Origin of the sequence: Brevundimonas vesicularis (assembly GCF_027886425.1) — a bacterium.
GTDB classification, from domain to species: Bacteria; Pseudomonadota; Alphaproteobacteria; order Caulobacterales; family Caulobacteraceae; genus Brevundimonas; species Brevundimonas vesicularis_C.
Genome location: NZ_CP115671.1, coordinates 2276678 through 2332157 on the forward strand (window position 1 = coordinate 2276678; position 55480 = coordinate 2332157).

Annotated in this window: 54 protein-coding genes and 2 tRNA genes (2 of these 56 cut by a window edge); 30 read left to right on the top strand and 26 right to left on the bottom strand. The window is 65.9% G+C overall.

Annotation, left to right across the window (positions count from 1 at the left end; all coding sequences use genetic code 11):
* From PFY01_RS11750 to PFY01_RS11760, 3 genes are all read right to left on the bottom strand, one after another.
* Positions 1-417: the 5' portion of an RluA family pseudouridine synthase gene (locus PFY01_RS11750; protein ID WP_271041408.1), read on the bottom strand. Its footprint begins 306 nt before the window's first position; the window shows 417 of its 723 coding nt (coding positions 1-417); the start codon lies at positions 415-417; its stop codon lies beyond the left edge, outside the window.
* Positions 418-456: 39 nt separating this feature from the next.
* Positions 457-900, bottom strand: a complete 444-nt coding sequence (locus PFY01_RS11755) for a hypothetical protein (RefSeq protein ID WP_271041409.1) — start codon at positions 898-900, stop codon at positions 457-459.
* A 71-nt stretch (positions 901-971) separates the two neighbouring features.
* The gene (locus tag PFY01_RS11760) at positions 972-2288 is read right to left on the bottom strand and encodes a replication-associated recombination protein A (RefSeq protein ID WP_271041410.1); all 1317 of its coding nucleotides are present in this window, start codon (positions 2286-2288) and stop codon (positions 972-974) included.
* Positions 2289-2362: 74 nt separating this feature from the next.
* Between PFY01_RS11760 and PFY01_RS11765 the strand changes: the two genes are divergently transcribed.
* Positions 2363-2785, top strand: a complete 423-nt coding sequence (locus PFY01_RS11765) for a VOC family protein (protein WP_271041411.1) — start codon at positions 2363-2365, stop codon at positions 2783-2785.
* Positions 2786-2789: 4 nt separating this feature from the next.
* Here the strand turns inward: PFY01_RS11765 and PFY01_RS11770 are convergent, their stop codons facing one another.
* On the bottom strand, positions 2790-4193 hold the full coding sequence (locus PFY01_RS11770) for a Do family serine endopeptidase (RefSeq protein ID WP_026108432.1): 1404 nt from the start codon (positions 4191-4193) through the stop codon (positions 2790-2792).
* Positions 4194-4411: 218 nt separating this feature from the next.
* Between PFY01_RS11770 and ettA the strand changes: the two genes are divergently transcribed.
* Both ettA and PFY01_RS11780 read left to right on the top strand, forming a co-directional pair.
* A complete protein-coding gene (gene ettA, locus PFY01_RS11775; RefSeq protein ID WP_055755177.1) occupies positions 4412-6079 on the top strand; it encodes an energy-dependent translational throttle protein EttA in 1668 nt (555 codons plus the stop codon).
* Positions 6080-6108: 29 nt separating this feature from the next.
* Positions 6109-7035, top strand: coding sequence for a 2-hydroxyacid dehydrogenase (locus tag PFY01_RS11780; RefSeq protein WP_271041412.1), 927 nt, complete (start codon positions 6109-6111; stop codon positions 7033-7035).
* Positions 7036-7037: 2 nt separating this feature from the next.
* Here the strand turns inward: PFY01_RS11780 and PFY01_RS11785 are convergent, their stop codons facing one another.
* Positions 7038-7442 carry an EF-hand domain-containing protein gene (locus tag PFY01_RS11785; RefSeq protein ID WP_271041413.1) on the bottom strand — a complete coding sequence of 135 codons (405 nt, stop codon included), beginning with the start codon at positions 7440-7442 and terminating at the stop codon, positions 7038-7040.
* A gap of 115 nt (positions 7443-7557) precedes the next feature.
* On the opposite strand from PFY01_RS11785, the gene PFY01_RS11790 reads away from it, so the two are divergent.
* From PFY01_RS11790 to metH, 4 genes are read left to right on the top strand one after another with little or no spacing between them, the layout of a single operon-like run.
* Complete coding sequence (locus PFY01_RS11790; RefSeq protein ID WP_066551862.1) at positions 7558-8517, top strand: ArsR/SmtB family transcription factor; 960 nt, start codon at positions 7558-7560, stop codon at positions 8515-8517.
* Complete coding sequence (metF, locus tag PFY01_RS11795; RefSeq protein ID WP_271041414.1) at positions 8517-9473, top strand: methylenetetrahydrofolate reductase [NAD(P)H]; 957 nt, start codon at positions 8517-8519, stop codon at positions 9471-9473. The genes PFY01_RS11790 and metF overlap by 1 nt, the downstream gene beginning before the upstream one ends.
* Positions 9470-10552 (top strand): homocysteine S-methyltransferase family protein, encoded by a 1083-nt coding sequence (locus tag PFY01_RS11800; RefSeq protein WP_271041415.1) that lies wholly within the window; start codon positions 9470-9472, stop codon positions 10550-10552. The genes metF and PFY01_RS11800 overlap by 4 nt, the downstream gene beginning before the upstream one ends.
* Positions 10553-13219: a methionine synthase gene (metH, locus tag PFY01_RS11805; RefSeq protein ID WP_271041416.1), complete on the top strand. Its 2667-nt coding sequence runs from the start codon at positions 10553-10555 to the stop codon at positions 13217-13219.
* 45 nt (positions 13220-13264) lie between these two features.
* Here metH and PFY01_RS11810 read toward each other — a convergent pair whose 3' ends face one another.
* Together PFY01_RS11810 and PFY01_RS11815 are read right to left on the bottom strand one after the other, a co-directional pair.
* A complete protein-coding gene (locus PFY01_RS11810; RefSeq protein WP_055808523.1) occupies positions 13265-13819 on the bottom strand; it encodes a hypothetical protein in 555 nt (184 codons plus the stop codon).
* Between the two features lie 142 nt (positions 13820-13961).
* A complete protein-coding gene (locus PFY01_RS11815) occupies positions 13962-16919 on the bottom strand; it encodes a TonB-dependent receptor domain-containing protein (protein WP_312184704.1) in 2958 nt (985 codons plus the stop codon).
* Positions 16920-17172: 253 nt separating this feature from the next.
* Between PFY01_RS11815 and PFY01_RS11820 the strand changes: the two genes are divergently transcribed.
* Positions 17173-17712, top strand: coding sequence for a hypothetical protein (locus PFY01_RS11820; protein WP_271041417.1), 540 nt, complete (start codon positions 17173-17175; stop codon positions 17710-17712).
* 4 nt (positions 17713-17716) lie between these two features.
* Here the strand turns inward: PFY01_RS11820 and PFY01_RS11825 are convergent, their stop codons facing one another.
* Positions 17717-17863 carry a hypothetical protein gene (locus PFY01_RS11825; protein ID WP_165116191.1) on the bottom strand — a complete coding sequence of 49 codons (147 nt, stop codon included), beginning with the start codon at positions 17861-17863 and terminating at the stop codon, positions 17717-17719.
* 66 nt (positions 17864-17929) lie between these two features.
* Here PFY01_RS11825 and PFY01_RS11830 point away from each other — a divergent pair, with 66 nt between their 5' ends.
* Positions 17930-18832 carry an MBL fold metallo-hydrolase gene (locus tag PFY01_RS11830; RefSeq protein ID WP_271041418.1) on the top strand — a complete coding sequence of 301 codons (903 nt, stop codon included), beginning with the start codon at positions 17930-17932 and terminating at the stop codon, positions 18830-18832.
* Here the strand turns inward: PFY01_RS11830 and PFY01_RS11835 are convergent.
* A complete protein-coding gene (locus PFY01_RS11835; RefSeq protein WP_271041419.1) occupies positions 18829-19497 on the bottom strand; it encodes a DUF1499 domain-containing protein in 669 nt (222 codons plus the stop codon). The genes PFY01_RS11830 and PFY01_RS11835 overlap by 4 nt on opposite strands.
* Positions 19498-19515: 18 nt before the next feature.
* Positions 19516-21144 carry a long-chain-fatty-acid--CoA ligase gene (locus PFY01_RS11840; RefSeq protein ID WP_271041420.1) on the bottom strand — a complete coding sequence of 543 codons (1629 nt, stop codon included), beginning with the start codon at positions 21142-21144 and terminating at the stop codon, positions 19516-19518.
* Positions 21145-21302: 158 nt separating this feature from the next.
* Between PFY01_RS11840 and udk the strand changes: the two genes are divergently transcribed.
* The gene (gene udk, locus PFY01_RS11845; RefSeq protein ID WP_039247924.1) at positions 21303-21950 is read left to right on the top strand and encodes a uridine kinase; all 648 of its coding nucleotides are present in this window, start codon (positions 21303-21305) and stop codon (positions 21948-21950) included.
* Here the strand turns inward: udk and PFY01_RS11850 are convergent.
* The 3 genes from PFY01_RS11850 to thiS form a co-directional block, all read right to left on the bottom strand.
* The gene (locus PFY01_RS11850; protein ID WP_271041421.1) at positions 21947-22246 is read right to left on the bottom strand and encodes a hypothetical protein; all 300 of its coding nucleotides are present in this window, start codon (positions 22244-22246) and stop codon (positions 21947-21949) included. The genes udk and PFY01_RS11850 overlap by 4 nt on opposite strands.
* A gap of 636 nt (positions 22247-22882) precedes the next feature.
* Positions 22883-23665, bottom strand: coding sequence for a HisA/HisF-related TIM barrel protein (locus PFY01_RS11855; RefSeq protein WP_271041422.1), 783 nt, complete (start codon positions 23663-23665; stop codon positions 22883-22885).
* 61 nt (positions 23666-23726) lie between these two features.
* Positions 23727-23933, bottom strand: coding sequence for a sulfur carrier protein ThiS (thiS, locus tag PFY01_RS11860; RefSeq protein ID WP_055755162.1), 207 nt, complete (start codon positions 23931-23933; stop codon positions 23727-23729).
* Positions 23934-24277: 344 nt separating this feature from the next.
* Between thiS and aroQ the strand changes: the two genes are divergently transcribed.
* The 5 genes from aroQ to lepB all read left to right on the top strand — a co-directional run bounded on the left by aroQ (position 24278) and on the right by lepB (position 28160).
* Entirely contained in the window at positions 24278-24724 is a 447-nt protein-coding gene (aroQ, locus tag PFY01_RS11865; RefSeq protein WP_271041423.1) for a type II 3-dehydroquinate dehydratase, read from the top strand.
* A gap of 47 nt (positions 24725-24771) precedes the next feature.
* Positions 24772-25284 carry an acetyl-CoA carboxylase biotin carboxyl carrier protein gene (gene accB, locus PFY01_RS11870; protein ID WP_271041424.1) on the top strand — a complete coding sequence of 171 codons (513 nt, stop codon included), beginning with the start codon at positions 24772-24774 and terminating at the stop codon, positions 25282-25284.
* Positions 25285-25287: 3 nt separating this feature from the next.
* Complete coding sequence (accC, locus tag PFY01_RS11875; protein ID WP_055808513.1) at positions 25288-26640, top strand: acetyl-CoA carboxylase biotin carboxylase subunit; 1353 nt, start codon at positions 25288-25290, stop codon at positions 26638-26640.
* Positions 26610-27317, top strand: coding sequence for a leucyl/phenylalanyl-tRNA--protein transferase (aat, locus tag PFY01_RS11880; RefSeq protein ID WP_271041425.1), 708 nt, complete (start codon positions 26610-26612; stop codon positions 27315-27317). Before accC ends, aat begins: the two co-directional genes overlap by 31 nt.
* Positions 27318-27395: 78 nt before the next feature.
* Positions 27396-28160: a signal peptidase I gene (gene lepB / locus PFY01_RS11885; RefSeq protein WP_271043060.1), complete on the top strand. Its 765-nt coding sequence runs from the start codon at positions 27396-27398 to the stop codon at positions 28158-28160.
* Here the strand turns inward: lepB and PFY01_RS11890 are convergent.
* From PFY01_RS11890 to PFY01_RS11900, 3 genes are read right to left on the bottom strand one after another with little or no spacing between them, the layout of a single operon-like run.
* A complete protein-coding gene (locus tag PFY01_RS11890; RefSeq protein WP_271041426.1) occupies positions 28157-28495 on the bottom strand; it encodes an EF-hand domain-containing protein in 339 nt (112 codons plus the stop codon). The genes lepB and PFY01_RS11890 overlap by 4 nt on opposite strands.
* 26 nt (positions 28496-28521) lie before the next feature.
* A complete protein-coding gene (locus PFY01_RS11895; RefSeq protein WP_271041427.1) occupies positions 28522-29175 on the bottom strand; it encodes a DUF2155 domain-containing protein in 654 nt (217 codons plus the stop codon).
* Complete coding sequence (locus tag PFY01_RS11900; RefSeq protein WP_055755156.1) at positions 29172-29564, bottom strand: NADH:ubiquinone oxidoreductase subunit NDUFA12; 393 nt, start codon at positions 29562-29564, stop codon at positions 29172-29174. Before PFY01_RS11900 ends, PFY01_RS11895 begins: the two co-directional genes overlap by 4 nt.
* Positions 29565-29771: 207 nt before the next feature.
* Here PFY01_RS11900 and PFY01_RS11905 point away from each other — a divergent pair, with 207 nt between their 5' ends.
* The 3 genes from PFY01_RS11905 to PFY01_RS11915 all read left to right on the top strand — a co-directional run bounded on the left by PFY01_RS11905 (position 29772) and on the right by PFY01_RS11915 (position 33818).
* The gene (locus PFY01_RS11905; RefSeq protein WP_271041428.1) at positions 29772-32300 is read left to right on the top strand and encodes a TSCPD domain-containing protein; all 2529 of its coding nucleotides are present in this window, start codon (positions 29772-29774) and stop codon (positions 32298-32300) included.
* 57 nt (positions 32301-32357) lie between these two features.
* Positions 32358-32849 (top strand): pentapeptide repeat-containing protein, encoded by a 492-nt coding sequence (locus tag PFY01_RS11910; protein WP_271041429.1) that lies wholly within the window; start codon positions 32358-32360, stop codon positions 32847-32849.
* A gap of 81 nt (positions 32850-32930) precedes the next feature.
* Positions 32931-33818 carry a pentapeptide repeat-containing protein gene (locus PFY01_RS11915; protein WP_271041430.1) on the top strand — a complete coding sequence of 296 codons (888 nt, stop codon included), beginning with the start codon at positions 32931-32933 and terminating at the stop codon, positions 33816-33818.
* Positions 33819-34067: 249 nt separating this feature from the next.
* On the opposite strand, the gene tuf is transcribed toward PFY01_RS11915, so the two are convergent.
* The 3 genes from tuf to PFY01_RS11930 all read right to left on the bottom strand — a co-directional run bounded on the left by tuf (position 34068) and on the right by PFY01_RS11930 (position 35560).
* Positions 34068-35258 (bottom strand): elongation factor Tu, encoded by a 1191-nt coding sequence (gene tuf / locus PFY01_RS11920; protein WP_055753383.1) that lies wholly within the window; start codon positions 35256-35258, stop codon positions 34068-34070.
* Between the two features lie 63 nt (positions 35259-35321).
* Positions 35322-35395, bottom strand: a tRNA-Gly gene (locus tag PFY01_RS11925).
* An 81-nt stretch (positions 35396-35476) separates the two neighbouring features.
* Positions 35477-35560, bottom strand: a tRNA-Tyr gene (locus tag PFY01_RS11930).
* Between the two features lie 149 nt (positions 35561-35709).
* Between PFY01_RS11930 and rlmB the strand changes: the two genes are divergently transcribed.
* From rlmB to PFY01_RS11945, 3 genes are read left to right on the top strand one after another with little or no spacing between them, the layout of a single operon-like run.
* Positions 35710-36594, top strand: coding sequence for a 23S rRNA (guanosine(2251)-2'-O)-methyltransferase RlmB (gene rlmB, locus PFY01_RS11935; protein WP_084375326.1), 885 nt, complete (start codon positions 35710-35712; stop codon positions 36592-36594).
* A gap of 56 nt (positions 36595-36650) precedes the next feature.
* Positions 36651-37457, top strand: a complete 807-nt coding sequence (locus PFY01_RS11940) for a TerC family protein (RefSeq protein WP_055754934.1) — start codon at positions 36651-36653, stop codon at positions 37455-37457.
* On the top strand, positions 37454-37792 hold the full coding sequence (locus PFY01_RS11945) for a rhodanese-like domain-containing protein (RefSeq protein ID WP_153923187.1): 339 nt from the start codon (positions 37454-37456) through the stop codon (positions 37790-37792). Before PFY01_RS11940 ends, PFY01_RS11945 begins: the two co-directional genes overlap by 4 nt.
* Here PFY01_RS11945 and PFY01_RS11950 read toward each other — a convergent pair whose 3' ends face one another.
* The 4 genes from PFY01_RS11950 to PFY01_RS11965 are packed head-to-tail and all read right to left on the bottom strand — an operon-like array spanning position 37793 to position 42090.
* Positions 37793-38506, bottom strand: coding sequence for a 2OG-Fe(II) oxygenase (locus PFY01_RS11950; RefSeq protein ID WP_271041431.1), 714 nt, complete (start codon positions 38504-38506; stop codon positions 37793-37795).
* A 17-nt stretch (positions 38507-38523) separates the two neighbouring features.
* Positions 38524-40227 (bottom strand): methionine--tRNA ligase, encoded by a 1704-nt coding sequence (metG, locus tag PFY01_RS11955; protein ID WP_271041432.1) that lies wholly within the window; start codon positions 40225-40227, stop codon positions 38524-38526.
* 54 nt (positions 40228-40281) lie between these two features.
* On the bottom strand, positions 40282-41640 hold the full coding sequence (locus tag PFY01_RS11960; RefSeq protein ID WP_231576604.1) for an MATE family efflux transporter: 1359 nt from the start codon (positions 41638-41640) through the stop codon (positions 40282-40284).
* A gap of 51 nt (positions 41641-41691) precedes the next feature.
* Positions 41692-42090 (bottom strand): DUF1489 family protein, encoded by a 399-nt coding sequence (locus PFY01_RS11965; RefSeq protein ID WP_045810585.1) that lies wholly within the window; start codon positions 42088-42090, stop codon positions 41692-41694.
* Positions 42091-42194: 104 nt separating this feature from the next.
* Here PFY01_RS11965 and PFY01_RS11970 point away from each other — a divergent pair, with 104 nt between their 5' ends.
* Positions 42195-42485 carry a putative quinol monooxygenase gene (locus PFY01_RS11970; RefSeq protein ID WP_039247635.1) on the top strand — a complete coding sequence of 97 codons (291 nt, stop codon included), beginning with the start codon at positions 42195-42197 and terminating at the stop codon, positions 42483-42485.
* Here the strand turns inward: PFY01_RS11970 and PFY01_RS11975 are convergent.
* Positions 42482-44443: an acetyl/propionyl/methylcrotonyl-CoA carboxylase subunit alpha gene (locus PFY01_RS11975; protein ID WP_271041433.1), complete on the bottom strand. Its 1962-nt coding sequence runs from the start codon at positions 44441-44443 to the stop codon at positions 42482-42484. The genes PFY01_RS11970 and PFY01_RS11975 overlap by 4 nt on opposite strands.
* 87 nt (positions 44444-44530) lie before the next feature.
* Here PFY01_RS11975 and PFY01_RS11980 point away from each other — a divergent pair, with 87 nt between their 5' ends.
* Complete coding sequence (locus PFY01_RS11980; protein WP_271041434.1) at positions 44531-45142, top strand: TIGR02466 family protein; 612 nt, start codon at positions 44531-44533, stop codon at positions 45140-45142.
* Between the two features lie 35 nt (positions 45143-45177).
* On the opposite strand, the gene PFY01_RS11985 is transcribed toward PFY01_RS11980, so the two are convergent.
* Together PFY01_RS11985 and PFY01_RS11990 are read right to left on the bottom strand one after the other, a co-directional pair.
* Positions 45178-46077: an enoyl-CoA hydratase-related protein gene (locus tag PFY01_RS11985; protein WP_271041435.1), complete on the bottom strand. Its 900-nt coding sequence runs from the start codon at positions 46075-46077 to the stop codon at positions 45178-45180.
* 148 nt (positions 46078-46225) lie between these two features.
* On the bottom strand, positions 46226-47818 hold the full coding sequence (locus PFY01_RS11990; protein WP_271041436.1) for a carboxyl transferase domain-containing protein: 1593 nt from the start codon (positions 47816-47818) through the stop codon (positions 46226-46228).
* A gap of 219 nt (positions 47819-48037) precedes the next feature.
* Between PFY01_RS11990 and rpsF the strand changes: the two genes are divergently transcribed.
* The 7 genes from rpsF to PFY01_RS12025 form a co-directional block, all read left to right on the top strand.
* Positions 48038-48424, top strand: a complete 387-nt coding sequence (gene rpsF / locus PFY01_RS11995; protein WP_026108635.1) for a 30S ribosomal protein S6 — start codon at positions 48038-48040, stop codon at positions 48422-48424.
* Positions 48425-48436: 12 nt separating this feature from the next.
* Positions 48437-48715 carry a 30S ribosomal protein S18 gene (rpsR, locus tag PFY01_RS12000; RefSeq protein WP_008259463.1) on the top strand — a complete coding sequence of 93 codons (279 nt, stop codon included), beginning with the start codon at positions 48437-48439 and terminating at the stop codon, positions 48713-48715.
* Position 48716: 1 nt separating this feature from the next.
* Entirely contained in the window at positions 48717-49301 is a 585-nt protein-coding gene (gene rplI / locus PFY01_RS12005; RefSeq protein WP_055754943.1) for a 50S ribosomal protein L9, read from the top strand.
* A 330-nt stretch (positions 49302-49631) separates the two neighbouring features.
* Entirely contained in the window at positions 49632-52088 is a 2457-nt protein-coding gene (locus tag PFY01_RS12010) for a TonB-dependent receptor plug domain-containing protein (protein ID WP_271041437.1), read from the top strand.
* Positions 52089-52427: 339 nt separating this feature from the next.
* Positions 52428-54851 carry a TonB-dependent receptor plug domain-containing protein gene (locus PFY01_RS12015; protein WP_271041438.1) on the top strand — a complete coding sequence of 808 codons (2424 nt, stop codon included), beginning with the start codon at positions 52428-52430 and terminating at the stop codon, positions 54849-54851.
* Between the two features lie 159 nt (positions 54852-55010).
* A complete protein-coding gene (locus PFY01_RS12020; RefSeq protein WP_271041439.1) occupies positions 55011-55376 on the top strand; it encodes a hypothetical protein in 366 nt (121 codons plus the stop codon).
* Positions 55367-55480, top strand: partial view of a hypothetical protein gene (locus PFY01_RS12025; RefSeq protein ID WP_271041440.1) — the beginning only. It continues 363 nt past the right edge of the window; only the first 114 of its 477 coding nucleotides appear in the window; its start codon is at positions 55367-55369; the stop codon falls past the right edge of the window. Before PFY01_RS12020 ends, PFY01_RS12025 begins: the two co-directional genes overlap by 10 nt.

A 55480-nucleotide genomic window follows, 5' to 3' on the forward strand; every position in this document is an offset into this window, starting at 1 on the left:
CGCGTCAAATGCGACGACCCGCATATAGCTCTCACGCCCGATCTCCTCGCGACGCAACGGCTCGTCGATGGTCGCCGCCTTGGGCTCAGGCGCGGCCGACAGCAGGGCCAAATACTGTTTCCTGAACCGCCGCATCTGCAACGCCTTGCCCAGAAAACTGGCCGCCGGCTTGGTCTTGGCCGCCAGGATCACGCCGGAGGTGTCGCGGTCCAGCCGATGCACCAACTCCGGCCGCTTGCCGTTCGAACGCGCGAACGCCCAAAGCAGATCGTCCAGCGTATGCGCCTTGATCCGCCCGCCCTGGCTGGACAGGCCCGGAGGCTTGGAAAAGGCGATGACATGCGCATCCTCGTGGATCACCCACGACCGGACGGCGGCGATATCATCGGATGAAAGATCGACAGGAGTACGGGTCACGGCGCGTCCATACGCGACGGCGCGCCATGCGTCAGCCCATCAGCGCAGCACGCCGCGTTTGCGCATATTGAACGCATAACCAAACAGCAGAATCGCAATCAGCAGTATGAAGATCGGGATCCAGCGCATGGCCGTCAGTTCGGGCGGCGCCGGCGGCGGAGGATCGATCAGCTTGCCATAGATCAGGCTGATCAACGCGCCCAATAGCGACAGACCGAAGGCTGGAACCGCCCAACGCCGGCGCAAGAGCAGCATTACCGAACCGATCACCGCACCCCAGACTCCCAGCGTCCACGGCACATACATCCAGCCGGGCATGGCCTCATAATAGGCGACCATGGCGTCGTCGAAACCCGCCGCCCGCATGTACGCCTCACCCCGCGTCGTGGTCTGGATGAAGTCGAACGCGCCGAACCCATTCCACAACAAAGACAACACGCCCACCAGCCACAGATGCCAGGGCGTTTTCACCGTCTCGATCATCGTCCCCTCCCAAGGATGTCAGGCCGGAACGCTAACTGCGTTGTCGACTGGCGACAATGAACGACGTTCAGTCAGTCGTCTGACCCGTCCACCGCCATCCGCGCCCGCATCTCGGCCCAGCGCTCCAAACGCGCCTTGACCTTCTCTTCGTGCCCCTCGCCCTTGGGCTTGTAGAAGGTGCGACGGTCCATCTCGTCGGGGAAGAAGTTCGCTCCGGAGAAGCCCTCGGGCGTGTCCGGGTCGTATTGATAGCCCTTACCGTACCCCAGCGACTTCATCAGCTTGGTCGGGGCGTTGCGGATATGGGCGGGGGGCATCAGCGAGCCCGTCTCATAGGCCGCCTTCTTTGCCGCCTTGAACGCCTCATAGACCCCGACCGACTTGGGTGCGGTGGCCAGGTGCACCACCGCCTGGGCCAGGGCCAGTTCGCCCTCGGGACTGCCCAGGAAGTCGTAGGTGTCCTTGGCGGCATTGGCGACCAGGATCGACAGCGGATCGGCCTCGCCGATGTCCTCGACCGCCATCCGCACGATCCGCCGAGCCAGATAGAGCGGATCCTCGCCTCCGTTCAGCATCCGCGCCAGCCAATAGAGCGCGGCGTCAGGGTCGGAGCCCCGAACCGATTTATGTAGGGCGGATATGAGGTTATAGTGTTCTTCTCTCGACTTGTCGTAGGCGGGCGCACGGCGTTGCAGCACGCCCGCCAGTCCCTGCACGTCCAGCTTTTCGCCCTCAGGCAGGTCGAACAGCACCTCCGACATGGTCAGCAGATAGCGCCCGTCGCCGTCGGCCAGGGCCAGCATCGCCTGCCGGGCCTCCGGCGTTAGCGGCAGGGTCCGGTCCATATGCGTCTCGGCCCGGCTCAGCAGCTGATCCAATGCGGCATCGTCCAGCCGCTTCAGCACATAGACCTGACTGCGCGACAGCAAGGCGCCGTTGAGCTCGAAGCTGGGGTTTTCCGTCGTGGCCCCGACCAGGGTCACCACCCCGGCCTCTACGAAGGGCAAAAAACCGTCCTGCTGGGCGCGGTTGAAGCGGTGGATCTCATCGACGAACAGCAGCGTGCTCTGTCCCGCCGCACGCCGCATCCGCGCCGCCTCGAACGCCTTCTTCAGGTCGGCGACGCCTGAAAAGACCGCGCTGATCGCCTGATATTCATAGCCGGCCGCCTGCGCCAGCAGGCGCGCGATCGTGGTTTTGCCCGTCCCCGGCGGTCCCCACAGGATCAAAGATCCCAGCCGCCCGGCTTCAATCATGCGCCGGATCGGCCCGCCTGGCCCCAGCAGATGATCCTGCCCCACCACCTCGTCCAGCGTGCGCGGACGCAGGCGGTCGGCCAAGGGGGCGTCGGGGGGCAGAATGCCGGAGGCTTCGAACAGGTCGCTCATGGGTGCGACCTATGTAGGCGTTCGCCAAAGGCTTTTCACGCGTTAGTATGGCGAACCGCCACGGAGACCGCCCCATGACCGACGCCAATCCGAACCAGGGTCCGACTTCTGGCGTGACGCCGCACCTGACAATCCCGTCGCGCGGGGCCTCTGCGGCGATCGATTTCTACATCATCGCCTTCGGCGCCGAGGTTTTGGACCGCCGTCTCGCCGACGACGGCGACCGGCTGATGCACGCCCACCTGAAGATCAACGGCACCAGCGTCATGTTGAACGACGAGTTTCCGGAATACGGCGGCTCGCAGGATGTCCGCCCAGCCGGCGTCACCCTGCATCTTCAGGTCGCCGATCCCGACGCCTGGTGGACGCGCGCCATGACCGTCGGCGGCGCGGAACCTGTGCTGGACATGGCCGATCAGTTCTGGGGCGACCGCTACGGCGTCCTGCGTGACCCCTTCGGCCACACCTGGTCGATCGGCGGGCCGACGAAGGCGTAACGACCTATCTCAGCACGCCGCGGATCTGACGGCCGCCACGGTTCACGACGACCTCCCACGGGCCGCGACCAGAACTGGCGGCCTCGACATCGCGGGCCGAGCCGATGGCGCGGCCATTGATGCTGACGATCAGATCGTTCTGACGGAATCCCGCACGGGCCGCGTAGCCGCGCCCGGACACGCCGGTCACGATGACGCCCGTCGCGAACGGATCGCCGCCCAGTCGGTCCGCCAGAGCAGGGCTGAGCGCCACGACTTCTGCGCCGGCGAAGGGACCGGACTGGATCGTCACCCCCTGCTTCGGATCGGCGTCGCCCGGCAGGGTCTGCACTCGCGCCGTCAAGGTCTGAGCCCGACCGTCGCGCAGGATGGACACCTGCACCTGATCGTTCGGATTGCGCGAACCGACGCGGTAGTTCAGTCCGTTCTGGTCGTTGATCTCCTGACCATCGACGGCGGTGATGACGTCGCCCTGACGAATGCCGGCGCGCGCGGCCGGACCGTTGGCGTAGACGTCAGTGACGACCAGCCCCTGCGGCCGGCTCAGGCCGAGGCTGCCGGCGATGTCGCCAGTCACAGTGTCGCCCTTCACGCCCAGCCACGGCCGAACCACAGCCGTAGCGCCGCCCAGCGCGCTGTCGACGACCCGCTTGACCATGGCCGCCGGCACCGCGAACCCGACCCCGGCCGAAGAACCTGAGCGCGAAAAGATGGCGGTGTTGATGCCGATCAGGTCGCCGTCCATGTCCACCAGCGCGCCGCCCGAGTTGCCGGGGTTGATGGCCGCATCGGTCTGGATGAAGGAGCCGCTGTCGGAAATGCCGGTCTCGGTCCGGTTCAGGGCCGAAATGATGCCGTTCGTCACAGTCTGACCCACGCCGAACGGATTACCGATGGCCAGGACCAGATCGCCGACCTGCTGCTCTTCCTGATCGTCGATGGCCAGCACCGGCAGGCGGTCGCTGACGTTCTCCAGCCTCAGCACGGCGATGTCGCTACGCTCGTCGGCCAGGATGACGGTGGCGGGAAACTCGCGCCGGTCGTTCAGCACCACTTTGATCTGCTGGGCGCCGTCGATGACGTGGTTATTGGTCACCACGATCCCGTCCGAACGGACAATGACGCCGGAGCCCACGGATTCCGCCACCCGCGCCTGGGGAATGCCGCCGCCGAAGAACTGGAAGAAGGGATCGGCCTGCACCCGCTGCACGCTGCGCGCCGAGATATTGACCACAGCAGGCGCCGCCGATCGAACCACCGGCGCGAAGCTCGATTTCATCCCCGCCGCATCGGCCGGGGCGGTGCGCGTCGGCTGGGCGAACTCGCCCTCCTGCGCCTTGGAATTCGAAGGATTGCCGCACGCCGACAGGGCGAAAGCGGCGGCGAGCACGATCGATCGGGTCTTCATGGGCATCCGAGACTGGGGCATCCGAGACTGGCAAGCGTAAAGCGACGCCATTCCGCACCCGGTTTCGGGCTGGATCAAGGCGTATGATGTCATCAACGGACAAGCTTTACAGCCGTTCCGTTCGGCCCCCTGCCCGCCATATTTGCCCTTCGCGCGCAGGATCGCTACATCCGGCGCAACTCCCCATTCAGACGAACCCGAAGGGCGCACCGCACCTCATGGCGCAGCAATATATTTTCCAGATGCAGGGTCTGACCAAGACCTTCCCCGGCGGCCGCAAGATCTTCGAGAACATCTGGCTCAGCTTCTACAACGACGCCAAGATCGGCGTCGTCGGCGTCAACGGCTCGGGTAAGTCCACCCTGCTGAAGATCATGGCCGGCCTGGACAACGAGTTCAACGGCGAGGCCCGCGCCGCCGACGGCATCAAGCGCGGCTATCTGGAACAGGAGCCCCAGCTCGATCCGGCCCTGAACGTGCGCCAGAACGTCGAGGCCTGGTGCGAAGAGAAGCAGTGGGTCAACCGCTTCAACGAAGTCGCCGCCGAACTGGGCGAAAACTACACCGACGAACTGATGGAGGAGATGACCTCCCTTCAGGAGAAGATCGACGCCGGCGACGTCTGGGACATCGACAGCCGCATCGACCAGGCCATGGGCGCCCTGCGCTGCCCGCCCGACGACTGGGAAGTCACCAACCTATCCGGCGGTGAAAAGCGCCGCGTGGCCTTGGCCCGCCTGCTGCTGTCCAAGCCCGACATGCTGCTGCTCGACGAACCGACCAACCACCTGGACGCCGAATCCGTCGCCTGGCTGCAGCACCACCTGGAAAACTTCCCCGGCTGCGTCATCCTGGTGACCCACGACCGCTATTTCCTGGACCTCGTCACCAAGTGGACGCTGGAACTGGACCGCGGCAAGGGCCACCCGCACGAGGGCAACTATTCCTCGTGGCTGGAAGCCAAGACCAAGCGCGTCGTGCAGGAGCAGTCGGAATCCGAAGCCCGCCAGCGCGCCCTCACCCGCGAACTGGAATGGGTTCGTTCGGGCGCCAAGGCCCGTCAGGCCAAGTCCAAGGCCCGTCTGGCCGCCTACGAGCGGATGGTCGAGGAACAGGAATCGATGCGCGGCGCCCAGACGCACGCCCACATCCAGATCCCGCCCGGGCCGCGCCTCGGCAACGTCGTTCTGGAAGTCGAGGGTCTGCAAAAGACCTACGGCGATAAGACGCTGTTCGACAACCTGACCTTCAAACTGCCGCCCAACGGCATCGTCGGCGTCATCGGCCCGAACGGCGCCGGCAAGTCGACCATGTTCAAGCTGATCACCGGCCAAGAACAGCCTGACGGCGGCACGATCAAGGTCGGTGAAACCGTTAAACTGGCCTATGTCGATCAGTCGCGTGACGACCTGAAGCCGGACGAAACCATCTGGCAGGCCATCTCGGGCGGCACCGACGTGATGATGGTGGGCAAGCGCGAGATCAACACCCGCGCCTATGTCGGCAGCTTCAACTTCAAGGGCGGCGACCAGCAGAAGAAGGTCGGCCAGCTGTCCGGCGGTGAACGCAACCGCGTCCACCTGGCCAAGACCCTGGCTTCAGGCGGCAATCTGATCCTGCTCGACGAACCGACCAACGACCTGGACATCGAAACCCTTCAGAACCTCGAAGAGGCTCTGGAAGAGTTCGCCGGCTGCGCCGTGGTCATCTCCCACGACCGCTGGTTCCTTGACCGCCTGGCCACCCACATCCTCGCCTTCGAGGGCGACGGCCATGTGGAATGGTTCGAAGGCAACTTCGAAGCCTACGAACAGGACAAGATGCGTCGCCTGGGCGCCGACAGCATCATCCCCAAGCGCATCCAGCACCAGAAGTTCGGGCGCTAATCGCCTAACCTGACAAGAGGAGCCGCTGCATGACCCAACGCCCCGCCGTTCTCATCATGCAGCGGCATCTTGCGCCGCTCTCGGGATTTCTAGAGAGCGCCTACGACGTCTATCGCTTCTGGGAAGGTCCGCCGATCGAGGCCGCCCACGACATCCGCGTCATGGTCGTCGCCGGCGAGGCGCCGCTGGACAAGGCGCTGATCGAACGCCTGCCCAATCTCGACCTGATCGCCTGTTTTACCTCCGGCTATGACGGGATCGACATCGACTGGTGCCGCCAGCGCGGTCTGCCCGTCACCCATGCCCCCGGCGTCAATCACGAGGATGTCGCTGATCACGCCTTGGGCTTGATCCTGGCAGCACGCCGCCAGATCACCTCGGGCGACCGTCAGGTCCGCGCCGGCGGCTGGACCTTCGAGACACGCACCATCACAACGTCGCTCGCGGGCCAGAAGCTGGGCATCGTCGGCTTGGGCCACATCGGCAAGGCCGTCGCCGACCGCGCCGAGGCCTTCCGAATGGCGGTCAATTGGTGGGGGCCGCGGCCGCACGACGCCGAATGGCCACGCGCCGACAGCCTGCTGGCGCTCGCCAAGGCCAGCGACATCCTCGTCGTCGCCTGCAAGGCGGACGAGACCAATCGCGGCCTGATCTCGCAGGACATCCTCGAGGCGCTCGGCCCCGACGGCCTGTTGGTCAACGTCTCGCGCGGTCAGGTCGTGGACGAGGACGCCCTGATCGCCGCCTTGAAGTCAGGGACATTGGGTCAGGCCGCCCTGGATGTCTTCATCGAAGAGCCGACAGATCCAGCCCGCTGGGCCGACGTCCCCAATGTCATTCTGACGCCCCACACCGCAGGGGCCACGACCGCCGGGGTGCAGGGCATGCTGATGCTGCTGATCGAAAATCTGCAGGCGCATTTCGCGGGCGAGCCGCTGAAGACGCCCGTCGTCTGACTTCAGCGGGGACGCTGCGGCCGCTCGTCCGCCGTCACCACGCCGTCGCCGTTCTTGTCCATCGCTTTGAAGGCGGCGGCGAGGCCCACGTCGAACTCTTCGCGAGTAATGCGCCCGTCCGCATCGGCGTCGAAGCGCGCCAGCATACGACCGCCGCGTGCATTGGCCAGTTCGCTAGCGTCGACCACGCCGTCTTCATTGGCGTCTAGGCGGTTGAAGATCTGGGTCATGCGCGCCTGCATCTGGGCCAGGTTTTCGCGCTCCGGCGGCCGCATCTGTCCGCCCATAGGCCGCCCTAATATTTCAGGTCCAGGCATTTGAGGCATGGGCGTCTCGGGAAAGTCGCTCTGGGCCAACGCCGGACTGGCGGCGGCGACAGCAAGAGCGGCGATGAACAGGCTACGCATAAGATCACTCCAAGGTCTGTGGGCTTTAACGCACGCACGAACCATTCCCGTCGACGCGTTTCCAAGAAACCGATTTCACTTGCCAAATCATATAAGGATATCTTTATATGAGCATATGAGTTTGTCCGCAGATCAGACTGTCGAAGCCCTTCGCGCCGCCGGCGAACCCACCCGTTTGCGCGTTCTGTCGTTGCTGGCGGGCGAAGAGCTGTCGGTCATGGAAATGTCCCGCATCCTGGACCAGAGCCAACCCCGGGTGTCGCGCCATCTAAAGCTGATGACCGACGCCGGACTGATCGAACGCTTTCCCGACGGCGCCCGCGTCTACTACCGCCTGTCGCATGACGCCCAGGCGCGCCGGCTGATCGACACCGTGCTGGACATCCTGGCCGAAGACGCCGGCGAAGCCGATCATCGGCGTCTGGACGAGGTCCGCAAGGACCGCGAGGAAGCCGCCGCCAGCTATTTCGAACAGGTCGCGCCCCAGTGGGACCGCCTACGTTCGCTCTACGTCAGCGAAAGCGCTGTCGAGGCGGCGCTGGAAAAGGCGGTCGGTCCCGGCCCCTTCGAACGCGTCGTCGATCTGGGCACGGGTTCTGGCCGGATGCTGACCCTGTTCGGCAAGAAGGCGAAGATGTCGGTCGGGCTGGACCTCAGCCAGAACATGCTCAACATCGCCCGCACCAACGTCACCAAGGCGGGTGTAGAGCAGGTCGAACTGCGTCACGGCGATATCTTCGCCACCCGTTTGCCCGCCGCCAGCGCCGATCTGGTGATCGTGCATCAGGTGCTGCACTACCTGTCCGATCCGTCCGCCGCCGTCGCCGAGGCCGCCCGCCTGGTCAGTCCGAACGGCCGCCTGGTTATCATCGACTTCGCCCCGCACGACTTCGAACATATGCGCGAGGCGCATCAGCATCGCCGCCTGGGCTTCGCCGACAGCGAGATCAACGGCTGGCTGCTCGACGGCGGCCTGACGCCATCGGCCCCCATCGCTCTGCCCCACGATGCCGAGGGCCTGACCGTGACCATCTGGACGGCGGAACGCCGCGTCCAGGACAGAAAGACCGCCTGATGGCCTCCTCCGCCTCCCTAAATCTGGCCGACGCTCGCGCCCTGCTGCTGTCGCCGCTTGGCCCCGTAGCCCGCGCCGGATCGAACCGCGACGCCGTGCGCGTCTCGTTCGAATTCTTTCCGCCCAAGACCGATGAGGCCGAGGCCAATCTGTGGAAGGCGATCCGGCGTCTGGAGCCGCTGAACCCCGCCTTCGTCTCCGTCACCTACGGCGCCGGCGGTTCGACCCGCGAGCGGACCCACCGCACAGTCCAGCGCATCATCACGGAAACTTCGCTCCGCCCCGCCGCCCACCTGACCTGCGTCGAGGCCAGCCGTGACGAGGTCGACGAGGTCATCGAAGGCTACAAGGCGATCGGCGTCGATCACATCGTGGCTCTGCGCGGCGATCCGCCCGGCGGGGCTGGGATCGGCGGCGTCTATCAGCCGCGCGCCGACGGCTATGCCAACGCCACAGAGCTGGCCGCCGCCATCAACCGCATCGGCGGTTTCGACGTCACGGTCGGCGCCTATCCGGAGCGCCATCCCGAAAGCCCCTCCATCGATCACGACATCGAGGTGCTGAAGGCCAAGGTCGACGCCGGAGCAACCCGCGCCGTCAGCCAGTTCTTCTTCGACATCGACGCCTTCCTGCGGTTCCGCGACCGCGTGCGGGCGGCGGGCGTCACCATCCCCTTGATCCCCGGCGTCATGCCGGTGTCCAACTTTGCCGGTCTTCAGCGGATGTGCGACGCGTGCGGGGCCAGCATCCCCGACTGGCTGAAGGCGCATTTCGACGGCCTGGACGACGATCCTGAGACCCGCAAACTGCTGGCCGCCTCCGTCGCCGCCGAGACCTGCGCGCGTCTGCAGGAAGAAGGCTTCTCGGACTTCCACTTCTACACCCTGAACCGCGCAGACTTGGTCTATGCGATCTGTCGCGTTCTGGGCGTGCGCGAGACGGCGGCAGCCCAATGACCCGCGCAGCACGCATCGCCGCCCTGCATCAGGCGGCCAAGGAACGCATTCTGGTCCTCGATGGCAGTTGGGGTGTCATGATCCAGCGTCGCGGGCTGGACGAGGCCGACTTCCGCGCCGACCGCTTCGTCGCCGCCAACGGCTATGACGAGAAACATCAGATGAAGGGGAACAACGACATCCTCTGCATCACGCGGCCCGATGTCATCGCCGACCTGCACGACCAGTATTTCGCCGCCGGCGCCGACATCAGCGAAACCAACACCTTCTCCGGCACCACCATCGCCCAGGAGGACTACGCCCTTGACGCCCAGGCGGTGTGGGACATCAATCTGGAAGGCGCGAAACTGGCCCGCGCCGCCGCCGACCGCTGGACGGAAAAGGAGCCGCACAAGCCGCGGTTCGCCGCCGGCTCCATCGGCCCGCTGAACAAGATGCTGTCGATGTCGTCTGACGTGAACGACCCCGGCGCCCGCAGCGTGACCTTCGACCAGGTCTACGAGGCCTATCGCCATCAGGTGAAGGCGCTGAACGAGGGCGGTGTCGATCTCTATCTGATCGAAACCATCACCGACACGCTGAACTGCAAGGCCGCGATCAAGGCGATCAAGGATCTGGAAGACGAGGGGCTAGACGCCCTGCCCATCTGGATCAGCGGCACCATCACCGACCGCTCGGGCCGCACCCTGTCGGGCCAGACGGCCGAGGCCTTCTGGAACAGCGTACGCCACGCCAAGCCGTTCGCCGTCGGCTTCAACTGCGCCCTGGGCGCCGACCTGATGCGCCCCTTCATCGCCGAGCTAAGCCGCGTCGCCGACACCCTGGTCGCCGCCTACCCCAACGCCGGCCTGCCCAACGCCATGGGCCAGTACGACGAAGAGCCGCACGAGACTGCCCACTTCATCGAGGAATGGGCCGCCTCCGGTCTTGTCAACATCGTCGGCGGCTGTTGCGGCACGACGCCCGATCACATTCGTCACGTCGCCGAAGAGGTCGCGCCGCTGAAGCCGCGCGCCATCCCGGAACGGCCGGTGGCCTTGCGTCTGTCCGGCCTCGAACCTTTTGAATTGGTAGCGTAAGTGCGTCCTGTCTTCATCAACGTCGGCGAACGGACCAACGTCACCGGCTCGGCCAAATTCCGCAAGCTGGTGGTCGAGGGCGACTATTCGGCCGCGCTGGACGTCGCCCGACAGCAGGTCGAGGCCGGCGCCCAGATCATCGACGTCAATATGGACGAAGGCCTGCTGGACGGCGTCGTCGCCATGCGGACCTTTCTGAACCTGATCGCGGCCGAGCCCGACATCGCCCGCGTGCCGGTGATGATCGACAGCTCCAAGTGGGAGGTGATCGAGGCGGGCCTGAAGTGCGTCCAGGGCAAGCCCATCGTCAACTCGATCAGCATGAAGGAGGGCGAACAGGCCTTCCGCGACCATGCGATCAAATGCCTGCGCTACGGCGCCGCCGTCGTGGTCATGGCCTTTGACGAAGTGGGCCAGGCCGACACCGCCGCCCGCAAGATCGAGATATGCACACGCGCCTATGACATTCTGGTCAACGAGGTCGGCTTCCCGCCCGAGGACATCATCTTCGACCCCAACATCTTCGCCGTGGCGACAGGGATCGAGGAGCACGACAACTACGCCGTCGACTTCATCGAGGCGACGCGGGAGATCAAACGCACCCTCCCCTACGCCCGCATTTCGGGCGGGGTGTCGAACGTCTCGTTCAGCTTCCGCGGCAACGAGCCGGTGCGCCGCGCGATTCACAGCGTCTTCCTGTACCACGCCATCAACGCCGGCATGGACATGGGGATCGTCAACGCCGGCGACCTGCCGGTCTATGACGACATCGACGCCGAACTGCGCGAGGCGGTCGAGGATGTGATCCTGAATCGGCCGCAGCGGACCAATGTCTCGAATACCGAGCGTCTGGTCGACATGGCGCCCCGTTACAAGGGCGAGAAGGGCCAGGCCCGCGTCGTCGATTTGAAATGGCGCGACCAACCGGTCGGCAAGCGGATCGAACACGCCCTGGTCAACGGCATCACGGAGTTCATCGAGGCCGACACCGAAGAGGCGCGCCTGGCTTCAGAGCGCCCGCTGCACGTGATCGAAGGCCCGCTGATGGACGGGATGAACGTGGTCGGCGACCTGTTCGGCTCGGGCAAGATGTTCCTGCCGCAGGTGGTGAAGTCCGCCCGCGTGATGAAACAGGCCGTCGCCTGGCTGGAGCCCTTCATGGAGGCCGAGAAGGTCGGCAAGCCGCGCGAGCAGGCGGGCCGCATCCTGATGGCCACCGTCAAGGGGGACGTTCACGACATCGGCAAGAACATCGTCGGCGTCGTGCTGCAATGTAACAACTACGAGGTCATAGACCTGGGCGTCATGGTCCCGGCCGACCGCATCCTGGACGAGGCGAAAGCCCACAACGTCGATATCATCGGCCTGTCGGGCCTGATCACGCCGTCGCTGGACGAAATGGTTTTTGTCGGCGCCGAGATGGAACGGCGCGGCTTCGACATCCCTCTGCTGATCGGGGGCGCAACCACCAGCCGCACCCATACGGCGGTCAAGATCGAGCCCGCTTACCGCCGGGGCTCGACCACCTATGTCGTCGACGCGTCGCGCGCCGTCAGCGTCGTTTCGGGACTTCTGTCCAAGACCGAGCGCGCGAAGAACGAGGCCGCCACCCGCGACGAATACATCCGCATCCGCGAGCAATATGCCCGCGGCCAGGAGGTGAAGGCCCGCGCCACCCTGGCTCAGGCGCGCGAGAACCGCTTCCGCATCGACCCCGACCAGCCCATGCCCGGCAAGCCGGCCTTCCTCGGCGTGAAGGCGTTCGATGCCTGGAACCTGCAGGATCTGGCCGACCACATCGACTGGACTCCCTTCTTCGCCAGCTGGGAGCTGACCGGCCGCTATCCGCTGATCCTGGACGACGAGGTCGTCGGCGAGGCCGCCCGCGACCTGTTCGAAGATGCCAAGGTCATGCTGAAGCGGATCATCGACGAGAAGTGGTTCACGGCCAAAGGCGTCGTCGGCTTTTGGCCCGCCCGCGCTGATGGCGACGATGTCATCGTCTACGCCGACGAAGGCTGCGACACGGAGGTCGCCCGCTTCCACACCCTGCGCCAGCAGATCAAGAAGTCGAACGGTAAGCCGAACCTGGCCCTGTCCGACTTCATCGCGGATGAGGGCGATGACTATATCGGCGCTTTCGCCGTCACCGCCGGTCACGGCGAGCTGGAAGTCGCCAAACGGTTCAAGGACGCCGGCGACGACTATTCCGCCATCCTCGCCACCGCCCTGGCCGACCGCTTGGCCGAGGCCTTCGCGGAGCGTCTCCACAAGGAAGTCCGCACCACCCTGTGGGGCTATGCCGCCGACGAAACGGCCGATATCGATGCTCTGATCGCCGAACACTACCAAGGCATCCGCCCTGCCCCCGGCTATCCCGCCCAGCCCGATCACACGGAAAAGGCCACCCTCTTCCGCCTGCTCGACGCCGGAAACCACGCAGGCATGGCCCTGACCGAAAGCTACGCCATGACGCCGCCGGCCTCGGTGTCCGGCCTCTACTTCGGCCATCCGGGCAGCCACTATTTCGGCGTCGGTAAGATCGATCTGGACCAGGTCGAGGATTACGCCCGGCGCAAGGGCTGGGACGTCGCCACGGCTGAGCGCTGGCTGGCCCCCATCCTCAACTACGATCCCTACGCCGCCAAACGCGAAACGGCGGCTTGAGCCGGACTCAAGCCGCCGTTTGTCATCCGGTAACCGCCGAACCGATCAGTTGATGCCAACGCTCTCCAGCGTGGCGGGCGGCGTGGTGATGTTGTCGCGCAGGCGGCGCGCGGCGTGCTCACAGCGGCCCGGCAGACCGAAGAACAGCCCGAACGACTGACTGCGCGCCTCCGCATCGGGGTTTGCCATCAGCGGCGCCCACTGCGCCTTGACGGCGGCGACGGCCTGCTCGGCCTCGGCCTTCGAAGCCGCCGATTGACGCGGCGCGGCCGCCGCCAGGGCGCTGCGGAAATCCTGGGCTTCGAGACGGCCCAGACGCACCAACTCGACATCCTCCGGCGCGCGCGACGTCAGCGTCTCGCCCAGATCGGCATGGCCGGTCACCAGCGCATCGCACCAGGCCACCAGCGGATAGTCGGCGCTCGGCGCGCCCCGCGGCAACGGCCGTGCATAGGCGATGGCCTCGCGCGTCTTCAACGCATCGGCGGTCTCGCCCGAGCGATTACCCGTCACGATCGGTCCATCCTGAGTTTGAGCGACCGCCGCGCCGGCAGCCAGCAGCGACAGGACCGACAGTCCGGGAACGACAAATTTCAGCATGATCTTCCTTGGGGGAGCGCGCCGCAAACAGGCGACGATCCGTAACGCTCGCCCGCCCGAATGGTTTTTCTACGGCGCCGCTTAAACGAAAAAGGCGGCGGAGCGTTGCTCCGCCGCCTCAGTCTCGTGTCGTTGACCGGCCTTAGAACTTGGCGGTCAGACCAACGTAGTAGCGGCGACCCAGCACGTCATAAGTCGACGGGTCGGTGTTGGCCTGAACGCCGGGAACGAAGACGTTCGGCTGTTCGTCGGTCAGGTTGTTCACGCCGCCGCGCAGCGACACCGTGTCGTTGATGGACCACGAACCGTTCAGATCGAAGTAGTCGATGGAAGGCAGAACCTCGGTGGTGTTGATCACCGTGATTTCGCCAACCCGACGCCAGCGTGCGCCAACCGAGAACGGACCGCTCGCCCAAGTCACCGAGCTCAAAGCCTTCCATTCCGGGAAGGTATTGCCGAACGAGCTGTCGATCGTGCCCGTACGGTCCGTGAAGGCGCCGCCTTCGACGACGTTGTCTTCGTAGTTCTCCAGCCAGCTGATGACCGTGTTGAACTTCAGACGGCCCCAATCGCCGCCACCGATGTCGGCGATGTTGAAGGCCCAGTCGGCTTGGAAGTCAACGCCGGACGTTCTGATCATGCCAAGGTTGGCCTGATTTTCAATCGCGCCGACAATGTTGCCGGACAGCGGATCGCGGCTAAACAGTTGGCAATAGCTGTTGGCGTTGCTGAAGGTGGGGTTTTCGCCCGTGACGTTGAAGCAGCCGGCCAGCGAGTCGTCGGCCGCAATCGATCCGATCGCATCGGTGATTTCGATGTTGTAGTAATCGATCGAGGCCGAGAAGCCCGACAGCCAGGGCGACGCGAACTGCGATTGATACACCAGACCGGCCGACCAGCTGTCCGACGTCTCTTCAAACAGGTTCGGGTTACCGCCGGTGCGGCTTTCAACCTGGTTGTTGGAGAAGGTGTAGCGATCGATCGCCTGAGCCGAAATGCCTTGCGCCAAGCACAGTGCACGGACGGCGGCGGCGTTAGACCCCTGGCGGAAGCTGCTGCGGATGTCGCAGGGATCACCGCCAGTGCCCGTCGCCGACGGCGCGCCGATGCTCGGGAAGTTCGTGCTTGCGGTGGCGAACAGTTCGCCGATCGAAGGTGCACGGACCGAGCGGCTATAACCGCCACGTGCGCGCAGGCCGCCAGCGACAGTCCAGTCTAGCTCCGCACGATAGGCCTGCGTGCCGCCAGCGGTGCTGTAGTCGGCGTAACGATAGCCGAGGTTCAGATCCAGTTGCTCGACAAAAGGCAGATCCGAGAGCAGCGGGACCAGCGCCTCGATGAACAGTTCCTTGGAGTTCGTACCACCGCTCAGGGAAGGCGTCGGGTTGAAGCCGGCGATTTCCGAACCACCGACGTTGCCGCCGTCCGGCTGGCCATTTGCGCCCAAGTGAGGCGTGACGGCGTTTTGTTGAGCGAGCGAGGAGTCCGCGCCGAAGGCGAAGTCGTCTTGGCGATACTGAGCGCCGAGGGCGACACGAACTTCACCGGCCGGCAGATCGAACGCCTTGCCTTGCAGCGACGCTTCAATGACGCGTTGTTCGGTCACGGTCGAGTTACGCGCCGAACGACCGATGTAGTTGATGCACTCCGCCGACAGGTCCGTCACGCCAAACGGATCGAAGCCGCCCGCGCAAAGGCTGCGACCACCGTCCGCAGCGTCCAGCAGTCGCTGAACCGACGAGCGAGACACGTTGCCGGTTTGAGTGGTCGTATTGGAAACGCGGCCATACGAACCGTAAACGTCGTACGTCCAGGTGCTTTGCGGAACCTGACCACGGACGCCCGTGGTGATCTGATAAATGTTGTACTCTTCCGTCGAGTGGCGACCGCCCAGCGCGGTGAAGCGCTTGTTCAGCAGGAAGGAGCCGTTCGGATTGGCACGGGAATTCAAAAACGTTCGGAGATCAGCCGTGATGAACGGATTAGTCGCCGGGACGCGGAAGCCGGTGCCGCTGGCCGCAGGGCTAGCCGCCAGTTCGGTGTCGGCGACATACTGGGTGAACAGCGCATTGGCATAGACCTCGGCGTTGTCATTGATCTTGTAACGGCCGCCTCCGTAGACGTTGTAACGGTCAAGCGGCAGTTGCAGATAGTTCAGCGGACCTGTGTTGAACGTATAGTTGGCACCGGGCGCCGTGTACTCCGCGCCGGCTCCAGCCGGATTCTTGACGTTCAACTTGCCGGTGTACGAGAACAGCGTGTTGTCATCGTTGAAACCGAACGCGCCCGTTTCGACCAGGTCCGGGCTGTTGAAATAGGCTCTGACCAAAGCCAAGCTAGGCAGGTTGTTGCTATCGAAGATCGTCGAACCCAGGGGCGAAGTGCCGGACGGACCGGACACCGCCGAGAAGTCACGCGCGGCGTTGAAGATCACGTCGCGGGTCGAACGGCCGAGCGACAGCACCATGTTGCCGCGGTCATCGTCGAAGTTGCCGCCGACGGTGACTGAATAGCTCTCGGTCTTGCCGTCGCTGCGATCGGTTTCACCGTATTGGGCGTCGACCTGAACGCCCGAGAAGTTCTCGTCGAGGATGAAGTTTGCGACGCCAGCCAGGGCGTCCGAACCATAGGCCGCCGAAGCGCCGCCCGAGATGACTTCGATGTTCTTGATCAGGGCAGTCGGGATCAGGTTGACGTCAACCGAACCGTCCGAGTTCGACGGCACGACGCGACGGCCGTTCATCAGAACCAGCGTGCGGTTCGAGCCGAGGTTACGCAGGTTGATGTTGGCCTGGCCGCCATTGGACGGGTTGTTCGAGGTCGACGAGATCGACGGGGTGAACTGCGGCAGATCGTTGATCAAGGTGTCGATCGTGACCGAACCCGTCGCCTGGAAGTCTTGGGCGGTGACGGTGACGATCGGGCTGGTCGAACGATAGTCCTGACGGGCGATGCGCGAACCCGTGACGACGATCTCGCCGACGTCGGTCGCTTGGTCGTCAGCCGACTGTGCGAACGAGGGCGTAGCGGCCATCGCCAAAGCGGCGCCGCCGATGATCGTGGTTGCCAAAAGGCCGCGACGATATCTGTTGGTGTTCAAGGCTTGTTCTCCCAGAAGAGCCAAGTTCGTTAGAAACGAACTGCTCAATACATTAGCCATTTGCCGACCATGCGATCGGTTGGGCGCGAGAGCATACCAACGCAGGCGCCAAGTCCAGCGAGAAGGTGGCGCTTGAACACATTGGCGACACGCCTGTCGCAAAGACGACACACCGTAGTCGCTACAGCGACATCGGACACACCTTGATTTCTAGTGATATACTGGCCGCCAACTTAACGAGACGAAGAAGATTATGACCCGATCAGCTGTCGTAAGCGCCAAGAACATCACCGTTCTATCGGTTGCATCGGTTATTTTTTGGTCAAACCATGCTCTGGCGCAGCAAGATTTTTCTTCATCGGGAACCGACCTGGTCGGAGCCGTCACGCAATGCACGACGATTGAGGCCAACGCCGCCCGGCTAGCATGTTTCGACGCCGCCGCAGCTCGATTGGCAGCCGCCGGCGAGGTCGCGATCGTCAGCCGGCAGGATGTGGAGCAGAATCAGCGCCGGTTGTTCGGTTTCAACGTCACAGGCTTGAACCCCTTCAGCGGGTCAGGGCGGTCGGAAGAGTTGCAGTCCATCTCGGCGACGATGACATCAGCCCGAAACCTTGGCAGGGGCGAATGGTCAATCACGCTGAATGACGGCTCCGTGTGGCGAAAGACCGACGGCGTAGACGTGCTCTTTTCGGCTGAGCGGCAGTATCCAGTGACTGTGCGCAGGGCGGCGTTGGGAAGCTACATGATGAAGGTGGCGAACGATCCGCCCTTCCGCGTCCGCCGCGAGTAGACCTCTAGCGTTGGATCATCACGCGCGCCGCGTAGGGCGCGGGTTCCGGCGTACAGGAGGCGGCGATCAGTTGCACCGCGGCGAGACATAGGATCGCCGCCGCGACGAACGGAAGCCGATTTGATACAGCGTTGGCGATCGAACGGGCCATTGTGGGCGCTCCAGGCATGATTACCGAGACGTTAACGCAAGCTCTGCGCCAAACACTGGGGTGGCGATGATCCCCTTCGTGAGGGCGTTCGACTTCGCCCATGGGCGGCGCGATCAGGTGTCGCCATTGATCCAGCGGTTGATCGCCGACAATCCGGGGCCTTTCACCTTCACCGGGACGGGGACCTATATCGTCGGCCGACCTGACCAAGGGGCCGAGGTCGCGGTGATCGATCCGGGACCGCTGGATCAGGCGCATCTGGCGGCGCTGATGGCGGCGGTCGAGGGGCGGCGGGTCAGCCATGTGCTGGTGACGCATACGCACCGGGATCATGCGCCTTTGGCCCGGCCGTTCGCCGAGGCGACCGGAGCACGGATTTGGGCGCCCCGGCCTCCGATGCGGGAAACGCATGCGTCGGGTGCGCTGGACGAGGATGAGGATGCGGACTTCGCGCCCGATGTGGTGCTGACGGGCGGCGAGGTCATCGAGGGCGACGGCTGGACGATCGAGACGATGTTCACGCCCGGCCATGCGTCAAATCATATGGCCTTCGCCTTGTGCGAGGAGAATGCGCTGTTTTGCGGCGATCATGTCATGGGCTGGTCGACGACGGTCGTGGCGCCGCCGGATGGGAACATGCGCCAGTATATGGCCAGCCTGGAGGCGGTGATCGCGCGCGACTTCGATGTGCTGTGGCCGACGCACGGGGCGCCGGTGACGCAGGTGCAGCCGTTTCTGGAAGCCTATCGCGCGCATCGGTTGGAGCGGGAGGCGCAAGTGCTCCAACGGCTTGCGGCGGGGGATCGCACGATCGCGGAAATGGTTCCGGTTCTGTACGCCGCCGTCGATCAGCGGCTATGGCCGGCCGCTTCGCTGTCGGTGCTGGCGCATCTGATCAAGCTGGTCGAGGACGGCGCGGCGATCAGCGATGGCGTGCCCGGCCTGTCGGCGCAGTTCCGCCTGGCTTAGCGTCCCGCCTCCAGGTTTCGGGTGATCTTGGCGGCGAGGCGGCAGGTGGCGCCGCCGTCGGGACGGCTGCCGCGTGCGGCGACGCGGATGTCGGTGCGGCCGGGGCGGATGCGAACGACGGCGTCGGTGGCGAAGCCGAACCAGGCGCCGGCGTGCACGGCTTCGACCTGGAAGGTTGTGGCGCGGGTGACGACGAAGCCGGCGTCGACCAGCGCCGAGGTCGCCTGCTGGGCCAGGACCTGGGTCGGGATGGCGTCCACACCGTCACAGGTCTGCGGCGCGCCGCTGCGCACGCCGGCGGCGCGCGGCAGGCCAGGCGGCTCGTCCAGGTTGGTGCTGACGTCACGTGGATGGGGCGTCGCATCTTGGCCCTGACGCAGCACGAAGCCGGCGACGGTCGCGCCCGAGAGAGCTAGCGCCGCCAGCGCATAAAGACCCCTGCCCTTCAGGTCGCGCAGCGCCAGCACCGCCGCCACCAGAGCCGCCGCCAGACCGACCCAGGCCAGGAGGCGCGCCACGGTCCAGGTCAGCAGGTCATAGCCGATCGCCAGATCGAGTCCGCCGAACCGCGTCGCCGTGACGGCCGCCACGATCAGCACAAAAGGCGCCGCCGCAAGCGCCGTCAGCCAGGGCAGAATGGCGGGTACGGGCTTTCTGGTCGGCATTCAGGGTCCGGTTCTAACTTAGGCAGCGGTCGGCAGACGATAGTCCTTCATCCGGTCGCGCAGAAGCTTCTTGTCGATCTTGCCGGTCGCACCCAGCGGGATGTCGTCTACGGCGACCACATCGTCGGGCATCCACCATTTGGCGATCTTGCCGGTCAGGAAGTCCAGATGCTCCTGCTTGTCCAGCGTCTCGTCTGGCTTCAGCTTCAGGATCAGCACGGGCCGTTCGTCCCATTTGGGGTGGGCCGCGCCGATGACGGCTGCGATCTCGACCTTGGGGTGGCCGACGGCGATGTTCTCGATCTCGATGGAGCTGATCCACTCGCCGCCAGACTTGATCACGTCCTTGGCGCGGTCGGTGATCTGCATGAAGCCCAGGTCGTCGATCGTGGCCACATCGCCGGTGTCAAAGAAGCCTTCGTCGTCCAGGATCGAGCCGTCTTCCTTGAAATAGGCGCGGCTGATCGTCGGCCCCTTGACCATCAGACGGCCGAAGGTCGCCCCGTCGTGCGGCAGTTCGGCACCCGTCTCGTCCTTCAGCTTCAGCTCGACGCCCAGCGGCGGTACGCCCTGCTTCAGTCGGTACTTCATCTGCTCGTCGTAGGAGAGCTTCAGGATTTCGGGCGGCAGGTTGGCGATGGTGCCGATAGGTGAGGTCTCGGTCATGCCCCAGGCGTGGGTGACCTCGACGCCGAAATCGTCCTGGAAGCCGCGGATCAGGCTTTCGGGACAGGCCGAACCGCCGATGAGGACGCGCTTCAGGGTCGAGAATCCCAGCCCGTTCTGTTTCATGTGGGCGAACAGGCCCTGCCAGACAGTCGGCACGGCGGCCGAGAAGGTGACGCCCTCCTGTTCAATCAGCTCATAGATCGACTGACCGTCCATCTTGGCCCCCGGCATCACCAGCTTGGTGCCAGCAGCCGGGCCGGCGAAGGCGATGCCCCAGGCGTTGGCGTGGAACATCGGCACGACCGGCAGGATCACTTCCTTGGGCGTGGCGCCCATCACAGTGGCCTGAAGGCCCATGAAGGTGTGCAGGAAGTTGGAGCGGTGCGAATACAACACCCCCTTCGGATTGCCCGTGGTGCCGGAGGTGTAGCAGAGGCCGCAGGCCGTCTGTTCGTCGAAGTCGCCCCAGACCACGTCGGTCGATTGACCGGCGATCGCGTCCTCATAGGCGACGGCCTTGGGCAGCTTCGTCTGCGGCATATGGGCGGCGTCGGTCATGATGACGACGCGCTCGACCTTCGGGATATGCGGCAGGATCGCTTCCAGCAGCGGCACGAAGGTCAGGTCGACGAAGATGATCCGGTCTTCGGCGTGATTGATGATGTAGACGAGCTGTTCGGGGAACAGGCGCGGGTTCAGGGTATGGCACACCCCGCCGATGCCCATGATGCCGTACCAGGCCTCGATATGGTTGGCGGTGTTCCAGGCCAGGGTGGCGACGCGGTCGCCCGGCTGGACGCCCCAGTCCTTCAGCGCGCTGGACACGCGTTTGGCCCGCTCGTGGATCTGGGCGTAGGTCGTGCGGACGATGGGCCCCTCGACCGAGCGCGTCACCACTTCGCGCTCGCCATGCCAGTTTTTGGCGTGGTCGATGATCTTGTCGACCGTCAGCGGCCAGTCCTGCATCAAGCCCAGCATGTCGTATCCTTGTCCCTTGGATGCGTCTGCTTTGATGCGACGCTTGAGCCGACGCTAACATCGGTGATTGGCGATAAGCAACGTGACGTAGCGTCAGCCACGGCGCGGCGGATCGTCCCCCGTGGCGTTGGCGGCGCGACCGCTCTAGAAGGCCGCCCATGACCATATTGATCGCGATCACGGGGGGCTCCGGCTCCGGCAAAAGCACCCTGGCGGAGGCGTTGGTATCGGCCCTGCCGGAAGGGTCGGCCGTGCTGGTGCGCGAGGACAGCTATTACAAGGACGCGGCCTCCCTGCCCGGCTTCGACGCCGCGACCTTCGACTTCGACGATGTGACGGCGCGCGATCACGACCTGATGATCGCGGACCTGAAGGCCTTGAAGGCCGGGCGCGCGGTGACGGCGCCGGTCTATTCCTTCATCCATCACGGCCGCGAGCCGGGCGGCGAGCCGATCCCGGCGGCCGAGGTGGTGATCGTCGAGGGCACGCATGTTCTGTGCACCCCCGATCTGACCGCCCTGTTCGACATCCGGGTCTTCGTGGACACCCCCGCCGACATCCGCTTCATCCGCCGGCTGCTGCGCGACCAAGCCGAGCGGGGACGGTCGGCGGATTCGGTCGTGGCGCAATATCTGGCGACTGTTCGGCCGGGTCACGAGCGCCTGACCGAACCGTCGCGCACCCACGCCGACTTCATCGTCGCCGACGCGACGGCGGCGGTGCGCCTTGAAGATCCCCAGGCCGTGGTGCGTCTCGCGGCCCCGGTCCTGGCCCATCCGCTGCTGCAGGCCCTGCTGGACGATTAGGACCACAGGTCTCTGATGCGGTCTGGCGACTGGACCGTAAGGATAGGCTGTTGGCCTGCATTGCTGGCGGCGAGGTCGAGGGCCTCCTGCGCCTCCGCCTCGCGTTTCATCGCCTTGATGCGCGCACGCTCGTCGGCCTCGGCTTGTTTGATGACCAAGATAGCGTCCAGGCGTTCGTATTCGACCAACAGCTCCGCGCGAATGCGCTCGTCCTCCGCCACTTCCTCGGGCGTCTGTTTGTAGGGCGGCGGGAGGCCGCGACCGGGTTTGGGACGACAGGGTTTGGGACGGGCCATGCGGGTCTCCGGACAGGCGGTATCGGCTTCGCGCGGTCGCAGCGAAGTTTGGAGGGCTGGGCGGAGCGCCGGGCCTTCGCCCGGAGTGTGAGTTTATAAGTACCGTTTCGACGAAGGGTGTGACGCTCCGCGCGGAAGGTTGTCCTGCAAGCTCGGGGCGTCGAGCGGTGGCGGTCTTATCGCCTAACCCCATAAGCCTGCGACGGGTCGGCGGTCCCTGCGAGGACCGTCCCGAGTGCGACCGAGTATCCCCCTCGACCCTCCGACACCGCTCAATGAGTCGATGCCAGCGAGGACCGTTTCAAACCCGCTCCCGTTCCATCCGCTCTCGCCGCCGCAAGGTCGCAGGCCAGGCGCGCCCTCCATGCGACGAGATGGGGCTATTATGGGGTCGTTTGACCCCGTGGATGGCAGACGGGGGGCATAAATCGGCAAGCGGTTGAAATCGCTGGGATTGGACCAGCGGCATTGCGACGGCGGAGCATCGTCTCCTCCCCATTCATGGCGAGGTGGTGCGGCGCGCCTTCGCGCCGTGACGGAGGGGCTCTTCACCGCATCGGTGGCCCGTGAGACTTGAAGAACCCCTCCACCGCTTCGCGGTCCCCCTCCCCGCCAAGCGGGGAGGAGACGGTTGGATCAGATCAGTCCCGCCAGCGGCGACGACGGGTCGGCATACATCCGCTTGGCCATCCGCCCAGCCAGATAGGCGTCGCGGCCGGCGATGACGGCGTGGTTCATGGCGCGGGCCATGCGGATGGGGTCCTTGGCCCCGGCGATGGCGGTGTTCATCAGGACGGCGTCGCAGCCCAGCTCCATCGCGCGGGTCGCGTCCGAGGCCGTGCCGACGCCCGCGTCGACCAGAACCGGCACCTTGGCCTGTTCGACGATGAGGCGGACGTTGACCTCATTCTGGATGCCCAGGCCCGAGCCGATCGGGGCGGCGGCGGGCATGATGGCGGCGGCGCCGGCGTCTTCCAGGCGCTTGGCCATCACGACGTCGTCGGTGCAATAGACCATGACGTCGAAGCCGTCCTTGATCAGCAGATCCAGCGCCCGCAGCGTCTCGATCATGTCGGGATAAAGGTGGGCGGTGTTGGACAGCACCTCCAGCTTGACCAGGCTCCACCCGCCGGCTTCGCGCGCCAGCCGCAGGGTCCGCACCGCATCCTCGCCCGTGAAACAGCCGGCGGTGTTCGGCAGGAAGGTGAAGCGGTCGGGCCTCACATAGTCGACCAGCATCGGCTGGGTCGGGTCGGACAGGTTCACGCGGCGCACGGCCACGGTCACGATCTCGGCCCCGGCCGCCTCGGCAGCGGCGGCGTTCTGGGCGTAGTCGGCGTACTTGCCAGTGCCCACGATCAGACGCGAGTTGAAGGTGCGGCCGGCGACGGACCAGGTTTCGTTGGCTGTATCGGTCATGGATGCTGACCTAGGCCTCTCAGGCGCGCGGGGGAACCCGTCGTAGCCCGATTTGATCGGATCACCCGCCGCCGACGAACTGGACCAGTTCGATACGGTCGCCTGCGGCCACGGGCGTAGCGGCATGAAGGGACTTGGGCACGATCTCGAGATTGCGTTCGACGGCGACCTTGCGCGGGTCCAGCGACAGTTCCTCGACCAGGGCCAGGATGGTGGCGGCCTGGACCTGACGTGGCTCGCCATTGAGATGGATCTGGTGCACGCGCATTCTCCCTGACCTTCGCCTTGCCGACCGTCGCGCGTCAGATAGACGGTGACAGGCCGCTTCGCCAGACTGGGCGCTCAGCCCGCCTCGAACAGGAAGGCGCCGACCGCGACGGCCAAGGCCGCGAAGGTCGCCACCACGGTTCTCAGGATCAGTTTGCCGTCCCGGCGCATCCTCGGCGCTCCCTCAGGCCGTCCCGACCAGGGACGATGGCGGCCGGCGCTGCGAAATCCACGCCATCCCACGTAACGTCGGGGAAGGTTCGACGCCGCGAGCGTTTGACCCACGCCCTGCGTCCGCTAAAAGGCCCCTCTTGCGCCGCGCTGCGCCGGATCGATTCTGAAACCATGGCCGAAACGCCCGTCATTCATGTGCTGAACGGCCCCAATCTGAACCTGCTCGGGGTTCGGGAGCCGGACATCTACGGCCGCGACACCCTGGCGGACATCGAGCAGCGCTGCGTCCGGGCGGCCGGCGAGGCGCAGATCGTGTTTCGTCAAACCAACCATGAAGGGGTGCTGATCGACTGGATCCACGAGGCGCGCGAGGGCGCCCACGCCCTGATCATCAATCCTGCGGCCTATGGGCATACGTCGGTGGCGCTGCACGATGCGCTGCAGACGCTGTCGATCCCGGTGATCGAGCTGCATCTGTCCAATCCGGCGGCACGCGAGGCGTTTCGCCATCACTCCTATGTGTCCTCCGCGGCGACCGGCGTCATCGCCGGCTTCGGCGCGGCGGGCTATGAACTGGCCGTCCAGGCGGCCCTCACCCAGGTTCGGGAACGCGGCTGAGCCCCGTCCCGTTTATCAAAGACCACGAAAGACAAGGCGCAACTCCAATGGCCGATGACAAGAAACACGCCGAAATCGACGCCGCCCTGGTTCGCCAGCTGGCCGAGATCCTGAACGAGACCGATCTGACGGAAGTCGAGGTCGAGCGCGGCGAACTGCGCATCCGCGTGGCGCGCGAAGTCACCGTCAACGCCGCCCCGGTTCAGTACGCCGCCGCCCCGGTTCAGTACGCCGCCGCCCCCGCTCCGGTCGCCGCTGCGCCCGCCGCCGCTGCTGCGCCGGCCGCCATGCCGTCGGACCCCGCCACCATCGTCGCCCGCGCCGGCGAAGAGGTGAAGTCGCCGATGGTCGGCACCGCCTATCTGCAGGCGTCGCCGGAGGCCCCGGCCTTCGTCCAGCCCGGCGACAAGGTCAAGAAGGGCCAGACCCTGCTGATCGTCGAAGCCATGAAGACGATGAACCCGATCCAGGCCCCGCGCGACGGCGTTGTGGCCGAAATCCTGGTCGGCGACGCCCAGCCGGTCGAGTTCGGCGAACCCCTCGTCCTGCTGGAAGCCTAAGCCGTGTTCACCAAGGTCCTGATCGCCAACCGCGGCGAGATCGCGCTGCGCATTCACCGGGCGTGCAAGGAGATGGGCATCTCCACCGTCGCCGTGCACTCGGAAGCCGACCGCGGCGCCATGTGGGTGCGGCTGGCCGACGAGAGCGTCTGCATCGGCCCCGCCTCGGCCGCAAAGTCGTATCTGAACATCCCCTCGATCATCGCGGCGGCCGAGATCACCGGCGCCCAGGCGATCCACCCTGGCTATGGCTTCCTGTCCGAAAACGCCCGCTTCGCCGAGATCGTCGAGGCCCATGGCATGACCTTCATCGGCCCCAAGCCCGAGCATATCCGGGTGATGGGCGACAAGATCAGCGCCAAACAGACGGTCAAGGACGCCGGCATCCCCGTCGTCCCCGGCTCGGATGGCGAAGTCGAGACCGTCGAGGCCGCGATTGAGGCGTCCAAATCCATCGGCTTCCCTCTGATCGTCAAGGCGGCGGCGGGCGGCGGCGGACGCGGCATGAAGGTCGCCTTGACGCCTGACGATCTGGTCGAGGCTGTCCAGACCGCCCAGTCCGAGGCCAAGGCCGCCTTCGGAAACGGCGCCGTCTATATGGAGCGCTACCTCCAGAAGCCGCGCCACATCGAGATCCAGGTCATCGCCGACAGCCACGGCAATGTCGTCCACCTGGGCGAACGCGACTGCTCGCTGCAACGCCGTCACCAGAAGGTGCTGGAAGAGGCCCCCTCGCCCGCCCTGTCGGCCGAGGGTCGCAAGCAGATCGGCGAGACGGTCAACAAGGCCATCGCCGCCATCGGCTATCTGGGCGTCGGCACCATCGAGTTCCTGTGGGAGGACGGCGAGTTCTTCTTCATCGAGATGAACACCCGCCTGCAGGTCGAGCATCCGGTTACGGAAATGATCACCGGCGTCGATCTGGTACGGGAACAGGTGCGCATCGCCGCCGGTCTGCCGCTGTCGTTCACCCAGGACGACATCGAGTTCAAAGGCCACGCCATCGAGGTGCGGATCAACGCCGAGAACCCGGAGACCTTCACCCCGTCGCCGGGCAAGATCACCGACTTCCATGCACCGGGCGGCCTGGGCGTGCGCCTGGATAGCGCCATCTACGCCGGCTATTCGATCCCGCCCTATTACGACAGCTTGATCGGCAAGCTGATCGTGCACGGTCGCGACCGCGAAGAGGCCATCGCCCGTCTGAAGCGTTCGCTGAACGAGGTCGTCATCGGCGGCGTCGACACGACCATCCCCCTGTTTCAGAAGCTGCTGGCCGAGCCTGACATCCTGTCGGGCGACTACGACATCCACTGGCTGGAGAAATGGGCGGCCCGTCAGAAGGGCGACGCCTGACCGACCCCGATTTCAGCGCCAGCGGGCCTTTCGGCGGTTTCGGCCCCGAGGACCTGCTGGCCTGTTACGCCCGGGGCGTGTTTCCGATGGCCGAGGCGCGCGATGATCCGCGCGTCTTCATTATCGAGCCGGAACAGCGCGGCGTCATTCCGCTGGACGCCTTCCACATCCCCAGCCGCCTGCGCCGCACCGTGCGGAGCGAGCCGTTCGAGGTGCGGGTCGATACCGCCTTCGAAGCGGTGCTAGATGGATGCGCGGCGGCGCAAGGGCCGGATCGCGAAGACACCTGGATCAACGGCCCGATCCGACGGCTGTACGCCGCCCTGTTCGCCATGGGCTTCGTCCATTCCATCGAGTGCTGGCGTGATGAACGGCTGGTCGGCGGGCTTTACGGCGTGTCGCTGGGCGGGGCCTTCTTTGGCGAGAGCATGTTCAGTCGCGAACGGGATGCGTCCAAGGTCGCTCTGGTCCATCTGGTCGCACGGTTGCGGAAGGGCGGCTGGACCTTGCTGGACGCCCAGTTTCTGACCGACCATCTGAGCCAGTTCGGTGCGGTTGAAACGCCTCAAGCGACCTATCTGGAGCGGCTTCAGCCCGCGCTGTCGGTCAGGCCGGACCAAGGGGCGATGTGCGCGCCGCTGACCGGCGCAGAAGCAGTCGCCTTAGCCATCACCTAGTCTGTCCGGACACGATTTGGGGCCTGTCCCGACAGGTTCGGATTGGCATCTTCGCCCGGCCTGACGGTCAATGGCGGCATGACCCAGACCCCGCAAAAAGCTCCGCCCCGCCCGTCCCTTCTTCGCGACGTGCGAGAGATCGCCCTGACGCTGATCTTCGCCATCATCCTGGCGCTCGCGATCCGCATCGTGCTGTTTCAACCCTTCACCATCCCCTCGTCGTCGATGGAGCCGGGGCTGGTGACCGGCGACTATATCGTCGTGTCGAAATATCCCTATGGCTGGAGCACGGCGTCTCTGCCGTTCAATCCGGCGATGTCGCCGGGACGGCTGTTCGGGCGCGAGCCGAGACGCGGCGACGTGGTCGTGTTCCGCCTGCCGCGCGACCCCAGCGAGGCCTGGATCAAGCGCGTCGTCGGCCTTCCGGGCGACACGGTTCAGGTGCGGGGCGGCGTAGTGCTCGTCAATGGCGACCCGGTGCGCCAGACCCGGCTGGATGTCGTCGCCGATCACGATGCGCCGCAGCGACCGGTCCAGCAGGTGCGCGAGACCTTAGCCGACGGACGATCCTACGTCACCTACGACGGCGGATCGGGCCTGCCGGGCGATGACACGCCTGCGCGCCGGGTGCCGGCGGGTCACTATTTGATGATGGGCGACAATCGCGACAACTCGCTGGACAGCCGCTGGCCGCCCGAGATCGGCGTCGGCCTGCTGCCGGCCGAAAACATCATCGGCCGGGCCGAGATGGTGCTGGCCTCATGGAAACCGGGCGCCAACCTGTTCAAACCGTGGACGTGGCTGAACCTTCAGTGGGACCGGTTCCTGGTCCGCATCCGCTAACGCGCGCGGTATTCGTCGAAGCTGACGACGCCGTCGTGATTGCGGTCCAGCCGGTCGAAATCGGCGCGGGTGGGCGACGATTGGGCCAGGGAGGGCGCGGCGACGGCGCCCAGCGCCAGGCCCGCGACGGCGGCGGCCAGCAGGGGCCGCCAGCCCAGGCGGGGTTGAGGGCGTGCGGACGAGGCCGCATTCAACTCGGCGTCGATGAAGCGGCGAATGGCGTCGCTGGCTGTCCTGCCCTCGTCACGGCACCGGGCCATGAAGGCGGTCTTGGTCGCGTGGGGCAGTCGGATTTCGACCGTTTCGGTCTTCTTGGGCGGCTTGTTGCGATCCATGGCGCGCCTCCTCGCGGCGTCAAAGCTCAGTTCTTACAGCCGACGACCCAGGCGTCGTAATAAGGGTTCTGGACCCCGCTGACGGCAGGCGACGAGGCGAACATCCAGCCGCGGAAGATCTGGCGGCCTTCCTGCCGGCCGCGCGGCTGAAGCGAGACGTCCATATAGGCGATGGCGTCTTCGGTCAGTTCGTCCGGTGTCGTGACCTCGCAGGCGCGGGCCGCGAAGATCAGATTCTGGTTGAAGCGCACGGGGCGACCGCCGACCTCCACCTCGAACTTCATCGTCTCGGCGGTGACCTTGTCGATGGCCTGAATGATCGCGAACTTGCGACGCTGGCGACGCGCGGGCGTGGCGGGCTGGTCGAGGGCCTTGGTGGCGACGGGCTTCTCAGCCGCGACCTCCTCCTCGGCCTTTTCCTCGACGGCGGCGTCCTCGGCGATGACGACGTCGGGCGGCGGGGCCACGGCGACCGGAGAGCGCGGAGCCGGTGCGCCCGCGGGCGGCGTCTCGGTCGGGACCGCGGGTTGGGCCGGGGTGGTGCGCAGAATGTCGCCGATCGGATCCTGGACCGGACGCGCATCGCGCGGCGCGTCCTGAAGCACGCTGGCGGTCACTGCGCCGGCGCTCAGCACAGCCGCGACGGACGCCGCGCCCAACAGGATGCGGCGGATTTTCACTCGGGCGTCCACGCCTGATAATCGCCGGTCGCGGCCGGGCGCTTGGCGTCGCCCGCCAGCGAGCCGGGCGGACGCCAGGCCAGAGGCGTGCCGGTCATATTGGGCAGATGTTCTTTCTCCCAGGCGCGACGCGGCAGCGGCTGCTCGGTCGGCGGCAGGTCGAAGGTGTAGTGCAGCCAGCCGTGCCAATCGGGCGTCACCTTGGACGCCTCGGCATAGCCGTCATAGATGACCCAGCGACGCTTGCGGCCGTCGTAGCTGACGTTGTCGCGGCTCTCGTAATAGCGATTGCCGTTCTCGTCCTGGCCGACGAAGCGACCGCGTTTGGCGATGGTGAACCGGGTGCCGATCGTGGCGCCCTCCCACCAGCCGAAAATCTTGCTCAACACGTCGTGGAATCCAACCGTAAGGGGTCGCCGGAAAGGGAGGCGGCGTCTGTTACGGATCATAGAAACCCGCGCCCTCTTCGTCCAGCGTTCAGGCGACGCGGATTGAATCGATATCTTGTGGGCAACCCCGCCCTGCGACACCAGATGTATTGGCGAAGGGGCGCGCGACCGCCTAGGCTGGGCCGAACCTTTCGGAGAGACGCCGCCATGCGCTTTCAATCCGGCTTCGCCGCTCGCGCAGAACGAGTCGCGATGGAGACCCGCGTCATCGAGCGCCCCGCTGGCGTGCAGCAGGTCCTGGCCCCCGCCGGCTGGTCCGATGTCCGGATCGAGGCCTGGCTGGACTGGGCCGAGGCGGAAGGGTTCGCCACACCCCTGTCCGGCGACTGGCTGAACGGCGGCGTCGACGCCTGGGCCGAACGGCTGGCCGCGACGGGCGTGGCCGAGGGCGTGTTCGATCGGGCCGAGGCCGCCGCATTTGTCGAGGAACTGTCGGGCGCCTTCAGGCTGGGCCTGGCGGCGCCGGCGGCGTCCGGACCTGCGGCTGTCGGCGTCGTCGATCTGAACGATCCCGGCGCGGCCGCGCGTTTGAAAGTGCACACGGGCCGACGTGCCGCCGTGCGTCTCGGCGCCCAAGCGGCCGACGCCCTGGCCGAGGCGCTGGCGGGCGTAGCCGATGCGGTCGATCGCTGCGAAGGTCCGCGCGGCGACTGCGGCGATCCTTCGCGCAATCCGGCCCTGGGCCGGGCGGCGGCCCTGGCGCGGCGGTGCGGCGCCATCGACGCCGATATCCTGAGAGCCATCGACGGCGAACGTACCACGATGGCCTTGGAGCCGATAGTCGAAGGCGCGCCTCTGGTCGCCCTGGCGGACCGGACCCAGATCGCGGCGGGCGCGCCTGAAGCCTTGTTGGCGGCCGAGGCGGCGCTGGACGGCGGTCTGATCGTCGCCTTCGACCCGCGCGATGCGGAGACCGCGACGGCGCAGACCACGCGGGCTTTGATCGACCTAGGCGCCGTCCTGGCGCTCGACGGAGACATGGCGACCGATCTGGCGGATCTGACGCGCCTGCTGATGGTGGCGCTGGACCTTCAGTCCGCCCGGCCCGGTCCCATCGCGCTGGGACCGGACGGCCTGCTGCAGGCCCTCGCGGCTGACGACGACCGCAGGTCTCAGGCGCGGACGTTCGCGGAACTGGTCGCGGCGACGGCGGCGATGACCTCGGCCGAACTGGCGAGCTTGCGTGGCCCCTGCCCCGACTGGGAAGACCCGGAGAAGCCGCGTCGCCATTCGGCCATCGGCCTGTTCGTCGACGATGCGGAGGCGCGGCTGCGGCTGGGCCTGGGTCGCGTCGCGGCGATCGACGTGTTCCAGACGGCCGATGGCGAGATCGGTCGCCGGTTGCACCCCGCGCTTGCCTCGGCCATCACGGCGGCGGGCGGCGATGTTGAGGCGGCGGAGCGGTGGACCTTCGGTCGTCGCACCCTGGTCGAGGCGCCAGGCATCGACCACACAGCCTTGCGCGCCCTGGGCTTCACCGACATCGAACTGGCCGCCATCGAGACCGCCTTGGGCTGGGCCGAGGATTTCGACACGGTCTTCGCCGCCCCCGTCTTGGACCCCGGCTTCATCCGCGACGTCCTGGGCGTGGAAGACGGCGATGGTCTGCTGCTGACCCTGCTGGGCGTGTCGGAAGAGGCGGAGACGGCGGCGACGCGCTGGGTCTTCGGTCATGGCGATCTGCGCGACTGGCCCGAGGCGCCGGGCAGCGTCGCCGCCCTGCTGGCCGATCCGGCGGCGGCGGCGGCCGAGCTGCGGCGCGCCATCGAGCCGTTCAGCGACATGCCGGACCTCGCGATCGAATCGATGGACTGGCGCACGACCTCCACCCAGGCCGCGCGCCTGTTGAGCCAGGAGGCCCTGGACGGCCGTCGCGCCCTTCGCCTGTCGCGCGCCGCGCCGCCCGCCGGCCCGCTGCTGTCCCTGCCGCCGCTCGACGCCGTCCGCCCTGAACCTGCCCGCGAAGCGCCTCGCTCGGTTCCGACGGAACGGGTCGTAGAACGCGTCGTCGAGCGCGAACGCGCGCGCCGCAAACTGCCCGACCGGCGAAAGGGCTATATCCAAAAGGCCGCAGTCGGGGGCCACAAGGTCTATATTCACACCGGCGAATACGAAGACGGCGAATTGGGTGAGATCTTCATCGACATGCACAAGGAAGGCGCCGCCTTCCGCAGCCTGATGAACAACTTCGCCATCGCCATCTCCATCGGCCTGCAATACGGCGTGCCGCTGGACGAGTTCGTGGACGCCTTCGTCTTCACCAGATTCGAGCCGGCCGGGCGCGTCACCGGCAACGATTCCATCAAGTCGGCGACCTCCATCCTGGACTACATCTTCCGTGAACTGGGCGTCTCCTATCTGGACCGGCACGAACTGGCCAACGCCGATACGGAAGCGCAGAACCCCGACGATCTGGGCGACGGAAAGCCCGACGCCAACGCGGCCGTGCCCGCCGCCCGTTTCATCTCCAAGGGATTTGCGCGCGGTTCCGCGCCCGACAATCTGGTCGTCCTGCCCTTCGGCAAGAAAGGCGATCCGGAAGCCCGCACCGCCGCCAACAGCGAGGCCATCGCCTGCCCCGCCTGCGGCGATTTCAGCCTGCAGCAACGCGGCGCCGCCTGGGTGTGCGACACCTGCGGGGCGGCCCCAGCGCTGAAGGGCGGCGATCAGGGCTAGGTTAAGGGTTATGGCCTAGGGTTTGCTGACAGACGATCGAACGTCGGAGCCCGGTCCATGAAACGCACACTTTCTCTCGGCCTGATCGCCGCTCTGCTGGCCGTCGCTGCGCCTGCGCTGGCCCAGGACGCGGGTCAGATCGCCAGCGTGCGGCGCGGCGCCTCCTGCGCCGGTTGCAATCTTTTTCAGGGCGACTTTTCGGGGCTGGAGGCGCGGGGCCTGAACCTGGCCGGTTCACGCCTGCGTCAGGCGGATCTCAGCCTGTCGGTGATGAACCGCACGCGCTTCTCGAACACCGACATGCGTGACGTCGAAGCCTATGGCGGCGTTTTCTCGGGCTCGAACTTCTCGCGCGCCAACCTGACCAACGCCAGTTTCGTCGGCGCCTATCTGGAGGGCGCAAGCTTCGCCGGCGCGACCCTGTCGGGGACCAATCTGTCGGGCGCCCAGCTGGCGCGAGCCACGGGCCTGACTCAGGGCCAGCTGAACCGGGCGTGCGGCGACGGCTCCACGGTCCTGCCTCGGGGCTTGCGCATTCCGGCCTGCTGAGCGGCGCCGACCTTGCCTCGATTTCATGAAGTTACCTCGATTTAAGTAGGTGCGGCGGGGGTTTCGAGGCATTCAGGCTGCGTGAAACAGATCGCTGAACATATCCGGGTCCGCCCCACATTGACTCTGCTGACGCTGGGACTGGCGCTCGCCGCCTCCCCCGCCTTCGCCGGGGTCGAGATGTCGATGCAGGACCGCGACGTGGCCCGTTCGGTGTCACTGGGCGGATCGTGCAATCGCTGCGAACTGTCCGGCCGCAATCTGTCGGGCGCCACCTTCACCGGCGCCAGCTTCATGAACGCCACCCTGGTGGGCGCCAACCTGCGCGGCGCCGAGATGATGGGCTCCAACTTCACCGGCAGTGATTTCAGCCGCGCCAACATGGGCGGGGTCGAGATCGTTGGCGCCAACTTCACCTCCGCCAACTTCACCGGGGCGCAGATCAACGGCGCCGAGGCGCAAGGATCGTCCTTCGTTCGCGCCAACCTGACCCGCGCCAACCTTTCGGGCAGCGAGATGCACGGCGTCAACTTCACCGGCGCCACCCTGGCTGGAACCAACTTCTCCAACTCGGAGCTGTTCGGCGCCACCCTGGCCAATGTCCGGGCGTCTGGCGCCAACTTCGCCAGCGCCGAGGTCACGGCCTCGAACCTTTCGGGCGGCGATTTCTCCAACGCGGACTTTTCGAACGCCAGCCTGGATGGGGCGCGATTGACCGGCGGCAGCTTCTCGCGCGCCGACTTCTCCAACGCCTCGCTGCGTCGGACCGACATTCGCGGCGCCGACCTGTCTGGCGCGCGAGGCCTGACGCAGGACCAGATCAGCGAGGCCTGCGGCGACGGCTCCACCCGCCTGCCTGGCCGCCTTTCGCCCCAGGCCTGCCGCAGCAGCTCTATCCGCATCGTCCGCGCAGCGCCCACGCCGCCCGTGCCACCCCGCGTGCGCAACCTGGTCAACGCCGAAAACTAAGCCGTCCGCCTCGGATTCGTCCTCTGGGACTGCCCCGCATTTCAGGTCAGACCGCGTTACGGACACCAGAGGCCTTGGCCTGCGGCGCACCCCGATCCAACTCGGACATCCTACGGGCGCCTCTGGCGATCTGCGGGTAGCCCACAGCAAAACGGCCCCCGGATTGCTCCGGGGGCCGTTCTGTTACGCTACTGTGTCTTTCGGCCTATGCGCGCCTCGCGGAGGCCCGCGACTTGAGGCCGGGTCTTCTTACTCGACGATCTTGGCGACGACGCCGGCGCCGACGGTGCGGCCGCCTTCACGAATGGCGAAGCGCAGGCCCTGGTCCATCGCGATCGGGGTGATCAGCTCGACGTTCAGCTCGGCGTTGTCGCCCGGCATGATCATCTCGACGCCTTCCTTCAGGTGAACGATGCCGGTCACGTCCGTCGTGCGGAAGTAGAACTGCGGGCGATAGTTCGTGAAGAATGGGGTGTGACGACCGCCTTCTTCCTTGGTCAGGATGTAGGCTTCGGCCAGGAACTTGGTGTGCGGGGTGATGGAGCCCGGCTTGCACAGCACTTGGCCGCGCTCGACGTCTTCACGCTTGGTGCCGCGCAGCAGCACGCCGACGTTGTCGCCCGCTTGACCTTGGTCCAGCAGCTTGCGGAACATTTCCACGCCCGTGCAGGTCGTCTTCTGGACCGGACGGATGCCGACGATCTCGACTTCCTCACCGACCTTGACGATGCCCTTCTCGACGCGGCCCGTGACCACGGTGCCGCGGCCCGAGATCGAGAACACGTCTTCGACCGGCATCAGGAACGGCAGGTCGACCGGACGCTCCGGCTGCGGGATGTAGGCGTCGACGGTTTCCATCAGGGCCAGAACGCGCTGTTCGCCGATTTCCGGGTTCACGCCGTCGGTCGCGGCCTTGGCCGAACCCTTGGTGATCGGAATGTCGTCGCCGGGGAACTGATACGACGAGAGCAGCTCGCGCACTTCCATCTCGACCAGCTCGAGCAGCTCTTCGTCGTCGACCAGGTCGACCTTGTTCATGAAGACCACCAGGGCCGGCACGCCGACCTGACGGGCCAGCAGGATGTGCTCGCGGGTCTGCGGCATCGGGCCGTCAGCAGCCGACACCACCAGGATCGCGCCGTCCATCTGCGCGGCGCCGGTGATCATGTTCTTCACATAGTCGGCGTGGCCGGGACAGTCGACGTGGGCGTAGTGACGGTTGGCCGTCTCATATTCCACGTGCGCGGTGTTGATCGTGATGCCGCGCGCCTTCTCTTCCGGCGCAGCGTCGATGTCGGCGTAGTTCATCGCCTTCGCGCCGCCGGCCTTCGCCAGCGTCATCGTGATCGCTGCCGTCAACGTCGTCTTGCCGTGGTCAACGTGACCAATCGTGCCGATGTTGCAGTGCGGCTTCGTCCGTTCGAACTTTTCCTTGGCCATGGCCAAACTCCTGATGGCCCGGGTCCGTCAGCGGAGGGGCGCGATGCTGATCTTTTAAAAACCTGGAGCGGGTAGACGGGATCGAACCGACATCCTCAGCTTGGAAGGCTGCTGCACTACCATTGTGCTATACCCGCGCGGAGACTGCGGAAGTTCTTTCGGAACGCCGCAGCCGGTTCCTATCCGTCGTCCTGATCCGTCGTATCCGTCAAGGCGCGTGGTGGGGGAAGAAGGACTCGAACCTTCGAAGCTTACGCAGGGGATTTACAGTCCCCCCCCTTTGCCACTCGGGACATTCCCCCAGCGCGCCTTGTCGAACCGTCGGACCCCTCGTTTCCGCCCATAAAGAAGCGGGACGAAACAAAAGCCTTCGGCTTGTCGCCTCCCCTAGGATAGAGGGGGCGCCCAGACCCGAAAGCCCTTGGGGCTCCAAATCGGAGGGCGTCTTATAGTGTCGTCGAAATCAGAACGCAACGACCGTAAAAGCGGTAAAAAACCGGTCTTCGGAAACCGTCCCGATGGCCCCCGCGACAAGGGCCAAAAGCCCGCTGCGCAAGGGTTTGGCCGGCGCGAGGAAACCCCTCGTCAGCCCCGTTCGCCCGATCGGGGCAAGTCGGACGCCGATAATTTTCTGTGGGGCCGCCATCCGGTTTTGGCCGCTCTGGCGAATCCCGCCCGTCGCGGCATGGGTCGTCTGCTGGCCACAGCCGAGCGCGCCGCCGAGATCGAGAACAATGCTCTCGCAAACGGCCACAAGATCGAGGTGGTCGAAATCCAGGCCCTGACCCGGATGCTGCCCCCCGGCGCCGTGCATCAGGGACTGGCCTTCAAGGTCCAACCGCTGGAAGGCGTGTCGCTGGAAGAGCTGGCCGAGCCGGCTGAGGGCGTCATCGTCATGCTGGATCAGCTGACCGACCCCCAGAACGTCGGCGCCATCTTCCGATCGGCCCTGGCCTTCGGCGCGCGGGGGATCATCGTTCAGGACCGGCATGCTCCGGCCCTCGCCGGCGCCCTGGCCAAAGCGGCCGTCGGCGCCACCGAACGCCTCCCTCATGCGCGCGTCACGAATCTGTCCCGTGCGCTGGAGCGGCTGGCCGATCTGGGCTGGCGCGCCGTCGGGCTGGACGGAACGGGCGAACAGACGCTGGAAGAAGCGCTGGATCATCAGCCGACCGTTCTGGTCATGGGGTCCGAAGGCGACGGCATCCGTCGTCTGGTCGCCGAACACTGCGACGTCCTGGCCAAGATCCCCATGCCGGGCGGATTCGAGAGCCTGAACGTGTCCAATGCGGCGGCGGTCGCGCTTTATGAAGCGGCGCGCGCGCAACGCGGCTGACAGAACGCCGCACCGAGGCTGCTGACAGAACGCCGCACCGAGGCTAAGGAGCGGAAATGGAATTCCTCTCGTCTCCCGAACTCGCCAGCCAAGCCACGGCCCTGGGCCAGGTCTTGCTGATGGATCTGGTCCTGGCCGGCGACAACGCCGTCGCCGTGGGCCTGGCCGCCGCCGCCCTGCCCCAGGACCAGCGCAAGAAGGCCATTCTGATCGGCCTGGCCGCCGCCGTCGTCATGCGAATCGGCTTTGCGCTGATCACCGTGCAGCTTCTAGCTCTGGTCGGCCTGTTGCTGGCCGGCGGCCTGCTGCTGCTGTGGGTGTGCTGGAAGATGTGGCGCGAACTGCGCGAGCAAGCGACGCACGACCAGGCCGAGGCCGAAAAGGAACTCGAACTGGCCATGAGCATCGAGCACGGCTCTGGACCGTCGCCCGAGGAACTGGGCCTGAAGCGCAAGAGCTTCGGCGCCGCCCTGCTTCAGATCATGGTCGCCGACATCACCATGTCGCTGGACAATGTGCTGGCCGTCGCCGGCGCCGCGCACGAACACCCTTGGATCATGGTCTTCGGCCTGGTGCTGTCGATCGCCCTGATGGGCGTCGCCGCCACCTATATCGCCAAGCTGCTGCATCGCTTCAGCTGGATCGGCTATATCGGTCTGGTCGTCGTTCTGTATGTCGCCCTGCACATGATCTGGGACGGCGCCCGTCAGGTGGTGGTCCGCACCGGCCATATGGACGAGTTCAACGCCTCGGCCCCCGCCTTCCTTGAGATCGGTCCCGAGGAAGCGGCCAAACATCTGGGCCAGAAGCGCACAGAGGACAGCCCAACGCCGGCGCCCGCCGAACCAACGGTCGCGCCATGACGGTCGCCACCGTCACAGTCGAAGAGGCCGCCGCCTGGCTGCAAGCCGGCGAAGCGGTGCTGATCGATGTGCGCGAGCCGGACGAGTTCGCCGCCGCCCGCATCGACGGCGCGATCCTGGCCCCGCTCAGCCAGATGCCCGCCGCCTGGGAGGCGCTGGACCTTCCGGCCGACAAGAAGATCATCGTTCAATGCCTGAAGGGCGGCCGCAGCCATCAGGTCTGCGCCTTCGTCGGCCCGACCGGCCCCGACGGCCAGCCGCTGTTCAACCTGACCGGCGGCATCCAGGCCTGGAATGCGGCGGGGCTTCCGGTCGTGTTCGCCGAGCAGGACTGATCAGCGACCGCGCAGCCAGCCGGTAACTGAAATCCGGTCCGCCGCCGCCGACAGGGCGACCTGCGTCACCGAATGGGGCGTCGGCACCTTCAGCAGGTTCAGGGTGTTGAAGCGCGGCGTAAAGGCCTCCGCCACATTGCCGTCGGCGCCATGGAAAGCCAGAAGGCCGCCCCATTCGATCCGCCACGCCGGCGTCAGGTTCAGCACATAGGCGAAGAAGCGATTCTTGCCCTCGGCGTGATCGTCATGCTCGGTCAGAAAATGGCCGGCGCGATAACGGGTCAGTTGCGCATCGGCCAAGGCGAGCCGCGGCTCGCCTGTCACGTCCCGCATCAAGCCCAGGAAGGCCTCGCCGTTTAGGAAGGCCAACAGATCGGCCCACACCGGCGCCGCCTGCCCGGCCTGAACCAGATCGTAGATCGGGTGATTGTCGTACAAATACTGGAAGTCCGCCTGGGCCGAGACCTGCACCGCCTGAGCCAACGCCTGTTTCTGATCCGGCGTCAGAGAGGCCAGCCAGGCGGCGGGCAGATCGACATGGCCGGTCCCGCGTCGCGTCACGACGTTGTAATCGGCGGCCGTCGCCGCGTCGTAGAGCGCTTGCGCGTCAGTCACAGCCAAGACGCCGTCGATCTGCGCCCGCCCCGTGCGCGCCAGCCGTTCGCGAATGGCGGCGCGCGCTTGGTCAGTCAGGGGCGTCAGGGTCGGCGTCATCGCTTATCCCTTTCGGATCAGGCGTCCGCGCCGCCGAAGCGTTCGGACCATTCCGCGACCTGGGCGTCCTCGATCTTGGCGAACAGCACGCCCTGAGCTTCCACCTTGCCGCCCACAGGCAGACGGTTCAGCAAATCCTCGTCGGCGCCAGGCCAGCTCAGGTCCTCCATCCCAACCGACGCCGCGATCTTGGGCGCGGTGAACGGCAGGATCGGCGCGGCCAGACGCGCGAACAGGGCCACCAGGTTCAGACCCGTGCGCACCCCCACCGCCGCGCGGTCGCGATCGGTCTTCAGCGCCGTCCAGGGCGCCGCCACCTGCAGATACTCGTTGCCCAACACCCAGGCGGCGCGGATGGCGACAGCGGCCTTTCTAAACTCCATCGCCTCCAGCTGTTCGGTCGCCTCGGCGACGGCGGCGTTGATGTCGGCCTCCAGCTGGATTTCGACTGGTCCGGCCTCGCCGCCCTCGGGCACCACGCCGTCGAACTTGGATTCCGCGAACTTGACGATGCGGTTGACGAAATTGCCCAGCACATCGGCCAGGTCTTTGTTGGTCGAGGCCTGGAAGTCCTCCCAAGTGAAGGCTGAATCCGCGTGCTCCGGCCCATAGGCCGTCAGGCGCCAGCGCCAGTAGTCGGCCGGCAGCAGGTCCAGCGCCTGATCCATGAAGACGCCGCGCTTCTGGCTGGTGGAGAACTTGCCGCCGTACCAGTTCAGCCAGTTGAACGCTTTCAGCTGGTCCACCGTCTTCCACGGCTCGCCCGAGCCGATGATGGTCGCGGGGAAGCTGACGGTGTGGAAGGCGACGTTGTCCTTGCCCATGAACTGGACATAGCGAACGTCCTCTGCCCCCTCGTCCAGACGCCACCAGTCACGCCACGACCCGCCCGTCGCCTCGGCCCATTCCTCGGTCGCGGCGATGTATTCGATGGGGGCGTCGAACCAGACGTAGAAGACCTTGTCCTCCATGCCCGGGCGCGGAAAGCCGTCCTTGGTCACCGGCACGCCCCAGGCCAGGTCGCGGGTGATGCCCCGGTCGATCAGCCCCTCGTCCAGATGTTTGTACGCGATGGACTTGGCCAGCACCTGCCAGCCGCTCTTGCCGTCGACCCAGGCGCGGATCTCGGGCTCGATCTTGGTCTGGAGCAGATAGAGGTGACGCGTGTCGCGCACCTCCAGGTTCTTGGAGCCCGACACTGAGGAATAGGGATCGATCAGGTCGGTCGGATCCAGCAGGCGTCCGCAGTTGTCGCACTGATCGCCGCGCGCGCCGACATGGCCGCAGTGGGGGCAGGTTCCCTCGACATAGCGGTCGGGCAGGAAGCGGGCGTCGTCGATCGAATAGATCATCCGATCCACCCGCTCCTCGATCAGGCCGTTCTTCTCCAGCGCCTCGGCGAAATGCTGGGTCAGGCGATGGTTCTGCGGGTTCGACGACCGGCCGAACCAGTCGTAACTCAGGCCGAACGCCTGACCCGCGGCCTTCTGGATTTCGTGCTGCTCGTCGCAATAGGTCCGCACATCCTGACCGGCGGCCGCGGCGGCCAGCTCGGCCGGGGTGCCGTGCTCGTCGGTGGCGCAGATATAGAGGACCTCATGCCCCTGGGCCCGCTTAAACCGCGCCCAGACGTCGGCCGGCAACATCGAGCCCGCCAGATTCCCCAGGTGCTTGATGCCATTGATGTAGGGCAGCGCCGAGGTGATGAGGATGCGGGCCATGATCGTCCAGGTGTTCGGGGAAGCGCAGGGATATAGAGCGGCGGCGCGGTTTCCTCAAACGCCTTGCGGCAGACGGCGCGCAATACGGATGAAACGCCCGGTCAGCAGGGTCGAGGACGCCAGGCTGGCGATCACCACCGCCCAGACCAGGCCGTTGACGCCCATCTGATGCGCCAAAACCCAGCCCAGCGGCATCATCACCGCGCCGTAGGCGGCGAAATGCATGATGGTGGGCCACCAGACGTCGCCTGCCGCGCGGTTGGCCTGGGCCGCCACGACCTGAATGCCGTCCGCCACAAAGAACAACGTCGCCAGCACCAGGGCCGGAGCGGCGATGGCCAGCAGGGCCGGATCGCGATTATAGGCGCCGACGATCAGATGGGCGCTGGGCCAAACCAGCAGGGCGACAACCAATGTCAGGGCCGTGACGACGCCCAGCCCGACCAGCCCGGCGCGCATCACCCCTCGCCCGTCGCCGGCGCCATAGCTGCGCCCCACCAGCACCGCGGTCGCTGACGACAGCCCCATCGGCAGCATGAAGACGATGGCCGAGACGTTGAGCACAACCGCCCAGGCCGCCGTCTCCGCCGTACCGATCTGACCGGCGAAGAAGGTGAAACCGGAAAAGGCCCCGACCTCGATGAAATAGGATGCGCCGGCGCCCAGGCCGACCTTGACCTGTTCGCGCGCGGCCTTGGGATCGCGCTCGGGCTTGTCGAAGATGCCCAGCGCCCGCGCCTCGGGCAGACGCAGGATGTAGATCACCAGAAAGATCGCCAGCGCCGCCCGCGCCCCGAACGTCGCCCAGGCCGAGGCGAAGGCGCCGTCGAAGCCGAAGCCGAGCAGGTCCGGGACCAGCACGATGTTCAGCACCAGATTGACCCCGTTCGCCACCCACATGGCCACCATGCCGGGCTTGGGCCGGCCCAGAGCCTCCAGGAAGAACTGGCCCGTCACCGAGATCAGATAGAAGGGCATGGACAGGGCGAACACCACCAGGGCAGGCCCCGCGCCCTCCGCCAGACCGTCCTCCAGCCCCAGCTTGCCCAGTCCCCACGGGCCAATGGCGATCAGGGCGATCATCGACACGACGCCGATCTGCAACGAATAGGTCAGGCCGCGACGCAGCACCGAGCCGACCGCGTGCCGACGCCCCTCGCCCAGCATCCGCGCCGTCATCACCTGCACGCCCAGCATCAGGCCCACCGCCGTCGTCACCACGATCGACGTCGGCGCCCAGGCCAGAGAATGGAACGCCAGTTCCTGGCTGGAATAGTTGCCCACCACGATGGCGTCGGTCAGCCCCATGGTCATGATGCCGATGCGCGCCAGGATCACCGGCCATGCCAGGTTCAGCAGGTCGCGGAAGGCGGTACGGGTCTGGGGGCTGAGCGCGATCATCGGACGCGGCACAGGCCACGCCGACTCGCCGGGGTCAACTCCCAAAAACTTTGAGGGCTTGGCCTACCAGGCGCCCAGTTCGCGCAGCTGACGCACCAGTTCTTCCGGAGCCTCGCCAGCGTCGAGGTCGGTCAGATCGACCGGCGCATCTTTTGGCTCGAAATATCGCCAACCCTGGAAGGGACGCCGAGCCATGGGCGCGGTGCGAATGACTTTGGGTTCGAGCGTGATCTCGCATCGGCTCTGCTTGCCCTCGCCCAAGGTTGTGATGTCCAGCACCGGCTGTCGACAGACGATCGTTCCCTTCACCACCCAGTAAAGCGAGCCGCCGTCCTCGATCTCGGTCGCCCGTTTCGGTGTCATTCGCGTATGAACCACCAGCGGCCCGCCCTTGGCGGCGCGGGTTTCCAGCCATTCGACGTCCGGCACCCCGACGCCCAGCTTGATCATGTGAAGCGGCATGGCGACCACGTAGTGCCCCTTAAACGCATTGGCCAGATTCTTAATCTTAGAGGGCTAACCATCGGCTCGCGCCGCTCAGTTCGCCCAGCGCCTTTAGGACCAGTATGTACGGATTGATTACCCGCCTGACGGCCCATCCCGGCCGCCGCGACGAACTGGGCCTCTGCCTGCTGGATCCCAATGTGAAGCGACCGGGCTGCCACAGCTACGTCGTGGCGCACGATGTGAATGACGCCGACGCCCTGCTCGTCACAGAGGTCTGGATGAGCAAGGCCTCGCACGATGCCTGGTTCAACACGATCCGCGAATCCAGAGTGATGCGTCCGGCGCTCGGCTTGATCGCGCTATGGGGCGACACGGTCGTGACGCGCCCGATCGGCGGCGTGGGGCTTTAGTCCGCCTTCACCACCGCCAGCACGGCCGCCTCGACGACCTGGTCGCCAAGAGACGCGACGCTTTCCACCACGCCGTCGAACGGCGCGGTCAGGGCGTGTTCCATCTTCATGGCTTCCAGCACCACGACCGGCTGGCCCTTCGTCACCGCATCGCCGGCCTTGACCGGCGTAGCCACGATCTTGCCCGGCATGGGCGCGCGCAGCGAACCATCCGACACCGCGCCCGCGCCTGAACCCACGGCGGCGCGATAGGGCGTGACGCGACGCGCCTCGCCATCGACGAACAGGACGAACCCGTCATCGACGGCCTGATAGCCGAACAGGCGATCCCCCGCCTGAACCTGGTCGAACCCGACGTGGGCCACTTCTCCTTGAGAACCGCGCCAGCCCGTTTCGACCGGCGTCACCGCAGCGGACACGCCCTGACCGTCGACATGGGCCCAGACGGTTGTCTGCGCCGGCGCATTCAGGCGCACGCCATAGGACAGACCCGGCTGGCCGCCCCAGGGACTGAACCGGTCCGAACGCGCCTCGACCGCATCCGCCGCCGCTTCCGCAATCAGGGTCAGGGCCGCCAGCGTCGCTTCGTCGGACGGCTGCGGCTGCAACGCCGCCTCCTCCGCCGCGATGAAGCCCGTGTCCACGTCGCCCGCGACGAAGCGCGGATGCTCCAGGCAGCGTTTCAGGAAGCCGGCGTTGGCCTTGACCGGCCAGACCTCGACCTCGCCCGCCGCCTCGGCCAGACGCGCCGCCGCCGCCTCACGCGTGTCCTCATGCACGATCAGCTTGGCGATCATGGGATCATAGAACTGGCTGACCTCGCCGCCCTGCTCCACGCCGGTATCGACGCGTATGCCTTCAGGCATGACGAAATGCTCCAGCTTGCCGATGGAAGGCAGGAATCCGTTGGCCGGATCCTCGGCATACAGCCGCGCCTCCATGGCCCAGCCGTTCAGCTGGATCTCGGCCTGCTTCAGGGGGACCGGCTCGCCCGCGGCAACGCGGAACTGCCACTCGACCAGATCGACGCCTGTCACGCTCTCGCTCACGGGATGCTCGACCTGCAGTCGGGTGTTCATCTCCATGAACCAGACGCCGTCCGCCTTCAGCCCGTCCGAGGCGTCGGCGATGAACTCGATGGTCCCGGCCCCGACGTAGTTGACCGCCCGGGCCGCCTTGATCGCGGCCCCGGTCACGGCGGCGCGCACGGCCTCGCTCATGCCCGGCGCGGGCGCCTCTTCGATCACCTTCTGGTGGCGGCGTTGCAGCGAACAGTCGCGCTCGTACAGGTGGACAACCTCGCCGTGCTTGTCGCCGAACACCTGCACCTCGATGTGGCGTGGGCGGGTGATGTAGCGTTCGATCAGTACCCGGTCGTCGCCGAAGGCCGCCGCCCCTTCCCGCTTGGCGCTGGCCAGACCGGCGGCGAAATCGGCTGGATCATCGACCCGTTTCATCCCCTTGCCGCCGCCGCCCGCGACCGCCTTGATCAGCACCGGATAGCCGATCCGCGCCGCCTCGGCCGTCAGGGTTTCCTCCGACTGATCGGCGCCCTGATAGCCCGGCGTCACCGGCACCCCGGCCTGGATCATCAGCTCCTTGGCCGCGTCCTTCAGACCCATGGCGCGAATTGAGGATGGGTCCGGCCCGATCCAGATCAGGCCTGCCGCCGCGACGGCCTCGGCGAAGTCGGCGTTCTCGCTCAGGAAGCCATATCCGGGGTGGATCGCCTCCGCGCCGGTCGCCTTGGCCGCCGCCAGCACCTTGGCGCCGTCCAGATAAGATTCGCGCGCCGCCGCCGGACCGATCAGCACCGCCTCGTCGGCCTCGCGCACATGCAGGGCGTTGGCGTCCGCCTCGGAATAGACGGCGATGGTGCGAATCCCCATCCGCTTGGCGGTGCGGAAGACACGGCAGGCGATTTCGCCGCGATTGGCGACAAGGACGGACTTGAACATGAAGCGGTCTTAGCCGGATCGTGCGCATCAAGCGAGAGGTAGAGCACGACCCTTCTCACGCGACGCGGCAGGCGTTAAGCCCCTCCCATGTCCCTGCGCCCCCTCTTCGTCACCCAGGTCTATGAAGCCTCCCTCGCCGAAGGGCGTGGCTGGCCCGACTTCAACGAACAGCTGATCGACGTCATCCGCATGATGGCCGAGGAGGACGAGGCCGGCCGCCGGTGGTGCAAGGCCAACGCCTATCGCGGCTACACCTCCTACGGATCGCTGAACGACCTGCCCCAACGCTTCCCGGAGTTCGCCGAGCTGAAGCGCCATCTGGATCGCCATGCCGTCGCCTACGCCAAGGCGCTGAACTTCGACCTGGCCCGCAAACCCCGCCTCGACAATCTGTGGGTCAACATCTTGAAGCCCGGCGGCGGCCATACAGGTCACATCCACCCGCACGCTTTCCTGTCAGGCACCGTCTATATCGACGTGCCTGACGGCGCGTCGTCGCTGAAGCTGGAAGACCCCCGCCTGCCCTTCATGATGGCCCGCCCGTCGGTGACCGATGACGCGACCGAGGCCGAGCGGCCGTTCGTCTATCTGCAGCCTCAGGCAGGCACGGTGCTGATGTGGGAAAGCTGGCTGCGGCACGAGGTGCCGACCAACCTGGCCAAGGCCGACCGGATTTCGATCAGCTTCAACTACGCCTGAAGTCGGCCGCCGTTTCCGGCGGCCGATCAGCGCATTCAAACCGTCCAGCTGGCCTTGCGCTTGTCCAGGAAGGCGGCGACGCCCTCGCGACCTTCATCCGACACGCGGGCGCGGGCGATGCGTTTGGCGGTTTCGTCCATCAGACCGTTGTCGATCTTGTGGTGGGCGATGTCGTTGACCAGACGCTTGGCCTCGCCCATCGCGCCCGGCGCATTGTTGGTCAGGCTGTCGCTCAGCATCGAGATGAACTCGTCCACCGATCCTTCGGGCAGCACGAGGTCGATCAGGCCGGCATGGGCGGCGTAGTCGGCGTCGAAGGCGTTGGCGGTCAGGAACAACTGGCGGGCGCGGCGCGCGCCGACGGCCTCGATCACATAGGGGGCGATGGTCGCCGGGATCAGACCCAGCTTGACCTCGGAGAAGGCGAAGCGCGCCCCCTCGACCGCCACGGCCATGTCGCAGGCGGCGACGATGCCCGCTCCGCCGCCCATGGCGTTGCCCTCGACCACCGCCACCGTCAGGGCGGGAATGTCGTGCAGGGCCTTCAGCATTTTCGCCAGGCCCATGGCATCGTCGCGGTTGTCGCTCTCGGACCAGCCGGCGGCGTCGCGCATCCAGTTCAGATCGGCCCCGGCGCTGAAGGTGCCGCCCGCCCCCCGAATGAAGACGGCCCGCACCCGGTCCGCGCCGTGCAGCGTCTCGAACGCCTCATGTAAGGCTGCGATAGTCGCGGCGTCGAAGGCGTTCTTCTTGGCCGGACGGTTGATGGTGACGAAGACGACGCCGTCGGTGGTCGAATCGATCTGCACCAGATCATCGTCGGCGTCCGGCGCTGCATCGGGCACCAGCGGCTGGGCGATGCTGTTGATCTCGGCCGCCTCGGCGTCGGTGACGTCCAGGGCGTTCAGGTCGGCTTCGGTCGGTTCGTCGGTCATGGGGAACTCCTTCGAGGGATCAACGCGCGACGGCGAGAACGGCGCCGCTTCGGTGAAAAGTGCGAGTGAGCAAGAGTTGAGCGGCAGTCTGGCATGGATGAGCGACAAGCTCACCCCTTGCTCACTGACACACCTCGCTCACCCCAAATCACATCCGGAACAGGCCGAACGTCGTCTCCGGGATCGGGGCGTTCAGGCTGGCGCTGATGGCCAGGCCGAGCACATCGCGCGTCTGGGCCGGGTCGATGACGCCGTCGTCCCACAGGCGGGCGGTGGCGTAATAGGGATTGCCCTCGTCCTCGTACTTCTGGCGGATCGGCGCCTTGAAGGCCTCGGCGTCGTCCGCGCTCCAGGTCTCGGCGTCGCGGTGCACGGTGGCCAGGACGCTGGCGGCCTGTTCGCCACCCATGACCCCGATACGGCTGTTGGGCCAAGTGAACAGGAAGCGCGGCGAATAGGCCCGGCCGCACATGCCGTAGTTCCCCGCGCCGAAACTGCCGCCGATCAGGACGGTGAGCTTGGGCACTTCGGCCGAGGCCACGGCCGTCACCAGCTTGGCGCCGTCCTTGGCGATGCCGCCCGCCTCATATTTGCCGCCGACCATGAAGCCACTGATGTTCTGCAGGAACAGGAGCGGAATCTTGCGCTTGCAGGCCAGTTCAATGAAGTGGGCGCCCTTCTGGGCGCTTTCAGAAAAGATGACGCCGTTGTTGGCCAGGATGGCGACCGGATAGCCCCAGATGCGCGCAAACCCGCACACAAGGGTCGAGCCGTACAGGCTCTTGAACTCGTCGAACTCCGACCCGTCCACCAGCCGGGCGATGACCTCGCGCACATCATAGGGCGCGCGCACGTCGTCGGGGATCAGACCGTACAGCTCCTCCGCGTCAAAGGCCGGCGCGCGCGGTTCGCGCACATCCATATCGACGGCCTTGGTCGTGTTTAGATTGGCGACGATGGAGCGCACGATTTCCAGCGCGTGCTCATCGTTCTCGGCGACATGATCGACCACGCCCGAGCGACGGCCGTGGGTTTCGGCCCCGCCCAGCTCCTCCGCCGAAATGACCTCGCCGGTTGCGGCCTTCACCAGCGGCGGGCCGGCCAGGAAGATGGCGCCCTGGTTCCTGACGATGATCGTCTCGTCCGACATGGCCGGCACATAGGCCCCGCCGGCGGTGGACAGGCCCATGACGCAGGCGATCTGGGCGATGCCCTTGGCGCTCATCCGGGCCTGGTTGAAAAAGATGCGGCCGAAATGGTCGCGGTCGGGAAACACCTCGGCCTGGTGCGGCAGATTGGCCCCGCCGCTATCGACCAGATAGACGCACGGCAGGCGGTTCTGCTCGGCGATCTCCTGAGCGCGCAGGTGCTTCTTCACCGTCATGGGGAAGTAGGCGCCGCCCTTCACCGTGGGATCATTGCAGACGATCATGACCTCGCGGCCCGAGACCCGACCGATGCCGGCGATGACGCCCGCCGCCGGGGCCTCGCCGTCATACATGTCGTGCGCAGCCAGTTGCCCGATCTCCAGGAAGGGCGAGCCGGGATCTAGCAGGCGCTCGACGCGGTCGCGCGGCAACAGCTTGCCGCGAGCGACGTGACGCTCGCGAGATTTGTCGGACCCGCCGCGCGCGGCCTTGGCCACATGGTCGCGTAACTCGGCGACCAGGGCGCTGTTGTGCGCGTGCAGAGACTTGTATTTTTGGCTTTGCGGATCGACCGCGGACGTCAGCTTCGGCATGGGGCTGGTTTAGGCGGGGTCGAGGGGCGCCACAAGCGTCTGCCGCCATCCTTGCTTCCTCGCCCCTTTTCGCCTATAGGCCCCGCCTTTCCAGGGCTTCGGTCCTGTCGCGGAGCACCAAAGGGTTGGACGTTCGGTCCGGCCGCCGCGCCAGGAGCCATCGTGGAGACCGACTTACCCGGTCGTTTCCGCGCCGACGCCCACAAGGGAGACTACCGCATGGCTCTTTACGAGCACACGGTCATGACGCGCCAGGATATCTCGGCGCAACAGGCCGAAGCGCTGAATGACACCATCAAGGATCTGATCGTCGCCGGTGGCGGCTCGGTCGCCAAGATCGAATACTGGGGTCTGCGCAACCTGACCTACCGCGTGAAGAAGAACCGCAAGGCTCACTATTCGCTGCTGGCCGTCGACGCCCCTCCGGCCGCTATGGCCGAAGTCGAGCGTCAGCTGTCGATCAACGAAGACGTGCTGCGCTGGCTGACAGTCCGCGTCGAGGAACTCGACCTGGAACTGTCGCCGCTGCTGGCCCGCCGCGAGCGTGAACGCGAGCGTGAGCGCGAGCGCACCCCGCGCGACGACGCCGCCGCCGACGCCGAATAAGGAACCCGGAACATGACCGATACCACTGCCCCGACCCCGGGCGCACCGGCGGGCTCCGGCGCCGCCGGCCGCCGCCCCTTCTATCGTCGCCGCAAGGTCTGCCCGTTCTCGGGCGCCAATGCGCCGAAGATCGATTACAAGGACGTCAAGCTGCTGCAGCGTTACGTCTCCGAACGCGGCAAGATCGTGCCTTCGCGCATCACCGCCGTCTCCCAGAAGAAGCAGCGTGAACTGGCCAAGGCCATCAAGCGCGCTCGCTATCTGGCCCTCCTGCCTTACGTGGTGAAGTGAGATGAAGGTCGTTCTGCTTGAACGCGTCGAGAATCTCGGCGCCATCGGCGACGTCGTGTCCGTCAAGGACGGCTTCGCCCGTAACTTCCTTCTGCCGCGCGATAAGGCCCGCCGGGCCACCGCCGCCAACCTGAAAGCGTTCGAACTCGACCGCGCCGCCATCGAGCAGCGCAACGAGAAGAACAAGGCTGATGCACAGAAGGTCGCCGACAAGATCGACGGCCAGACCTACGTCATGATCCGTCAGGCCGGTGAAACCGGTCACCTGTACGGTTCGGTCGCCGGTCGCGATGTCGCCGAGGCCATCCAGGCCGAAGGCGGCAAGGTCGAGCGCTCGCAGGTCGTCCTGAACACGGCGATCAAGAGCCTGGGCGTCCACGAAGTGCCGGTTCGCCTGCACGCCGAGGTCCGCGCCACGGTCAAGATCAACATCGCCCGCTCGATGGACGAGGCCGAGCGCCAAGCCAAGGGCGAGGATGTGATCCGCAGCCAGTTCGACGATGAGCGCCAGGCCGCCGAACAATCGGCCCAGGAACTGATCGAAGGCGGCGCCGGTCAACAAGAAGGCTTCGGCGACGAAGCCTGATCCGACCGGATCGCGAAACACATCAAGGGCGCGTCTCGCAAGGGACGCGCCCTTTTTGCTGCGCGCGAACGGCATCCACCGCACGGCCGATCGTCACCTTGACCTATGACAAGATTACAACAAACCCAGATCATTGATCTCTCAAATGGATGTCTAGACATTAAGCTTGCTTGACGTCGTCACATTGCGGTCACAGCCTGCAATTGAGGCCTGCGTTTCGATTATACGCGCAAGATTATTGCGCTTTTCGAGACGCCGACCGAGGGCGACGGCATGACGGCCTGCCGAGCGCCGACACAGAGGGCTGTCGTGCATCGTCGGGGACTATCAATGAAAATCGGATACGGTCGTCAGGCCCTATTGGCCTTTGCCTCCACCAGCGCGCTCTTCATCGCCTCATCGGCGTTCGCCCAGACAACCCCTCCGCCAAGTGAAGCCACCGATGTCGATGAGATCGTCGTCACCGGCACGCGCACCGTTGGGCGCAGCCGGCTCGACAGCGTCGCGCCCGTCGATGTCATCACCGGCGAAACTCTGGCGAAACAGGGCACTGGCACAGAGCTGGCCGCCGCCCTCGCCGCCACCGCCCCGTCCATCAACTTCCCTCGTCCCGCCATTTCCGACGGCTCCGATCACGTTCGTCCGGCAACCCTGCGCGGTCTTGCTCCTGACCAGACCCTTGTCCTGATCAACGGTCAGCGCGGCCATGTCGGCGCCCTGGTGAACGTAAACGGCGCGCTTGGCCGTGGCTCGACCGCCTTCGACCTGAATACGATTCCGTCGATCAGCCTTGGCTCGGTCGAAGTCCTGCGTGACGGCGCTTCGGCGCAATATGGCGCCGACGCCATCGCCGGCGTCATCAATCTGCGTCTGCGCCAGGCGTCGAGCGGCGGCGGCATCACCGCCAACTACGGCATCTACGACACCGACTTCACGACCGCGCGCGGCGAGCACAGCCGCCGCGACGGCGAACAGACCTCGCTCGCCGGCTGGGTCGGCCTGCCCCTGTTTGGCGACGGCTTCCTGACCCTTTCGGGCGAAGTCCAGAAACGCCAGCCCACCAATCGCTCCGACTACGCGGCGACCACTGCGGTCAACGGAGGCAGTGCGACCACCGTCATTGGTCGCTTCGGCGATCCCTATACAGAAGCCTACACCGGCTATTTCAACGCCGGAAAACCGCTTGGCGGCGAATGGGAAGCCTATGCCTTCGGCGGCTATCAGAAGCGCAAGTCCGAGGCTGCGGCGACCGCCCGCGCCTTCAACAACTCAAACAACGTCACCGCCATCTATCCCAATGGCTTCCTGCCAATCATCGCCGCCGACATCGACGACTACAATATATACGGCGGCCTGAAAGGCCCCGCCGCCGGCTTCGACTGGGACATCTCAATCGGGTACGGCCGAAACGAGTTGGACTATCGCGTCCTGAACTCCCTGAACGCCTCCTATGGCGCCGCCTCCCAGACCCAGTTCGACGCCGGCGGCCTCAGCTACGGTCAACTGACCATCGGCGTGGATGCGGTGAAACAGATCGAAGCGAACCTGTATGAACCGCTCAACGTCGCCTTGGGAGTCGAATACCGACGCGAGGACTTCAACGTCACCGCAGGCGAGCCGACATCCTACAACAAGGGCCCCGTCACGGCCGGCGGCGCCGGATCGCAGGGCTTCCCTGGCTTTGCGCCATCTAATGCGGTCGATGTCGATCGCAACAACATCAGCGCTTACATCGACCTGGAGGGCAAATTCTCCGAACAGTTCAGTGTCGGTCTGGCCGGGCGCTACGAGGACTATTCCGATTTCGGCGATCAGTTCACGGGCAAGATTTCGGGACGCTACGACTTCACCGAGGCCTTCGCCCTGCGTGGCGCCATTTCGACGGGCTTCAAATCGCCAGCCCTTCAGCAACAGTACTTCAGCTACATCGCCACCAACCTTGTCGCCACAGCGGGCGGCGTGGTGCTGCAGCAGAACGGCTCGTACCGGGTCGACGATCCTATCGCGATCGCCCTGGGCTCAAAGCCGCTGGAGCCCGAGACCTCGACCAACTACTCGCTCGGCGCGGTCTTCCGACATGAAGGCTTCGAACTGACGGTGGACACCTACCGCATCGATGTCGCTGACCGGATCATCTATTCCGAGACGCTCGGCGTGTCGCGGCCCAGCCAGACGGCGCAATCCACGGCTGCCATTCAGGCTCTGCTCGCTCCGTTCGGCGTGACCGGCGCGCGGTTCTTCCTGAACGGTGTGGACACCTCGACCAGCGGCGTCGATGTCGTGGCGCGCTATCGGACGCAGCAGGATTTCGGGCGGTTCGATTTCACACTGGCGGGCAACTTCAACTCCACCGAAGTGACCAAGACGCCAGCGGTTCCCAGCAACCTCGCCATTGCCCCGTCAGACGCCTTCCTCTTCGACCGCTCTTCCAAACTGTCGTTTGAGCAAGGCACGCCGGAACAGAAGATCGTCGCCAGCGTGGACTGGTCGCTGGGTGACTTCGGTGCGACCTTGAAGGGCACCAGCTACGACAGCGTTCTGGTCGCCAACAACAACGCCACCCTGGACTACGAAACGGGCGACGCGCTGCTCGTGGATCTGGAGGGCCGCTACACTCTGCCGTTCGGCGTGTCGCTCGCTGTCGGCGTGAACAACCTGACCGACGAATATCCAACCGCCACGCCGATCAACATCAACGGCGCGACGGGTTCGGTGGGTTACCCGAGCTATTCGCCTTATGGCTTCAACGGCCGCTTCTTCTACGGCCGGCTGAGCTACAGCTTCTAAGCCAACTGATATACCACTCGAATGGGGCGTCCTTCGGAGCGCCCCATTTTGCGTGGCGATAGATTTCCTACTGACTGCTGCAACAAAACATGGCCGCCTGCGTCGATTGACCCGCCGCACCTTCGCCCTGATATGGCCATGACCGCCGGGACCTCCCCGACCTTGCGGTTGGAGAGGCCATGAAGATCACCCCCCGTTTTACGGCGACGCCGCCCGCCATCGCGCGATGTTGCGGCTGAGACCGCAAGACACCTGAACTTCGGATCGACCTCAAAGCCCGTCGCGGTCAGCGGCGGCGATGCGCGCTCGCGCCAAAAACAGACTTTAGGAAATCTCTCAATGCGCTCTCTTTCTCAACGGGCCGCCGCACCGGCCCTGCTCGCAACCGTTTCGACCTTCGCCCTGCTGAGCGCCGCCCCGGCCTTTGCTCAAAACGCCGAACCCGTCGCCGATGAGGCGGCGCAGGTGGACGATATCGTCGTGACCGGCACGCGGGTCCAGAACCGCTCGCGCCTCGACACCCTGGCGCCCGTCGATGTCGTGACGTCCGAGGCGTTGCAAACGCGCGGCACGACCGAATTCGCCACCGCCCTGGCCCAGGCCGTGCCCTCGCTGACCTTCCAGCGGCCGTCGGCCAACGATGGCTCGGACTCGATCCGCCCGATCACCTTGCGCGGCCTGTCGCCGGACCAGACGCTGGTGCTAGTCAACGGCACGCGTCGCCATGCCTCGGCCCTGGTCAACGTCAACGGCGTGGTGGGGCGCGGGTCGGCCGCCGTCGATCTGAACACCATTCCGACCGGCGCTCTGGACCGGGTTGAAGTGCTGCGTGACGGCGCCTCGGCCCAGTACGGCTCGGACGCCATCGCCGGGGTGGTGAACCTGCGCCTGAAGGAGGCCTCCAGCGGCGGCGGCGCCAGCGTGACCTACGGCCAGTATTTCACCACGGTGAAGACCGCGCGCGGTGAACGCGACGAGACCGACGGCGGCACCGTCACGGCCTCGGCCTGGCAAGGGTTCTCACTGGGCGACGACGGCTTTCTGACCCTGTCGGCGGAGTATCTGAATCGCGAGTCGACCAATCGCTCGGACTATGATCCCCGCGCGGCGGCGAACGGAGCGATCACCGCCCGGTTCGGCGACCCGGACGTTGAGCAATGGACCGTGTTCGCCAATGCCGGCAAGGGGCTGGGCAACGGCTGGGAGGCCTACGGCTGGGCCGGCTATCAGGACCGCGACAGCGAAGGCGCCGCCTTCCCTCGCCTGTCCGACAACGTCAACAATGTCGCCTCGATCTACCCGAACGGCTTCCTGCCGAAGGTCGCCATCAATTCGAAAGACGCCTCGCTGGCCGGCGGCCTGCGCGGCGAACTGGCGGGCTGGAACACAGACATCAGCCTGACCTATGGCCGCAATGCTCTGGACTTCCGCACCGAGGATTCGCTGAACTCCACCTACGGCGCGACTTCGCCGACCAGCTTCGATTCCGGCCGCCTGATCTATGACCAACTAGTGCTGGGCGCCGACTTCAGCCGTGAGTTCGAGGTCGGTCTGTCCGGCGGCCCGCTGAATTTCGCCTGGGGCCTGGAGCAGCGCTGGGAAAACTACAAGATCGAGGCCGGTCAGCCCGAGAGCTACAACCGCGGCCCCCTGGGCGCCAACACCGCCCTGACCGGCGGCGCCCAGGGCTTCGTCGGCTTCCAGCCCTCGAACGCCGTCGATGTCGATCGCGACAACTTCGCCGCCTACGCCGACGTCGAAATTCCCCTGACCGACAAGCTGCGCGTCGAAGGCGCCGTGCGGTTCGAGGACTATTCCGACTTCGGCGACACCCAGACGGGCAAGCTGTCGGCCCGCTATGATTTCACCCCCAGCTTCGCCCTGCGCGGTTCGGTCTCGACCGCCTTCCGCGCGCCGTCGTTGCAGCAGTCGTATTTCACCTCCACCGCCTCGGTGATCCAGAACGGCGCCGTGGTCGAAACCGGCACCTTCCCGGCCACCAGCGCGGTCGCGACCGCCCTTGGCGCGCGTCCGCTGAAGGCCGAGACCTCGACCAACTATTCGGTCGGCGCGGTGGTTCGTCTGGGCCGGTTCGACCTGACGGTCGACGCCTACAAGATCGACATCGACGATCAGATCGTTCTGTCCGAATTGATCAACCGGACGTTCTCGGGCCAGGTCGCCAGCCTGCTGGATCCGCAAGGCGTCCAGGCCGCGCGCTTCTTCCTGAATGGGGTCTCGACCTCGACCGAAGGCGTGGACATCGTCGGGCGTTATCGTCTGCCGACCGACACGCTCGGCGATTTCGACTTCACCGTCGCGGCCAACTTCAACGATGTGTCGGTCAACCGCGTGCCGACGTCCTCCTCGGTGCTGAACCCGGTGCCGACGCTGTTCGCCCGCCAACGCATCCTGACCATCGAAGACGGCACGCCCGACACCAAGGTTTCGGCGTCGGCGGACTGGAGCCGGGACAAGTGGGGCGCCACGGTTCGCGCCACCTACTATGGCGACGTGCTGCAACCCGGATCGACTGCGGCGAACGACTACAGCACCGGGGCCAAGACGGTCGTGGATCTGGAAGGCCGGTTCCAGCTTACGGAACGTGTCGGCGTGGCGATCGGCGTGGACAATGTGTTTGACGAATATCCGGACTTCGTGCCGGCGTCGCTGAACTCCAACGGCGTTCTGGGTTTCCCCTACTATTCGCCCTTCGGTTTCAACGGTCGCTACGGCTATGCGCGCCTCAGCCTGAAATGGTGAGGTCGGGCTGATCGCCAACGAGGCAGGGGCGCTCTTCGGAGCGCCCTTTTGCTTGTTTGCATTACGAAACCTTCAGCTTGGCCGTTCTCCGCGCCCCAGTTGCGACACATATCGCCGTTCAATCTAGGCGCAGCCAAAGGGGGCTTTGGAGGGGACCAGATGAAGACCAGATCGATCGCAGCCGGCGTCCTGGCGCTGTCGCTTTTCGCCGGCGCAGCCAACGCCATGACGGTTCAGGAATTCCTGACCACCGCCAATGCGATCCCTCAGAACCCGACCGCGCTGTTGCGCTCGGACACCCGTCGCCTGATGGCCGAGTTCCGCACCGCCGTTCGCACCGTGCGCGCCGAACAGACCCAGGCCAAGGCGGCCGGCCGTCAGCCCGCGACCTGCATGCCGGACAAGGTCGGCTTTTCGCCCAACGCCATCCTGAGCCGTTTCAACGCCGTCCCGCAAAGCCGTCGCAACATCAGCGTGACCCAGGCCGTCCGCGAATGGATGGCGCACGACTATCCGTGCGCCTGATCGCCGATGATCTGACCCTATCGGGCATCGGCCGCTCATTTGCGATATTCGCAGGCGGCAGCCTGCTGTTGATCAGCGGGGTTGTCGGGCTTGGCCTATTGGCT

What these genes read in the sequence shown, in the direction of transcription:
- PFY01_RS11755 (WP_271041409.1), bottom strand. Translation starts at nt 900, where the DNA reads ATGATCGAGACGGTGAAAACGCCCTGGCATCTGTGGCTGGTGGGCGTG.
- PFY01_RS11760 (WP_271041410.1), bottom strand. Translation starts at nt 2,288, where the DNA reads ATGAGCGACCTGTTCGAAGCCTCCGGCATTCTGCCCCCCGACGCCCCC.
- PFY01_RS11765 (WP_271041411.1), top strand. Translation starts at nt 2,363, where the DNA reads ATGACCGACGCCAATCCGAACCAGGGTCCGACTTCTGGCGTGACGCCG.
- PFY01_RS11770 (WP_026108432.1), bottom strand. Translation starts at nt 4,193, where the DNA reads ATGAAGACCCGATCGATCGTGCTCGCCGCCGCTTTCGCCCTGTCGGCG.
- ettA (WP_055755177.1), top strand. Translation starts at nt 4,412, where the DNA reads ATGGCGCAGCAATATATTTTCCAGATGCAGGGTCTGACCAAGACCTTC.
- PFY01_RS11780 (WP_271041412.1), top strand. Translation starts at nt 6,109, where the DNA reads ATGACCCAACGCCCCGCCGTTCTCATCATGCAGCGGCATCTTGCGCCG.
- PFY01_RS11785 (WP_271041413.1), bottom strand. Translation starts at nt 7,442, where the DNA reads ATGCGTAGCCTGTTCATCGCCGCTCTTGCTGTCGCCGCCGCCAGTCCG.
- PFY01_RS11790 (WP_066551862.1), top strand. Translation starts at nt 7,558, where the DNA reads ATGAGTTTGTCCGCAGATCAGACTGTCGAAGCCCTTCGCGCCGCCGGC.
- metF (WP_271041414.1), top strand. Translation starts at nt 8,517, where the DNA reads ATGGCCTCCTCCGCCTCCCTAAATCTGGCCGACGCTCGCGCCCTGCTG.
- PFY01_RS11800 (WP_271041415.1), top strand. Translation starts at nt 9,470, where the DNA reads ATGACCCGCGCAGCACGCATCGCCGCCCTGCATCAGGCGGCCAAGGAA.
- PFY01_RS11810 (WP_055808523.1), bottom strand. Translation starts at nt 13,819, where the DNA reads ATGCTGAAATTTGTCGTTCCCGGACTGTCGGTCCTGTCGCTGCTGGCT.
- PFY01_RS11820 (WP_271041417.1), top strand. Translation starts at nt 17,173, where the DNA reads ATGACCCGATCAGCTGTCGTAAGCGCCAAGAACATCACCGTTCTATCG.
- PFY01_RS11825 (WP_165116191.1), bottom strand. Translation starts at nt 17,863, where the DNA reads ATGGCCCGTTCGATCGCCAACGCTGTATCAAATCGGCTTCCGTTCGTC.
- PFY01_RS11830 (WP_271041418.1), top strand. Translation starts at nt 17,930, where the DNA reads ATGATCCCCTTCGTGAGGGCGTTCGACTTCGCCCATGGGCGGCGCGAT.
- PFY01_RS11835 (WP_271041419.1), bottom strand. Translation starts at nt 19,497, where the DNA reads ATGCCGACCAGAAAGCCCGTACCCGCCATTCTGCCCTGGCTGACGGCG.
- PFY01_RS11840 (WP_271041420.1), bottom strand. Translation starts at nt 21,144, where the DNA reads ATGCTGGGCTTGATGCAGGACTGGCCGCTGACGGTCGACAAGATCATC.
- udk (WP_039247924.1), top strand. Translation starts at nt 21,303, where the DNA reads ATGACCATATTGATCGCGATCACGGGGGGCTCCGGCTCCGGCAAAAGC.
- PFY01_RS11850 (WP_271041421.1), bottom strand. Translation starts at nt 22,246, where the DNA reads ATGGCCCGTCCCAAACCCTGTCGTCCCAAACCCGGTCGCGGCCTCCCG.
- PFY01_RS11855 (WP_271041422.1), bottom strand. Translation starts at nt 23,665, where the DNA reads ATGACCGATACAGCCAACGAAACCTGGTCCGTCGCCGGCCGCACCTTC.
- thiS (WP_055755162.1), bottom strand. Translation starts at nt 23,933, where the DNA reads ATGCGCGTGCACCAGATCCATCTCAATGGCGAGCCACGTCAGGTCCAG.
- aroQ (WP_271041423.1), top strand. Translation starts at nt 24,278, where the DNA reads ATGGCCGAAACGCCCGTCATTCATGTGCTGAACGGCCCCAATCTGAAC.
- accB (WP_271041424.1), top strand. Translation starts at nt 24,772, where the DNA reads ATGGCCGATGACAAGAAACACGCCGAAATCGACGCCGCCCTGGTTCGC.
- aat (WP_271041425.1), top strand. Translation starts at nt 26,610, where the DNA reads ATGGGCGGCCCGTCAGAAGGGCGACGCCTGACCGACCCCGATTTCAGC.
- lepB (WP_271043060.1), top strand. Translation starts at nt 27,396, where the DNA reads ATGACCCAGACCCCGCAAAAAGCTCCGCCCCGCCCGTCCCTTCTTCGC.
- PFY01_RS11890 (WP_271041426.1), bottom strand. Translation starts at nt 28,495, where the DNA reads ATGGATCGCAACAAGCCGCCCAAGAAGACCGAAACGGTCGAAATCCGA.
- PFY01_RS11905 (WP_271041428.1), top strand. Translation starts at nt 29,772, where the DNA reads ATGCGCTTTCAATCCGGCTTCGCCGCTCGCGCAGAACGAGTCGCGATG.
- PFY01_RS11910 (WP_271041429.1), top strand. Translation starts at nt 32,358, where the DNA reads ATGAAACGCACACTTTCTCTCGGCCTGATCGCCGCTCTGCTGGCCGTC.
- tuf (WP_055753383.1), bottom strand. Translation starts at nt 35,258, where the DNA reads ATGGCCAAGGAAAAGTTCGAACGGACGAAGCCGCACTGCAACATCGGC.
- PFY01_RS11940 (WP_055754934.1), top strand. Translation starts at nt 36,651, where the DNA reads ATGGAATTCCTCTCGTCTCCCGAACTCGCCAGCCAAGCCACGGCCCTG.
- PFY01_RS11945 (WP_153923187.1), top strand. Translation starts at nt 37,454, where the DNA reads ATGACGGTCGCCACCGTCACAGTCGAAGAGGCCGCCGCCTGGCTGCAA.
- PFY01_RS11950 (WP_271041431.1), bottom strand. Translation starts at nt 38,506, where the DNA reads ATGACGCCGACCCTGACGCCCCTGACTGACCAAGCGCGCGCCGCCATT.
- metG (WP_271041432.1), bottom strand. Translation starts at nt 40,227, where the DNA reads ATGGCCCGCATCCTCATCACCTCGGCGCTGCCCTACATCAATGGCATC.
- PFY01_RS11965 (WP_045810585.1), bottom strand. Translation starts at nt 42,090, where the DNA reads ATGCCGCTTCACATGATCAAGCTGGGCGTCGGGGTGCCGGACGTCGAA.
- PFY01_RS11970 (WP_039247635.1), top strand. Translation starts at nt 42,195, where the DNA reads ATGTACGGATTGATTACCCGCCTGACGGCCCATCCCGGCCGCCGCGAC.
- PFY01_RS11975 (WP_271041433.1), bottom strand. Translation starts at nt 44,443, where the DNA reads ATGTTCAAGTCCGTCCTTGTCGCCAATCGCGGCGAAATCGCCTGCCGT.
- PFY01_RS11980 (WP_271041434.1), top strand. Translation starts at nt 44,531, where the DNA reads ATGTCCCTGCGCCCCCTCTTCGTCACCCAGGTCTATGAAGCCTCCCTC.
- PFY01_RS11985 (WP_271041435.1), bottom strand. Translation starts at nt 46,077, where the DNA reads ATGACCGACGAACCGACCGAAGCCGACCTGAACGCCCTGGACGTCACC.
- PFY01_RS11990 (WP_271041436.1), bottom strand. Translation starts at nt 47,818, where the DNA reads ATGCCGAAGCTGACGTCCGCGGTCGATCCGCAAAGCCAAAAATACAAG.
- rpsF (WP_026108635.1), top strand. Translation starts at nt 48,038, where the DNA reads ATGGCTCTTTACGAGCACACGGTCATGACGCGCCAGGATATCTCGGCG.
- rpsR (WP_008259463.1), top strand. Translation starts at nt 48,437, where the DNA reads ATGACCGATACCACTGCCCCGACCCCGGGCGCACCGGCGGGCTCCGGC.
- rplI (WP_055754943.1), top strand. Translation starts at nt 48,717, where the DNA reads ATGAAGGTCGTTCTGCTTGAACGCGTCGAGAATCTCGGCGCCATCGGC.
- PFY01_RS12010 (WP_271041437.1), top strand. Translation starts at nt 49,632, where the DNA reads ATGAAAATCGGATACGGTCGTCAGGCCCTATTGGCCTTTGCCTCCACC.
- PFY01_RS12015 (WP_271041438.1), top strand. Translation starts at nt 52,428, where the DNA reads ATGCGCTCTCTTTCTCAACGGGCCGCCGCACCGGCCCTGCTCGCAACC.
- PFY01_RS12020 (WP_271041439.1), top strand. Translation starts at nt 55,011, where the DNA reads ATGAAGACCAGATCGATCGCAGCCGGCGTCCTGGCGCTGTCGCTTTTC.